Origin of the sequence: Aquitalea sp. ASV15 (assembly GCF_016429115.1) — a bacterium.
GTDB classification, from domain to species: Bacteria; Pseudomonadota; Gammaproteobacteria; order Burkholderiales; family Chromobacteriaceae; genus Aquitalea; species Aquitalea magnusonii.
Genome location: NZ_JAELTZ010000032.1, coordinates 1 through 47,420 on the forward strand (window position 1 = coordinate 1; position 47,420 = coordinate 47,420).

At 63.6% G+C, this 47,420-nt stretch carries 38 protein-coding genes and 1 riboswitch; of the genes, 25 read left to right on the forward strand and 13 right to left on the reverse strand.

From position 1 onward, the window contains the following. Window positions 1-278: 278 nt before the first annotated feature. The 3 genes from JHD64_RS14225 to JHD64_RS14235 are packed head-to-tail and all read left to right on the forward strand — an operon-like array spanning window position 279 to window position 4,488. Window positions 279-1,433, forward strand: a complete 1,155-nt coding sequence (locus JHD64_RS14225) for an FIST signal transduction protein (protein ID WP_199053642.1) — start codon at window positions 279-281, stop codon at window positions 1,431-1,433. Beyond that, window positions 1,430-2,917: an HD domain-containing phosphohydrolase gene (locus JHD64_RS14230; protein WP_199053644.1), complete on the forward strand. Its 1,488-nt coding sequence runs from the start codon at window positions 1,430-1,432 to the stop codon at window positions 2,915-2,917. The genes JHD64_RS14225 and JHD64_RS14230 overlap by 4 nt, the downstream gene beginning before the upstream one ends. A 2-nt stretch (window positions 2,918-2,919) precedes the next feature. Then, window positions 2,920-4,488 carry an HD domain-containing phosphohydrolase gene (locus tag JHD64_RS14235; RefSeq protein WP_199053652.1) on the forward strand — a complete coding sequence of 523 codons (1,569 nt, stop codon included), beginning with the start codon at window positions 2,920-2,922 and terminating at the stop codon, window positions 4,486-4,488. Window positions 4,489-4,568: 80 nt separating this feature from the next. On the opposite strand, the gene JHD64_RS14240 is transcribed toward JHD64_RS14235, so the two are convergent. The 3 genes from JHD64_RS14240 to JHD64_RS14250 all read right to left on the reverse strand — a co-directional run bounded on the left by JHD64_RS14240 (window position 4,569) and on the right by JHD64_RS14250 (window position 6,679). Further along, on the reverse strand, window positions 4,569-5,666 hold the full coding sequence (locus JHD64_RS14240; protein ID WP_199053654.1) for a linear amide C-N hydrolase: 1,098 nt from the start codon (window positions 5,664-5,666) through the stop codon (window positions 4,569-4,571). A gap of 192 nt (window positions 5,667-5,858) precedes the next feature. After that, window positions 5,859-6,464, reverse strand: coding sequence for a PolC-type DNA polymerase III (locus tag JHD64_RS14245; RefSeq protein WP_059286690.1), 606 nt, complete (start codon window positions 6,462-6,464; stop codon window positions 5,859-5,861). 11 nt (window positions 6,465-6,475) lie between these two features. Continuing rightward, entirely contained in the window at window positions 6,476-6,679 is a 204-nt protein-coding gene (locus JHD64_RS14250) for a hypothetical protein (protein WP_124641382.1), read from the reverse strand. Window positions 6,680-6,800: 121 nt separating this feature from the next. Here JHD64_RS14250 and JHD64_RS14255 point away from each other — a divergent pair, with 121 nt between their 5' ends. Continuing rightward, window positions 6,801-7,382 (forward strand): flavin reductase family protein, encoded by a 582-nt coding sequence (locus JHD64_RS14255; RefSeq protein WP_199053656.1) that lies wholly within the window; start codon window positions 6,801-6,803, stop codon window positions 7,380-7,382. A gap of 113 nt (window positions 7,383-7,495) precedes the next feature. Here JHD64_RS14255 and JHD64_RS14260 read toward each other — a convergent pair whose 3' ends face one another. After that, window positions 7,496-8,854 (reverse strand): aspartate aminotransferase family protein, encoded by a 1,359-nt coding sequence (locus tag JHD64_RS14260; protein WP_199053657.1) that lies wholly within the window; start codon window positions 8,852-8,854, stop codon window positions 7,496-7,498. A gap of 48 nt (window positions 8,855-8,902) precedes the next feature. Further along, entirely contained in the window at window positions 8,903-10,240 is a 1,338-nt protein-coding gene (locus JHD64_RS14265) for a glutamine synthetase family protein (protein WP_199053658.1), read from the reverse strand. Window positions 10,241-10,468: 228 nt separating this feature from the next. On the opposite strand from JHD64_RS14265, the gene JHD64_RS14270 reads away from it, so the two are divergent. Beyond that, window positions 10,469-11,116, forward strand: a complete 648-nt coding sequence (locus JHD64_RS14270; protein WP_059286694.1) for a GntR family transcriptional regulator — start codon at window positions 10,469-10,471, stop codon at window positions 11,114-11,116. Window positions 11,117-11,288: 172 nt separating this feature from the next. On the opposite strand, the gene JHD64_RS14275 is transcribed toward JHD64_RS14270, so the two are convergent. Both JHD64_RS14275 and JHD64_RS14280 read right to left on the reverse strand, forming a co-directional pair. Further along, window positions 11,289-11,849 (reverse strand): hypothetical protein, encoded by a 561-nt coding sequence (locus JHD64_RS14275; protein ID WP_199053659.1) that lies wholly within the window; start codon window positions 11,847-11,849, stop codon window positions 11,289-11,291. 90 nt (window positions 11,850-11,939) lie between these two features. Further along, entirely contained in the window at window positions 11,940-12,539 is a 600-nt protein-coding gene (locus tag JHD64_RS14280) for a TetR/AcrR family transcriptional regulator (protein ID WP_082693535.1), read from the reverse strand. 103 nt (window positions 12,540-12,642) lie between these two features. Between JHD64_RS14280 and JHD64_RS14285 the strand changes: the two genes are divergently transcribed. From JHD64_RS14285 to JHD64_RS14295, 3 genes are read left to right on the forward strand one after another with little or no spacing between them, the layout of a single operon-like run. Beyond that, complete coding sequence (locus JHD64_RS14285; RefSeq protein WP_199053660.1) at window positions 12,643-14,082, forward strand: efflux transporter outer membrane subunit; 1,440 nt, start codon at window positions 12,643-12,645, stop codon at window positions 14,080-14,082. A gap of 46 nt (window positions 14,083-14,128) precedes the next feature. Continuing rightward, window positions 14,129-15,292 carry an HlyD family efflux transporter periplasmic adaptor subunit gene (locus JHD64_RS14290; protein ID WP_199053661.1) on the forward strand — a complete coding sequence of 388 codons (1,164 nt, stop codon included), beginning with the start codon at window positions 14,129-14,131 and terminating at the stop codon, window positions 15,290-15,292. Window positions 15,293-15,295: 3 nt separating this feature from the next. Next, window positions 15,296-16,834, forward strand: coding sequence for a DHA2 family efflux MFS transporter permease subunit (locus JHD64_RS14295; protein ID WP_059286165.1), 1,539 nt, complete (start codon window positions 15,296-15,298; stop codon window positions 16,832-16,834). A gap of 154 nt (window positions 16,835-16,988) precedes the next feature. Here JHD64_RS14295 and JHD64_RS14300 read toward each other — a convergent pair whose 3' ends face one another. From JHD64_RS14300 to JHD64_RS14315, 4 genes are all read right to left on the reverse strand, one after another. Then, window positions 16,989-18,212, reverse strand: a complete 1,224-nt coding sequence (locus tag JHD64_RS14300) for a Rid family hydrolase (RefSeq protein WP_370540960.1) — start codon at window positions 18,210-18,212, stop codon at window positions 16,989-16,991. Window positions 18,213-18,771: 559 nt separating this feature from the next. Continuing rightward, window positions 18,772-19,455 (reverse strand): DUF1028 domain-containing protein, encoded by a 684-nt coding sequence (locus JHD64_RS14305; protein WP_199053663.1) that lies wholly within the window; start codon window positions 19,453-19,455, stop codon window positions 18,772-18,774. Next, window positions 19,452-19,874, reverse strand: coding sequence for a RidA family protein (locus JHD64_RS14310; RefSeq protein WP_199053665.1), 423 nt, complete (start codon window positions 19,872-19,874; stop codon window positions 19,452-19,454). The genes JHD64_RS14305 and JHD64_RS14310 overlap by 4 nt, the downstream gene beginning before the upstream one ends. 72 nt (window positions 19,875-19,946) lie before the next feature. Further along, window positions 19,947-21,218 carry an NAD(P)/FAD-dependent oxidoreductase gene (locus JHD64_RS14315; protein ID WP_233170507.1) on the reverse strand — a complete coding sequence of 424 codons (1,272 nt, stop codon included), beginning with the start codon at window positions 21,216-21,218 and terminating at the stop codon, window positions 19,947-19,949. Window positions 21,219-21,680: 462 nt separating this feature from the next. On the opposite strand from JHD64_RS14315, the gene JHD64_RS14320 reads away from it, so the two are divergent. Next, on the forward strand, window positions 21,681-22,421 hold the full coding sequence (locus JHD64_RS14320; RefSeq protein WP_199053668.1) for a hypothetical protein: 741 nt from the start codon (window positions 21,681-21,683) through the stop codon (window positions 22,419-22,421). A gap of 128 nt (window positions 22,422-22,549) precedes the next feature. Here the strand turns inward: JHD64_RS14320 and JHD64_RS14325 are convergent, their stop codons facing one another. After that, window positions 22,550-24,013, reverse strand: coding sequence for a cobyric acid synthase (locus JHD64_RS14325; protein ID WP_199053670.1), 1,464 nt, complete (start codon window positions 24,011-24,013; stop codon window positions 22,550-22,552). A gap of 112 nt (window positions 24,014-24,125) precedes the next feature. Between JHD64_RS14325 and cbiB the strand changes: the two genes are divergently transcribed. The 16 genes from cbiB (at window position 24,126) to bluB (ending at window position 46,151) form a co-directional block, all read left to right on the forward strand. Continuing rightward, entirely contained in the window at window positions 24,126-25,067 is a 942-nt protein-coding gene (cbiB, locus tag JHD64_RS14330; protein WP_199053673.1) for an adenosylcobinamide-phosphate synthase CbiB, read from the forward strand. Then, complete coding sequence (gene cobD / locus JHD64_RS14335) at window positions 25,060-26,046, forward strand: threonine-phosphate decarboxylase CobD (protein WP_199053675.1); 987 nt, start codon at window positions 25,060-25,062, stop codon at window positions 26,044-26,046. The genes cbiB and cobD overlap by 8 nt, the downstream gene beginning before the upstream one ends. Window positions 26,047-26,088: 42 nt before the next feature. After that, window positions 26,089-26,269, forward strand: a riboswitch (cobalamin riboswitch). Window positions 26,270-26,429: 160 nt separating this feature from the next. Beyond that, complete coding sequence (locus JHD64_RS14340; RefSeq protein ID WP_199053683.1) at window positions 26,430-26,759, forward strand: ferredoxin; 330 nt, start codon at window positions 26,430-26,432, stop codon at window positions 26,757-26,759. Then, the gene (locus tag JHD64_RS14345; RefSeq protein WP_199053685.1) at window positions 26,756-30,886 is read left to right on the forward strand and encodes a cobaltochelatase subunit CobN; all 4,131 of its coding nucleotides are present in this window, start codon (window positions 26,756-26,758) and stop codon (window positions 30,884-30,886) included. The genes JHD64_RS14340 and JHD64_RS14345 overlap by 4 nt, the downstream gene beginning before the upstream one ends. Next, window positions 30,883-32,829: a putative cobaltochelatase gene (locus JHD64_RS14350; RefSeq protein ID WP_199053688.1), complete on the forward strand. Its 1,947-nt coding sequence runs from the start codon at window positions 30,883-30,885 to the stop codon at window positions 32,827-32,829. The genes JHD64_RS14345 and JHD64_RS14350 overlap by 4 nt, the downstream gene beginning before the upstream one ends. Further along, complete coding sequence (locus tag JHD64_RS14355) at window positions 32,714-33,580, forward strand: cobalt-precorrin-7 (C(5))-methyltransferase (protein WP_199053690.1); 867 nt, start codon at window positions 32,714-32,716, stop codon at window positions 33,578-33,580. Before JHD64_RS14350 ends, JHD64_RS14355 begins: the two co-directional genes overlap by 116 nt. Next, on the forward strand, window positions 33,577-35,148 hold the full coding sequence (locus JHD64_RS14360; protein ID WP_199053692.1) for a precorrin-8X methylmutase: 1,572 nt from the start codon (window positions 33,577-33,579) through the stop codon (window positions 35,146-35,148). Before JHD64_RS14355 ends, JHD64_RS14360 begins: the two co-directional genes overlap by 4 nt. Continuing rightward, entirely contained in the window at window positions 35,145-36,299 is a 1,155-nt protein-coding gene (gene cbiD, locus JHD64_RS14365; protein ID WP_199053694.1) for a cobalt-precorrin-5B (C(1))-methyltransferase CbiD, read from the forward strand. The genes JHD64_RS14360 and cbiD overlap by 4 nt, the downstream gene beginning before the upstream one ends. Further along, entirely contained in the window at window positions 36,292-37,023 is a 732-nt protein-coding gene (cobI, locus tag JHD64_RS14370) for a precorrin-2 C(20)-methyltransferase (protein WP_110312902.1), read from the forward strand. Before cbiD ends, cobI begins: the two co-directional genes overlap by 8 nt. Further along, complete coding sequence (gene cobM, locus JHD64_RS14375; RefSeq protein ID WP_199053696.1) at window positions 37,020-37,859, forward strand: precorrin-4 C(11)-methyltransferase; 840 nt, start codon at window positions 37,020-37,022, stop codon at window positions 37,857-37,859. The genes cobI and cobM overlap by 4 nt, the downstream gene beginning before the upstream one ends. Further along, a complete protein-coding gene (locus JHD64_RS14380; RefSeq protein WP_199053698.1) occupies window positions 37,856-38,620 on the forward strand; it encodes a cobalamin biosynthesis protein in 765 nt (254 codons plus the stop codon). Before cobM ends, JHD64_RS14380 begins: the two co-directional genes overlap by 4 nt. Before the next feature lie 2,170 nt (window positions 38,621-40,790). Continuing rightward, entirely contained in the window at window positions 40,791-42,329 is a 1,539-nt protein-coding gene (cobJ, locus tag JHD64_RS14385) for a precorrin-3B C(17)-methyltransferase (protein ID WP_199053699.1), read from the forward strand. Further along, the gene (locus JHD64_RS14390) at window positions 42,326-43,426 is read left to right on the forward strand and encodes a GTP-binding protein (protein WP_199053700.1); all 1,101 of its coding nucleotides are present in this window, start codon (window positions 42,326-42,328) and stop codon (window positions 43,424-43,426) included. The genes cobJ and JHD64_RS14390 overlap by 4 nt, the downstream gene beginning before the upstream one ends. Window positions 43,427-43,601: 175 nt before the next feature. Continuing rightward, window positions 43,602-44,204 (forward strand): cob(I)yrinic acid a,c-diamide adenosyltransferase, encoded by a 603-nt coding sequence (cobO, locus tag JHD64_RS14395; protein WP_199053701.1) that lies wholly within the window; start codon window positions 43,602-43,604, stop codon window positions 44,202-44,204. Window position 44,205: 1 nt separating this feature from the next. Next, window positions 44,206-45,498: a cobyrinate a,c-diamide synthase gene (locus tag JHD64_RS14400; RefSeq protein ID WP_199053702.1), complete on the forward strand. Its 1,293-nt coding sequence runs from the start codon at window positions 44,206-44,208 to the stop codon at window positions 45,496-45,498. Further along, window positions 45,495-46,151 (forward strand): 5,6-dimethylbenzimidazole synthase, encoded by a 657-nt coding sequence (gene bluB, locus JHD64_RS14405; RefSeq protein ID WP_199053708.1) that lies wholly within the window; start codon window positions 45,495-45,497, stop codon window positions 46,149-46,151. The genes JHD64_RS14400 and bluB overlap by 4 nt, the downstream gene beginning before the upstream one ends. 85 nt (window positions 46,152-46,236) lie before the next feature. Here the strand turns inward: bluB and JHD64_RS14410 are convergent, their stop codons facing one another. Further along, window positions 46,237-47,163: a LysR family transcriptional regulator gene (locus JHD64_RS14410; protein WP_199053710.1), complete on the reverse strand. Its 927-nt coding sequence runs from the start codon at window positions 47,161-47,163 to the stop codon at window positions 46,237-46,239. Window positions 47,164-47,420: the final 257 nt, after the last annotated feature.

Sequence of the window (47,420 nt, forward strand, 5' to 3'; positions counted from 1 at the left end):
CCGCTGGTGCTGCGCGTGCTGTGCAGCACCCTGCTGCTGACGCCGGCCATGGTGTTCTGCTTCATCCCGCTGTGCAGCCGCCTGCTGCGCAACTGGCTGCAAGGCAAGAGCCAGCGCGCGCCAGCACTGGCCGGGGAACACTGAACCACCGCGGCAGGGGATTGCGCCGGCCGGTTTTTCTCAGCATTTATTGTGCAAAACGGTCGGAAACAGCGATGACCTCGTTTATGATAAGGCTATCGCTCGCAAGAGCAGCTTACTGATCGAAAGCCCCGCCGATGAACGCCCCCTGGCACAGCCCGCTGGATAGCGGACAGCTGGAAATGCAATTACGTCAATGGCAATCCAGCCATCCCGGCCAGCAATTGCTGGCGCTGGTAGCAGAGTCCGATCAACAGCAGCTGCCCCTGCTGCAAACCTGCTGCCTGCATCTGGGCATCGGTCTGGCCGGTGGCATTTTTCCGCGCCTGCTGGACGGTCAGGGCTTTCTGCCCGGCGGGGCCTGGCTGCTGCCCCATGCCTCACCGGCCGATGCCGCCCTGCTTGGCATCCACCCTGACCGTGGAGCGGCCACGGCCGCCCGCCAGATGGCCGACCAGGTGCTGCACATGCTGCAACAATGGCCGGCAACACAGGGCAAGCCCACGCTGTTCATGCTGTTCGACGCCATGCTGCCGGACATTGCCTCCATCCTGGACGAGCTCTACCTGCTGCTGGCCGATCAGGTGTACTACGGCGGCGTGAATGCCGGCAGCGAGAGCTTCCAGCCCATGCCCTGCCTGTTCGATCAGCATCACACCATCGGCCATGGCGTGCTGTGCCTGCTGCTGCCCTCCTCCGCCAATCCGGTGATTGCCCACGGCTATGCCGCACCACAGCAAACCACCTGCGCCACCGCCACCGCCGGCAACCGCATCTTCCAGATCGACTGGCGGCCGGCCTTCGACAGTTACCGGCAGATGGTGCAAGAACAGTTTGGCGCCGAGCTGACCCGGGAAAACTTCTACTCCTTTGGCGTGCACTTTCCGCTGGGGGTGGTGCTGGCCAACCAGCAGGTACTGATCCGCGTGCCGGTGGCACTGGAAGACGACGGTTCGGTGTTCTGCGTGGGCGAGGTACCGGAAAATGCCCTGCTGATCATGCTGCAGGCCCCGTCAGAACCAGGGACTGAGTGCGTGGACAGCATTGTGGCCGACTTGCGCCAGCGCCATGGCGAGATCAGCCAGCAGCCATTGCTGGGCTTTTACTGTGCCGGTCGCAGCATGCACTTCGGGCCGGCGGCGCTGGCGGAAATCAGCCATTTGCAGGCCAGCAGCGCGGCGGCGCCGCTGGTGGGTGCGCTGACGCTGGGTGAAATCGCCAGCCTGCAGGAATGGGGTTATCCGCTGTTTCACAATGCCAGCATCCTGTGCAGCCTGTGGCGGTCGGCATGAACAAGGACCAGTTGCTGGCCGTACTGTACGACCTGTCGCTCACCATCGGGCGCGAGGTGACGGTGGATGCCCTGCTCACCAAGGTGGTACAACGCCTGCTCTACCATACCGGCTGCCCCACCGGGCTGGTGCTCGGCCATCCGCAAGGGCTGGATGCCGGCCATGGCCGTGTGCTGAAGGTGATAGGTGACCATCTGCTGCAACAGCAGCAAGGAGAAGACATCGCCCTGCCGCCGGGCCTGCTGGGCCGCACCATCCGCTCCGACCTTCCCCAGGCACTGCTGCAAGACTTCACCGGCCAGCCGCGCTACCAGTGCGGCCTGCGCCTGCCGCTGGACCCGCAGCACACCATCCTGCTGCTGGCCCCGACACCGCTGCTGCAGCAACTGCCGCTGGAGCATGTTTTTCCACCCGTGCTGGCCAATCTGTCACGCGCCATCAAGCTATGCCAGGACAGCGAACAACTGGCCGAAACCATGCAGCGCGAACGCAATCAGGCCAAGGCCGCGCTCAACCGTGCGCTGCGCTTCAACCAGGCCCTGCTCAAGGCCATTCCCATCGCCGTGTTCTACAAGGATGCGCAGGGGCGCTACCTCGGTTGCAATCCGGCCTTCAGCCGCACCGTGGGCATGCAGGCCGAGGACATCATCGGCAAACTGCCGGCAGAAGTCTGGCCGGCCGAGCTGGCCGCCATGTTCGCCCAGAAAGACAGCGAGCTGATCGCCACCCGCCAGCCACAACTGTTCGAATACATGATAAGCAGCCAGCAAGGCAAGCTGATGGATGTGGTCTACGCCAAGGACCTGTTCTACGACGATGACAACCAGATTGGCGGCATCATCGGCGCCTTCATCGACATCAGCGCGCGCAAGCAGGCGGAAGAATCGCTGCGCCAGTCGCTGATCCAGGCCATCAGCGCCCTGTCCTCGGCCATGGTGCACCGCGACCTGAGCACGGCCGGCCACGAAGTGCGGGTCAGCGACCTGGCCGTGGCCATCGGCCGCCAGCTGCAGCTGGGTGCCGAACAGCTGGAAGGGCTGGGGCTGGCGGCCATGGTGCACGATATCGGCCAGATCCAGATTCCCTCGGAAATCCTCACCCGGCCGCGCCGCCTCAATCATGAAGAATTCGAACTGGTGAAAATGCATGCCGAAGCCGGGCATGAAATCCTCAAGGACATCCACTTCCCCTGGCCGATTGCCGACATCGCCTGGCAGCACCATGAAAACATGGACGGCAGCGGCTACCCGCGCGGCCTCGCCGGCAGCGACATCCTGCTGGAGGCACGCATCATCCATGTCGCCGACAGCATGGAGGCCATGCTGTCGCATCGCCCCTTCCGCCGCCAGCTGGGCCTGGAGCAGGCGATAGCGCAATTGCAACAACACCGTGGCAGCATCTACGACCCGGATGTGGTCGATGCCTGCCTCAGCCTGTTTCTCGAGCAGGGCTACCAGCTACCGGACAGCAAAAGAAAAAACTGATCATGTCCCTCCCCACCGCCCACTCGCCGCTAGGCGCCTGCACGCTGCAGGCGCTGATCCGCCAATTGCCCGACCGCGTCGTGGTCAAGGACCGCAACTCGACCTTCATCGCCTGCAACCAGCGCTTTGCCGATGATCTGGGCCTGAGCGTCGACGCCATCAGCGGCAAAAGCGATTTCGACTTCTTCCCGCCGCAACTGGCTGCGCGCTACCAGGCCGATGATCACCAGGTCATCAGCACGGGCCAGGGCATCACCCTGCAGGAGCCAGGCATGTTCGCCGGCAGCCCCGGCTGGCTGGAAACCAGCAAATCACCGATTTTCGATGCGACTGGCCAGTGCATCGGGCTGACGGTGATCATCCGCGACATCAGCCAGCAGTTGCGCGACATCGACGAAATGCGCCGCCAGTCGTGGGCGGTGCAGGCCAATAGCCGCACCAATCAGGCGCTGGTGCAGGCGCAGGATGAAGGCGAGCTGCTGCAGGCGGTATGCGAGGCCATTGTGGCCGACCAGCGCTATCAGCTGGCACTGATCTGCGGTATCAGCAATGTGCAGCAAAAGCAGCTGCAAGTGCTGGCCTGCGCCGGCAGCGCCCGTGGCTATGCCGAACAGCTGCAGGTCAGCTGGGACGAAAACCAGCCCAGCGGCCGCGGGCCTATCGGCCACTGCATCCGCCTGGGCAGCACGGTCAGCCTGGGCGAACTGCAGCAACAGCCGCAGTTCCAGCCCTGGCAAGCGGCGGTGCGCCAGTTCGGCCTGCAAGCCATCGTCGCCATCCCGCTGGTGGCCGGCCCGGACCTGATCGGCGCGCTGGCGGTATACGCCGGCGAGGCACAATCGTTTGGTCCGGTGGAAGTGCAGGTATTCGAAGAACTCACCCGCAATGTGCAGTTTGGCATCCAGTCGCGGCGTACCCAGGTGGCCTACCAGCAGTCATTGCAGGAGCAGGCCAGCCAGGCGCAGGTGCTGGAAAAGGCACTGGAAAACGCACTGGCCGCCATTGCCTCGGTGCTGGAGCAACGCGACCCCTATACCGCCGGCCACCAGAAGCATGTCGCCGAGCTGGCCGTACTGATCGGACAGGAAATGGGTTTGCCAGCCGAGCAGCTGCGCGGGCTGTACCTGAGCGGGGTGGTGCACGACCTGGGCAAGATCGAGGTGCCGGCGGAAATCCTCAGCAAGCCCAGCCGGCTGCATCCGGTGGAGTTTGCCCTGGTCAAGCGCCATCCGGATGTGGCCTACAACATCCTGAAAAACATCGATTTTCCCTGGCCCATCGCCGACATCATCCGCCAGCATCACGAATTCATGGACGGCTCGGGCTATCCGCTGGGTTTGTGTGGCGACGCCATCCTGCCGGAAGCGCGCATTCTCACCGTGGCCGACATAGTCGAATCCATGTCGTCCGACCGCCCCTACCGCGCGGCCCTGGGCATCGAACAGGCCATTGCCCAGATCCGGCTGATGCGCGGGGTGCAACTGGACCCGCTAGTAGTCGATGCCTGCATCCGCGTACTGGAACGGGGCGCCTTCACCCCGCACCTGCTGTCGCTGGAAGACAATACCTGAGCCGCCAGCCGCCGCGGCACACCTGCCAGGACGGCAAGCAGCCTGCCGCCAGCCCGGACCTGCGACGGCAGCGAGGACGCTTACTGGTAGGACCTGACCGGCTGCAGATGCTGACGCACATTGCCAGTCCAGCCCTTGCTGCCATACAAATTCAGCCGCTGGATCGCCTTGGTCTGCTTGAGCCGGCCAAAATCAAGCTGCGGCAAATCCAGCCATACCGGGCTGATGGATGAGGCCGACAGAAAGCTGTAGCGCAGGTTCTTCATGTCAGCCGTGGTGTTGAAATAGGTTCCCGGACCACGGTTTTCTGCCGGATAGCGCGAATACGGCTCGTAGGTTTTCTCTACCGACACATCGAGTGGATCCGCCATCAGCCCAATCGGCATGGCGACACTGTGCATGATGGATGACAGAAAACCGCGCGCTTCTTCGACATTATCAGGACGCGGCAATGATTTGAGCAGCCAGTTGGCACGCACCAGCCGCGCATCGGCCTGCCAGCCGGTGGGGATGGTCTCTGCATTGGCGGCGGCATATTTCTTTTCCAGCTTGAGCATGCTGTCGTAATCAGGCGGATTGGTCAGCACGGTAAACTTGCGGCCATGATGGATGACGGTTTCGCCATTGACGATTTCGATAATGGCCGAGTCGCCGCTGGCGTCTTCAATGGCTATGTGCTTGGTATCGGATGCATAGTCGATGGGCAGCCGCTTCGGTTCCAGCCGTACCGCGCGGATGGCAGCTACCGCCTCGGCCACGGTGGCGTGATTGTCCAGGATGAAACTGACCCAGTGGCTGCTTTCCAGCACCGGCTTGGCCGGCTTGCCTGGCTGCTGCTTTTCCTCCCCGCCGGTAAAGTACAAGGTATGTGCCACCAGGCCTTTTTCGTTCATGCCGTCCATGGGAAAGACATTGTCGGCATAGACGGCCACGCTGCCATAGCGGGCGGTCCAGCGCGCCGCATGGGGGGCATTGTCACCGGTCGCGCCGACACGGGCGATACCGCGCGGACTCACCACCAGCGTAGGGCTCACCGGCCCGAAAAAATCCAGATTGCGCGAACTGAGCATATAGCCCGGCTGGGTATTCCACAGTACGCGGGTACAGGCATCTGCCGTGCTAAACAGGGTAAGGGTCAGTGAGCTGGCCAGAACGGCCTTGGCAAAAGCAAATGACATGAAAACTCCCGGATTGAGTAGGTATCGCGCACAAATCGTGGCTTGCGATACGGGTGATCAGTCTAGGGAGGGCCCTTCAGGGCGGGCAATGTCATGCAATCCGGTTTGTTCACTGGAAAATTCGCATTCCCGGCAGCCACATGCAGCGCAGCGGAAAAACCGCGACCGGGCAGGGACGCATGCCCTGCCCGCTCAGGCTTGCTGCAAGAAACTGCCGACCTTGCTGGCGGTTACCTTTTGCAGCTGGCAAAGCTGTTGATGGCTCAAGCCCGCGGCACCATGCTGCCGCCTTGCCGTATCCAGCAGGTATTGCAGCAGATGCGCCGCCATGCGGGCATCGGCCAGCGCGCGGTGGGCGCGGCCGGTATCGGGCAAGCCGGCCCAGCGGTTGAGCGTGCCCAGCTTGTGATCCGGTGCCTGCGGCAGCAGCCGCCGCGCCAGTAGCAGGGTACAGGCAAAGTCCTGCCGCCGCTGGCGGCCGAGCAAGCCCAGCTCGTGATCCCAGAACTTGCGGTCGAAGGCGGCATTATGTGCCACCAGCGGGATGTCACCGACAAAGTCGGCCACCTCGGCCATCACCCGCGCCGCTGGCGGTGCCGTGCGCAGCATGGCATTGCTGATGCCGGTCAGGCGCTCGATGTCGGGTGGTACGCGCACCCCGGCATTCATCAGGCTCTGGTAGCTGTCCAGCTCGCGGCCATCCTGCCACAACACCACGGCCACCTCGGTGGCGCGGCTGCCCATGGCGGGCGACAGGCCGCTGGTTTCAAAGTCGATTACGGCGAAACAGGCTGACATGGGCTGGGTTCTTAGTTCAAGGCGGCCTTGGCGGCCTCTTCCGGGCTCAGGCCATCAAAGAACATGTCGGTAAACCACTCGGCATTTTCCTCGATCTGTTGCTGTGCTTCGTCCGGCTTGGCGCCGGCCGCCACGAACAGGGCTTCCACTTCGGCACACCATTGCAGCAGGGCTTCGGTTTCCGGATCCAGCTCGTCGTCTTTGCGTTTGGACATGGTTGATCTTTCAATGAAAAGTAAAAACTGAGGCGGCATTGTACACGCCATCGGCAAGGTTCTGGCTGAGGTCTGCGGGATATTGCTAGAATCCGCCATCTCCATCTTGCGGAAAATCCTCATGAGCACCCTTGTTGATGTCGATCTGGCCAAATGCTATCGCCTGCTGAACCACGGCCCCACCGTGCTGGTATCCAGCGCTCATGGCAGCCAGCGCAATGTGATGGCCGCCGCCTGGGCCATGCCGCTGGACTTCTCCCCACCCAAGGTATTGGTGGTGGTCGACAAGGCCACCCATACCCGTGAACTGATGGAAGCCTCCGGCGAATTCGTGCTGAACGTCCCCTGCCGGGCACAGGCCGGGCAAGTGCTCAAGGCGGGCAGCATCAGTGGCAAGGAGGTGGACAAGTTTGCGGCCTGCGGCCTGGAGCCGGTGGCTGGCAAGCAGGTGGCTGCGCCGCATGTGGCGGGCTGCATTGCCTATCTGGAATGCCGCATCATCAGCGAGCCGCATAATCAGCAGCAATATGATCTGTTTATCGGCGAAGTTGTATTCGCCAGGGCCGATCCGGCGGTGTGGCACGATGGCCATTGGCAGTTTGACGGCCACGATGACAAGCGCAGCCTGCACTATATTGCCGGCGGCAGCTTTTTCAGTATCGGCGAGCAATTCAGCGTCAGCGCCGACCCGGCGGCGGATTGAAACAGGCCGCCGTAGCGGCGGCCTGTTTCGGCTGGTTCAGGCATAGCTGACGATGCCCTGACGCTGCCGCGGCAAGGCGGCGCCAGGCTGCGGCAGCGTTTGGGTCGGCGGCTTCAGCGCACTTGCTGCACAAAGCTGTCGAAAGCCTCTACCAGCCGTTCGACATCGGCCGTCGTGGTCTGCGGGCACACCAGCAACATATTGTGGAAAGGGGTGATCAGCAGACCGCGGTTAAGCAGGTAGAGATGGATGATGTGCTCCATATCGCTATCCAGAATGGCATCGGCCTCGCTGCCATTGCGCGGCGGGGTGGCGGTGAACTGGAACTCGGTACGCGCCCCCACCTGGGTGACACACCACGGCAGCTGATGGCGGGCGATGACGGCACGCAGCCCCTCGGCCAACTGGCCGGCCAGGGCAAACATGTGGGCATACGCCTGTTCGGTCATCACCTCGGCCAGATTGGCACGCATCGCGGCCATGGCCAGCATGTTGGCGGTCAGCGTGGTGCCGATGCCGCTATGCCCCGGTACCGCCTCGCGCTTGGCCTGCTGCGCCCGCTCGGCCATTTCCGCAGAAAAACCGTATACCGCGCACGGTACCCCGCCGCCCATGGGCTTGCCCAGCACCATCATGTCCGGTGTCAGGCCATGGGCGCGGCTATAGCCACCCATGCCGGTGCTGATGGTATGGGTTTCATCCATGATCAGCAGCGTGCCGTAACGGCGGCACAGCGCTTGTGCCGCTTCCCAGTAGCCGGGATCGGGCAGCACCATGCCGATATTGGTCATGGCCGGTTCTGCCAGCAGGCAGGCCACCTGCCCGTCCTGTAGCGCCGCTTCCAGCGCGGCCAGATCATTGAATTCCACCACGCGGGTGTATTGCGTCAGGTCGTAGACCTGCCCCAGCAGGCTGGCGCGCTGCACCGGCTTGCCATCCACCAGGTCGACAAACACATCGTCAATGGTGCCGTGGTAGCAGCCATTGAATACCAGCAATTGCTGGCGGCCGGTGGCGGCCCGCGCCCAGCGCAGGGCAAAGCGGTTGGCGTCGGTGGCGGTCATGGCAAACTGCCAGTACGGCAAGCCAAAGCGGCGCGCCAGCTCGCTGGCCACCCAGACCGCATCTTCCGACGGCAGCATGGTGGTGATGCCGCGCGCGGCCTGCGCCGCCACCGCCTTGGCCACCGGCGCCGGGCCGTGACCAAACATGGCGCCGGTATCGCCCAGACAGAAATCGACATACTGATTGCCGTCCACATCCTCAAAGCTGGCACCCTGCGCCTGCTTCACATACAGGGTGAAGGGGGTGGACCAGTCGTCCATCCAGTGTAGCGGCACACCAAACAGCAGATGCTGCCCGGCCTGCTCCGACAGCTGCCGCGATTGCGGCCGCGCCGCGATAAAGCGCTCCCGCTCCTGCGCATGTAGTTGCAGGGCCTTGTCCCAGTTGATGCCGTGTCGTGTAGTCATCCATCTCTCCTTGATCTTGTTCTGTGCGGGCAGCCGCCCGCCATCATGTCATACGTGCAGCTGCAGGTGTTCGCGTTCCCAGGCGGTAATGCCGCGATTGAAGGTTTCGAATTCCTTTTCCTTCACCGCGCAGAAAGCCTGCACAAACTGCTCGCCCAGAATTTCCGACAATTCGGGACTGTCCTGCATCAGCGCCACGGCATCTTCCAGGCTGCGAGGCAGCTCGAAATCCAGATCATAGGCACTGTCGCTCATCGGCTCGCTGGCTTGCAGTTGCTGCACCATGCCCAGATAACCGCAAGCCAGGGTGGCCGCCATCGCCAGATAGGGGTTCACATCCACCCCCGGCACGCGGTTTTCCAGCCTGCGCGCACTGGGGCCGGACGGTGGAATGCGAATGCCGCAGGTACGGTTGTCATAGCCCCAGCGCACATTGATGGGGGCGGCTGCGTGGCGGCTGAGCCGGCGATAGGAATTCACATACGGTGCCAGCATGGGCATCACCAGCGGCAGGTATTTCTGCATGCCGGCAATGTGCTGGAAAAACAGCGGCGTGGCCGTGCCATCGGCTGCCGAAAAGATGTTTTCGCCGCTAGTGCTGTCGACAATGCTCTGGTGGATATGCATGGCACTGCCCGGCTCACCCTCCATCGGCTTGGCCATGAAGGTGGCGAAGATATTGTGCCGATAGGCGGTTTCGCGCACGGCACGCTTGAACAGAAACACCTGATCGGCCAGCTCCATGGCATCACCATGGGCAAAGTTGATCTCCATCTGGCAGGCACCTACCTCATGGATCAGCGTTTCCACATTGAGCTTGGCCTGCTGACAGAAGGTGGACAGCTCCTGGAAGAAGGGATCGAAGTCGTTGACGGCATCGATGGAGAAGGACTGCCGCCCTACTTCAGAACGCCCGGCACGGCCGGTGGGCGGACGCAGGGGTTCGTGCGGATTGCTGTTCTGGCGGATCAGGTAGAACTCCATCTCCGGCGCCACCACCGGCCGCCAGCCACGCTCGGCATACAGCTTGAGCACGCGCCGCAGCACTGCGCGCGGCGAAATGCCAATCGGCTGGCCATCGAAATCCTCGCAATCGTGGATCACCACCGCCACCGGCTCGATGGCCCAGGGCACCAGGCGGATGGACGACGGGTCCGGTACGCACACCATGTCCGGATCATTGGCTCCGACAAAGCGTTCGAATTCGGCAAATTCACCATTGACGGTGATGGTCAGCACCGCCCGCGACATCTTCATGCTGGCCTCTGCCAGAAACAGATCGCGCGGCACAATCTTGCCGCGCGCCACGCCGGTCATGTCGGGAATGACGCATTCCACCTCATGGATATTGTGTTCACGAATGAAGCTGTGCAAATGTTCATGCATGATTTCTCCTTTATGATCATAAATGCAAAAATAGCCTACATTCCAATACCGCACCAACCCGAATGAAATTAAATGTAAATACCGGAATCAAAGCTGAAACGAATCATAGTAAGACAGAGATTCAATGTCAATATTTGATCAAATAAACAAAACAAAGCCAAGCATCACAGCACCGCCACTGCTATGGTATCCTTGTGGCAAACTCCAATACTCACCGACCCGCCAACGATGAAGACTTCAGCCTCCTCCACTCTGCAGGACGAAACCTACACCACGCTGCGCCAATGGCTGTCACTCGGCCGCTGGCTACCTGGCGAACGACTCAAGATCAAACAACTGGCACAGGACATGCAGGTCGGTGAAATGCCGGTGCGCACGGCCCTGCAACGCCTGGTGGCGGAAAAGGCCCTGGCCAACATTCCCAATTGTGGCGTGACCGTCCCGCAACTGAGCCGCACCCAGTTTGATGACATCCTGCAAACCCGCATGCTGCTGGAGGGCGAAGCGGCCGAAAAAGGCGCACGTAATCTGAGCAGCGCCGACTTCAAGTTGCTAGAACAACTGACCGCCACCATGGAACAGGCCATCAAGGAGCACGACGTCAAAGGCTATCTGACGGCCAACGAAGAGTTTCACATCACCCTGTACCGCGCCTCCGGCTCGGCCATGCTGCTGGCCCTGATTGAAAGCGTGTGGCTGCACGTCGGCCCCATCTCCAACCAGCTGCACCAGGACCCGCATGTGTGGAGCATCATGAACGACTGTCATGAAGACATGATGCGCGCCCTGCAACGGCAGGACCCGTCGGCGGTGCGCCGCGCCATCGAGCGCGACCTCTTCAATGCCGGTCAGTACCTGAAAACCCTGTGCAACTGAACAGCATGCTGTCCGCATGAGAAACCGCGCACCGGCCTTTATGCTGCGCACTTAATAAAAAAGCACCGTGCTCATTCCTGAGTAACGGTGCTTTTTTGATTTCTGCAGCCAGGCCAGGCTACGCGCACTGATCGTGCCAACGACAAACTACGAACCAGCCCAGTCCATCAGCTTACTGGCCCGCATCACAGCCCTGGCTAAGCTTGCCGCTGTCGATATCCTGCGTGCTGCATGAGGTCTCTTGGTATTTTCCAGCCTTGAAGGAAAGCTTCACCAAGTAGCACTTGCCACCATGGCATTGCGCCTCCTGAATGTCCTTCAGGCCATTGCTACGACTGTCCAGCAGCTGGAAAGCATCCGAATTGCCGTCGTAGAGAATGTTGTTTCTATCATCGACAATCCAGTGGCAGAAGGTATGTGCGCCATAGAAAGTCCGGAAATACGGGGAAGATTTGGGCCGAACGAAAAGAAAAGTCCTGCCATCCGCAGCCAGGGGAAGCTTGCGGCTGACGAAGAACTGCCGATAGTCGCCGGGCTTGAGGTTTTTCTCTGCCGTTTCCTCGTCGGCCTGCAACTGCAAGTCCGCATCAGAACGGACGATCAAGCCGGCCACTGCCGGAGACACGGCCGCCCAGCCGGTGGTTTGCTCTTCCGTGTAGTTTGCAAAAACGGGACCGGCCAGCGCCGCGCCTGAACACAGCATGAGCAACAAGCCAACAATCTTCATCATCATTCCTTGCCTGCAGTGCTTCACACATGGGCAGCATGCAGTGCGCAGCATCCAGGGCCAGGCTCTTGGCTTGCCTGGCCATACCACAAGCCACTACACGCCGTACCAGGCCATGAATACCTGCACACCCCGCGTCACCCGCTCTTGCAGCAGGCTCAGCTCATCCTCGCTCACCACACCTATCATGAAAGTCTGCTGATACTCAGCCTGTACCAGGGACAGCAAATGCATGGCAGCCACCCAGCCATCCGCCTGGCGCAGCCGCCCGGCGGTCATTTCCGCCTCCAGATAGGCCGCCACCTTGTTCCAACCCTGACGCGGGCCGGCATCATAAAACTGCTGCGCCGCGCCGGCACGCACCAGCTCGCCGACAATGATGCCGCGCATGGCCATCAAATCCGGCCCCAGGATGACCTGCAGGTAGTTTTCGGCAAAAGCCTGCAAGGAGGCAACAATATCCCCGCCCGGCACCAGTCGCGCATAGGCCTGCGACATGCGCTCCTCGGCCAGCATCTTCATCACGCTTAAAAACAGCTCTTCTTTTGATTTGAAATAGCCATACAGCGTGGCCTTGGAGCCACCCACCCGGCTACAGATTTCCGCCATCGACGTAGCCTCGTAGCCACGCTGCAAGAACACTTCCGCCGCCGTCGCCACCATGTGCTGACGGCGTTCTTCGCTTTTTGTACGCATTCACACTCCGAAACAGTACCAAACTGTACAGTTTTTCTTGACGATAAGATTTGTCTGCATTATAACCGTACCGTACCGTACAGTTAAAGACCTTGGCAATATTATGGACACCACATCAAGCATGCGCCGCCGGCACTCCTTGCTGCAACTTTCGCTGCTGGGCAGCCTGTTGCTGACCGGCTGCGCCAGCGTACCAGAACTGGGCCCGGCCGCCCGCAGCAAAACCACTGCCGAACTGGCCAGTCAGCAAAGCCTGCCCGCCAGCACCGCCCGATGGGCCAACAGCAACTGGTGGCAGGAGTATAACGACAGTCAGCTCAATGCCATCATGCAGGAGGCGCTGAGCAACGCCCCCGACCTTGCCGCCGCCCAGGCGCGGCTGGCCAAAGCAGCAGGCCAGGCCGAACAGGCCGGAGCCAGCCGGCTGCCCAGCGCCAGCCTGGACAGCTCGGTCACCAAGCTCAAGCAAAGCTATAACAACGGCATGCCGGTCGCCTATGTGCCACATGGCTATAACAACTCTGCCAGCGTAGAGCTGAACTTCAGCTACGAGTTCGATTTCTGGGGCAAGAACCGCGCCGCAGTAGCCGCCGCCAGCTCGGAACTGGCCGCGGCCGAGGCGGAAGCCGCACAAAGCCGGCTGACCCTGACCAGCGCGATTGCCGCAGCCTATGCCGAACTGGCGCGCCTGTTTGCCGAACAGGATGCGGCCGAGCAGGCACTGGCCGTCCGCCGTCACAGCGTCGAACTGCTGCAACAGCGCTACGACAACGGCCTGGAAACCCTGGGCAGCCTGCGCCAGGCCGAATCGCGCGCCGCCGGGGCCAGTGCCGATCTCAGCGCCGCACGCCAGGCCATTGCCCAGCAGCGCTACAGCCTCGCCGCCCTGATGGGTGCCGGGCCGGATCGCGGGCTGGCCATTGCCCGCCCGCAAGCCAGCCTGCTGGACGCACAGGGCCTGCCCGCCACCTTGCAGGCCGACCTGCTGGGCCGCCGGCCCGACCTGGCGGCCGCCCGCCTGCGCGCCGAAGCCGCCGCCCGCCGCATCGATGTGGCACACGCGGCGTTCTACCCCAATGTCAATCTGTCGGCCTATCTGGGCGTGCAGTCGCTGGGCCTGAGCCTGCTGGGCAAGAGCGGCTCGGATGTGGGCGGCGTCGGCCCGGCCATTTCGCTGCCCATCTTCCGTGGCGGCGCACTGCAAGGCAACTACCGCGTGGCACGCGCCGAATACGACGAAGCCGTGGCCAGCTACAACCAGACCCTGACCCAGGCCCTGCATGATGTCGCCGACGTGATGGCGCAGCAACAGGAACTGGCGCCACAGCTGGAACAGCGCCGCCTGGCACTGCAAACCGCCGAGCAGGCCTATCAGGTCATGCAGAACCGCTACCAGGGCGGCCTGGCCAGTTATCTGGACGTGCTGAATGCCGAAGACAGCGTCATCAGCTGCCGCCGCAGCGCCGCCAGCCTGGAAACCCGCCAGCTATTGCTCGACGTCAACCTGATCAAGGCACTGGGCGGCGGCTATCAGCAAGCCTGAGTCCCCCCGGCCCACACACAGACAAACCGCATACTAGAGAACCATCATGAGTGAAATCAGCCAAACCCTTCCCGCCAGTGCAGCCCCGCAAGCCAGCGACCAGCTGCGCCTGGCCAAACGCAAGAAACTGTTTATCCTGCTCGGCAGCGCCGTCGCCCTTGGCGCAGTGGCAGCCGGCAGCTACTGGACGCTGGTGGCCTCGCACCATGTCAGCACCGACAATGCCTATGTTGCAGCCGAGATCGCCCAGGTCACCCCGGAAGTCAGCGGCACCGTGCGCGAAGTGCTGGCGGTGGACACCCAGGCGGTCAAGCGCGGCGACATTCTCGCCCGTCTGGACGACAGCGATGCCAAGCTGAACCTGGCCCAGGCCGAGGCCGAGCTGGCCCGTGCCGAACGCCGCGTACAAGGCTATCTGGCCAGCGATGAAGGCTTGCAGGCGCAGATCCAGGCGCGCCTTGCCGAGCAGGCGCGCAGCAATGCGCAACTGGCTTCCGCCCGCGCCGACCTGCAACGCGCCGAGCTGGACCTGAAGCGCCGCCAGGCACTGGCCAAGAGTGGCTCGGTATCCGGTGAGGAACTGAGCAATGCGCAAAACGTGTTCAGCACCGCCAGCGCCAGCCTGAGCGCCGCCGAAGCCGCCGCCAAGCAGGCCGAGGCCAATGCCCGCGCCGCGCAGGGCTCGCTCAAGGCCAACCAGACCCTCACCGTCAACACCACGCTAGACAACAACCCCGAAGTGGCACTGGCCCGCGCCAAGCGAGACCAGGCCCGCCTCGACCTGGCGCGCACCGTGATCCGCGCCCCGGTGGATGGCGTGGTGGCCAAGCGCCAGGTGCAAACCGGCCAGCGCGTGCAGTCCGGCACCCAGCTGATGTCGGTAGTGCCGCTGCAGCAGGTGCATGTGGACGCCAACTTCAAGGAAGTACAGCTGGACAAGGTACGCATCGGCCAGCCGGCCACCCTGACTGCCGACCTCTACGGCAGCCGCATCACTTACCACGGCAAGGTGGCCGGCCTGTCCGGCGGTTCCGGTGCCGCGTTTGCCACCATCCCGGCGCAAAACGCCACCGGCAACTGGATCAAGGTGGTACAACGCCTGCCGGTACGCATTGCGCTGGACCCGGCCGAACTGCGCGCCCATCCACTGCAAGTGGGCCTATCGATGGAAGTGACCATCGATACCGCCAGCACCGGCCATAGCGAGTAAGCCATGTCCAGCAGCCCAAACTCCACCGCCCCGCAGCCGCTGCAGGGCAATACCCTGTGGCTGGCCGCCATGGTGCTGGCCGCCGCCAACTTTGTCGCCGTACTGGACACCACCATTGCCAATGTGTCGGTGCCCAATATTGCCGGCGGCCTGGCGGTTTCCTCCAGCCAGGGCACTTATGTGATCACCTCCTACGCCGTGGCCGAAGCCATCACCGTGCCGCTTACCGGCTGGCTGGCCGCCCGGCTGGGGACGGTGCGGCTGTTCATTGGCTCCATGGTGTTGTTCGGCCTGTTTTCCCTGCTGTGCGGCATGGCCGGTTCGCTGGAAACCCTGGTGCTGTTCCGCGTGCTGCAAGGTCTGGCCGGCGGCCCGCTGATGCCGATGTCGCAAACCCTGCTGCTGCGGATTTTCCCCAAGGAGAAAACCGGTGCCGCCATTGGTTTGTGGAGCATGACCACGCTGATCGCGCCCATCATGGGGCCGATCCTGGGTGGGGTGCTGTGCGACCAGGTCAGCTGGCCGTGGATTTTCTGGATCAACGTCCCCATCACCATGCTGTGCGGCTATGCCGGCTGGCAGTTGCTGAAAAGCCAGGAAAGCCTGCGCGAGAAAATCCGCGTCGATGCCGTTGGCCTTGGCTTACTAGTGGTATGGGTGGCGGCACTGCAAATCATGCTGGATGAAGGCAAGAACCTGGACTGGTTCAATTCCGCCGAGATCATCGCACTGGCCGTCACCGCCGCCATCGGCTTTGCCGCCTTCCTGATCTGGGAACTGACCGAGCGTAACCCGGTGGTGAACCTGCGGGTATTCCGCCACCGCGGCTACTGGGCCAGTGTGCTTACCATCTCGCTGGCCTTCGGCTCTTTCTTTGGCGCCACGGTGCTGACCCCGCAATGGCTGCAAAGCTATATGGGCTATACCGCCACCGAAGCCGGCCATGCCACGGCGATGAGCGGCATCCTGGCGGTACTGGTGGCGCCGCTGGTGGCACAGCTGTCCACCCGCGTGGACCCGCGGCCATTGGTATTCATGGGGGTGATGTGGCTGGGCGGCGTCACGCTGTATCGCAGCTTTTCCAGCACCGACATGGGTTTCTGGCAAGTGGCCTTGCCGCTGTTGTTTCAGGGTGTGGGCATGCCCTTCTTCTTCGTGCCGCTCACCGGCCTGGCCATGGCCAGCGTCGAACCGCAGGAAATGGCCGCCGCCGCCGGGCTGATGAGCTTTATGCGCACCCTGTCCGGTGCGTTTGCCACCTCGCTGGTGACCACCGCCTGGGATGACAAGGCCAGCTACAACCATGCCGATCTGGTCGGCAGCCTGGATAGCACGGGCAGCACCTTGCGCACGCTCCACGACAGCGGCCTGAGCATGGATGCCGCCACCGCCCAGCTGGGCCAGATGCTGCAATCGCAAAGCATCATGCTGGCTACCAACCAGATCTTCTGGCTGACCGGTCTGTCCTTTGTGGTGGCTGCCTGCGCCATCTGGCTGGCTCCGCGTCCGACACGGGTGGCCGATACCAGCCAGGCACACTGACACCATCATCCTGCGTGGCAGCCATGGCCTTAGCGTTCTGGCCGCCACGCCATAGGGCACAGATTATCTGCACACAAAAAAAGAAAGCCGGGTATTTACCCGGCTTTCTTTTTGACTGGAACAAAGCGTTTTCGCCCGTTCCGGCAAGTAGGGCTTAGGCTTGCGGAGCAGTACCTTCCGCGTGCGATACCACGGCATCCATTTGCAGCAGCGCATTGCCCGGCAGCGCTGCCACCGCAACAATACGGCGGGCCGGCGTGCCAGTCGGGAAGAAACTGGCGTAAACCGCGTCGACCGCTGCGATATCTTCGATATTCCGGAGGAAGATATTGACCTTGACCACATCAGCCAGCTGGTGACCGATGCTTTCGACAATGGCCTGGATATTCTTCAGGCACTGCGCAGCCTGCTCCTTGACGCCACTGGCCACCAGCGCACCACTGGCAGCATCCAGCGGCAGCTGGGCAGACAGATGGTTGTAATGCGAGAAGGCCACGCTCTGGCTGGACAGCCGGTCTTGCGGCGCGGCCGCCTTGTTATTGGCCTTGATGACGATGCCGTGGCGGTCTTCCACGGCTTGCGGCGGCGTGCCATCACCATGCGATACCACTACTTCGATTTGCACCAGTGCATCCAGCGGCAATGCGGCGGCGGCAATCACGGTACGGGCCGGGAAATAGGCTACGGCACGGGCAATGGCCGAATCCGGGAAAAAGGTCGTATAAACTTCATTGACGGCATCGATATCCGCCAGGTTTTTCAGAAAGACATTAACCTTGACGATATCGTCAAAAGGCACATCAATCTCTTGCAGAATCGCCTTGACGTTTTTCAGGCATTGCGCGGTTTGTTCTTTCACGCCACCTGCTACCAATTGACCGGATAGCGGATCAAGCGGCAATTGCGCCGAGATATTGTTGTAGTGGGAAAAAGCCACGCTCTGGGTCGACAAGGGGCTAAGCGGTGCCTTTGCGCTATTTTTGGCGATTTTCACCAGATCACCGGCTTGCGGTGCATGCGGAATGGTCCCTTCGCCATTGGAAACCAGGGCTTCCACTTGCACCAGTGCGCCCAGCGGCAATGCGGCTACCGCGACGGTGGTCAGCGCCGGACGATAAGCCGGGAAAAAGCTGGCATAGACCTGGTTTACCGCGTCCAGATCAGCAATATTCTTGAGGAAGATGCTGATTCTGACCACATCATCCATGACATGGTCGATGCTTTCGATAATGGCCTGCAGGTTTTTGAAGCACTGTTCAGCCTGCTCGGTGACGCCGCCAGCTACCAATTGGCCGGATAGCGGATCAAGCGGCAATTGCGCCGACAGATTATTGTAATGAGAGAAAGCGGCGGTCTGCGAACAAGGACCCATATTCACAGGAGCATTTGCCGTATTTCTTGCCAGAACTGCGTTATATCCACTCATGTTAATGCTCACCTTTTGTTTATTCAGGGTATGGCGCAGCAAATATTTGCCGATTCTTCATCGGTCATGGCCACGGCTTGCTGGCGGATGTACTGCATTTGTTTTCGCCAATCACAATTGCCTGCTCCGTTAAGAGCAGGCGCAAATAATAATGAATCGATAATATAATGATTCGCTAATATTTAGTCAACACAGTGGCGCTTGATGCAGATCAACAAAACAACCCTTCACCGGAACGCTTTATCACAGGCAATAAAGCCTTGGCTGGCACTGGCCATGACGTGAATATTTTGGGGGCAGCATGGATGGTTTAATGCCGGGAAAACCGCGGTGACAAGGGGCTTGCGCTGGTCAAGCCGGCAGCCAGCACCGGGCAGCCGCCCTGCTGCTGCATTGCAGGCCGGCGCTCATGCCCTGACACAGGGAAAACGGGCAAATCTGCCCGCTGGCCTGCTCAATGGGCGGATCGAGCAAACTGGCGCGGGCTGGCATACCGGCGCCAGCCTATCCGTCAGCGTGAGGCCGCCACGCCGGGCACGGCAAAGCCGGGGGCGTGCTCGGGGTTTTCTGCCCGCGTGATGTAGTCCTGCATCTGCGGACGATAGCGCTGCCATAACTGGCTTAATTCGGCGATGGGTTCACCATCGCTCCAGTCAATGCGCAGGTCGATCACCGGCCATGCCTGGCTGGCCACCAGCTTGAGACCAGCCGCATGGATGGGGCCGGCCTCCCCGCCCGCCGCCACGGCAGTCTGCATAGCCGCCAGCAGGCGATCGGCCAGATGGCCGGAGCTGGCGGCAAAGGCAGCCACCATCTGCTGCGGTATGGAGTCACCATGCAGGATATTGCCACCGGCAAGGCAATCTGCACCGCTGGCGGTGGCGTGGATACCCAGCGCATGCTGGCCGCTAAAGGTGCTACCCTCGCCACGGGCCGGCAGCAGCAATAGCTGCCGCCATTGCAGGTAAGGATCGGCCTGCGCCAGCTGCTGCAGCAAGGCAGCGCCGCGCAATCCGCTGGCCATGGCTTGCAAGGCCAAAGGACCCAGCAGTGGATTGGTGACATTCTGGCTCATCACCGCCCCCACCCCGGCCTGCAGGTGGCAGCAACGGCTGGCGACGGCAATGCTGGATGAAGCCACCGCCACCCCCAGCATGCCGGTTTCCGGGCAGCGCGCCGCGATGGAGAAGGTCATGGCTGATAGCCCTCGGGGATGACGGCGGTGATGTCGATTTCCACCAGCCATTCCGGTCGGGCCAGCGCCGAAATCACCAGCCCGGTGGACACCGGATACACCCCTTTCAGCCACTTGCCCACGATCTGGTACACCGTTTCGCGATAAAGGGTGTCCACCAGGTAAATGACGATCTTGCACACGTGATCCAGACAGCTGCCCGACTCCTCCAGCAGCATTTTCACATTGGCCATGGCTTTTTCAGTCTGGACGGCGACATCGCCGATGCCCACCGATTCGCGCGTGTCCAGATCCTGGCCGATCTGCCCGCGCAGAAAGACGATATTGCCGGCCACCACGGCCTGACACAGATCATTGTCGAGCTTTTGTTCCGGATAGGTTTCTTTGGTATTGAAGGGACGAATGCGCTTGTGAACCATATTTCACCTCCTTGCAGTGGATGACGGGCTGGCGGGCCAGCCCGGATGTGTCTGATTGGCCGGGCTGTTGTTTCAGGCCGGTGCGGTGGCAGGCTGAGCCGCCGCCACCTGATACGCCTGGTATTTGCGCTGGGTGGCGATGTGGTCGGCGATGAACTTGGCATCGTGCCAGACGCCCCAGATAAAGCTGGAACCACGGCGCGACAGCCAGGGCAGGCCAAGAAAGTACACGCCGGGCTCGGCGGAGATGCCACGCTGGTGCAAGGGCTTGCCCTTGTCATCGAAGGTATCGACCTGCAGCCAGCTGTAGTCGACGGCAAAACCGGTGGCCCAGATAACCGTGGTGATGCCAGCGGCGACCAGATCCAGCTCGAGCAGCGGATGACTGACACAGGCCGGGTCCGGCCCGATCAGGCGCGCTTGCGGCTCGGGCGGCAGGTCCAGCCCGTTGCGCTCGATATAGGCATCGGCGGCATCCAGCAGCGCCAGGTAATTGGCATCGCCGGCTGCGATATTGGCCGCCAGATCCGGCTGGAAGCGCAGCACACCCTGCGCGTAGTCGCGGGTCATCCCCAGCAGGGTAATGCCCTGCTCGGCCAGCCGGCGAAAATCCACCGTATGCCCACCGCGCGCACCGCTGACGGCAATGGTGACATGCTCGCGCCCCGGCTGGACTTTCTGCGCATCCCACTCGCCCAGCACACCCAGCCACCAGCAAAAATCGCGCTGGCGATAGCTGCGGGGCGGCCGGTCATGCGGGCCAACCGACAGATAGACTTTTCTGTTGGCGCGGTGCAGTTCGTCGGCAATCTGCACGCCGGAAGAACCCGAACCCACCACCAGCACCGCTCCCGCCGGCAGTTGCTGCGGATTGCGATAGGCCGCGGAATGCAGCTGGGTAATGCCCGGCTGCTCGGGCAGGATGGGTGGAATCAGCGGCCGCTGGAAAGGGCCGGTGGCGGCCACCACGCGCTGTGCTTCGATCAGGCCGGCACTGGTTTCCACGGTAAAGCCCGGACGGCCGCTATTGCGCGTCACCCGCGTCACCTCCACCCCTGTGCGGATGGGTGCCTTGAAATGGCGTGCATAGGCTTCCAGGTAATCCGCCACCTGCTCTTTTGCCGCAAAGGCATCCGCTGCCACATCCGCAATCGCCAGCCCGGGAAAACGGTCGTGCCAGGCCGGGCCATTGCACACCAGTGAATCCCAGCGCTGGGAGCGCCAGCGTTCGGCTATGCGCTGGCGCTCCAGCACCAGATGCGGCACGTCCAGCTGGCTCAGGTGTTCGCTCAGGGCGATGCCGGCCTGGCCGGCGCCGATGACCAGCGTGTCTGTCTTTTCCATCACCATCGTTGTCTCCTCCCCTGTGTATGCTCCGCCGCCGGCAGCAAAGGGCCGCGACGGGAATGCCGGGCGGCTCGGGTGGCGCGCCGGCCTGACCACTGCAGTCTAGGGAAAGGCTCTGGATACGGAAAATATATATATTGTCTCTATTGAATAATTTTAATTGATGCAAAACAGGTGACCCGGGCAGCGCCTGCAGGCCAGGCCGCCAATGTAAATTTTCATCAAGTTGGTGCTGTTGCCGGTGGCAGTGGCGGCCAGTCACGGTAAAGTCGCGCTGCGCATGAAATGCGCCAGACCTGCTGCCAGCGCGTGCTCTGCGGCGCAGGCCGTGCACGCTTGTCACTGCCTGACGAAGAATGCCGCAGGCCAAGGGGCAAGCGCGCCATGCCGCGCAGTGCTGCACCCACGCGCCAGCCGCCACCGTAAAAGAGCGTTAACCGGCCCTAGCCAAGGCAAGCCATGAACAAGACTGTGATTTCTCTTTTGCTGGGCAGCTTGCTCAGCGCCTGCGCCAGCCACGCCCCGGCCTTGCCGGATGGCCCGGCCGGCCCCATCCGCAAGGAAACCGGGCAAGCGGATTGTCCGGATTGCAGCAAAATCATCACTTACCGCGCCGAACGCAGCTTTGGGGCAGAACAGCAGACTGGCGATGCCCGCTTCAGGGGCAGGCTCAGCGCCAGGGCCAGCTTGCTGGCCAGCAATCACAGTGCCAACGGCGATTATGTCTACCGGCTGGCGCTGGACATCACGGCCAGCGGCAACTACCTGGCAGTGACACCGCTGGCCGCGCGCAATCAGCCGTTGGCCCAGGTGCAGCAGCAGGATGCCGAACAACTGCATGTATGGTGGCAGGATGGTGCCGGGCGCCGGCGCATGCTGCTGCTGAGCGCTTACTCGCGCAGCCAGCCGCTACAGGATTTCCAGTGCCGGGCCACGCCGGGAGAGGGCTACTGCAGCTGGAAGCAGTATGTCGAGCTGCCAGCGGCTGCCGTTGCCGAGGCAATACGGCTGCAAGCCCCGCTGCGGCTATTCGTGGGCAGCACGCACAGCAACACCGTGTATGGCATGCGCAGCTTCAACAACAAGCCGTCAGCATCGGTGGTGACCCAGTACAAGGGGGTTAGCGTGGAGATGCCGGCACCGCATGTGCTGGGCTTCAGCCAGGCCATGCAGACACTGGATATTGAAATAAACCAGTAAGAGCGGCTGACAAAATAGCGTGGCGACCCTGGGCAAGACGCGCCGACGCAGACAGTACAAAGAGCACGGCAAGGAGGCGCAAGGCAGCCGCAGGGTTTGTATTAGTGGCGCTGAATCAGGTCCCGCGCTCAGGGCAGCCAGCCGGCCAGCGGCGTCAGGTCCAGATGCTGCTGCAGCATGTCGGCCAGCCGTTCGATATGCGCTTCGCGGATGGCCGGGTAGTCCAGCGGCTGTGGCGCGGCCAGCCCGGCCCATGCCAGCAGGGCGGTCAGGCTGGCCGGTTGATCGAACACGCCGTGCAGATAGGTGGCCAGAATCTGACCATCGGCGCTGATGGCCCCGTCGCAGCGGCCATCCTCCAGCCGCACCGCAGGCTGTTGCAATGCCCTGCCCGTGCTGACTCCCATATGGATTTCATAGCCGCTCACCGCGGCGCCAGCCAGCGTCAGCTGGCCGTTCACCCGCGTCAGCTGCTTGTGCGCGGCCAGCGTGGTTTCCATTTCCAGCCAGCCCAGGCCCGCACTGCTGCCCGCCTCGCCTTCCAGCCCCAGCGGGTCGTGCAGCTGCTGTCCCAGCATTTGCAGGCCGCCGCAAATGCCGATCAGCTTGCCGCCATAACGCAGGTGACGGGCAATGGCCGCCTCCCAGCCCGCGGCGCGCAGGCTGGCCAGATCAGCCCGCACGCTCTTGCTGCCGGGCAGGATGATCAGGTCAGCCGGGGGCAAGGGCTGGCCGGGCTTGACCAGCAGCAGTTCCACTTGCGGATGCAGGCGTAGCGGGTCGAAATCGGTATGGTTGCTGATGCGCGGCAGCACCGGCACCACCACGCGCAGCGTCTGCTGCGGGGTCTGCTCGTCTTGCGGACGATTGAGCGCCAGGCTGTCTTCCGCCTCGATATGCAGGCCGTTGAGATAAGGCAGCACGCCCAGCACCGGCTTGCCGGTGCGTTGCTCCACCCACTCCACGCCGGACTGCAACAGCGCCGGGTCGCCACGGAAGCGGTTGATCACCAGTCCCACCACCCGCGCGCGCTCGCTGTCGGACAGCAATTCCAGCGTCCCCACCAGATGGGCAAACACCCCGCCGCGTTCGATATCCGCTACCAGCAGCACCGGGCAGTCCACCGCCTCGGCAAAGCCCATATTGGCGATATCCCCCTCGCGCAGATTGATTTCCGCCGGGCTGCCCGCCCCTTCCACCACGATGCACTGGTATTGCGTGGCCAGCCGCGCGTGCGACTGCAACACCGCCTGCATCGCAACCGGTTTGTAGGCGTGGTAGGACACCGCGTCCATATTGCCCACCGCCCGCCCCTGGATGATGAGCTGGGAACCGGTATGGCTATTGGGCTTGAGCAGCACCGGGTTCATGTCGGTATGCGGCTCCACGCCACAGGCCAGCGCCTGCACCGCTTGCGAGCGGCCAATCTCGCCGCCATCCACCGTCACCGCACTGTTCAGCGCCATGTTCTGCGGCTTGAACGGGGCCACGCGCAGGCCGCGCCGCGCCAGCAAACGGCACAGGCCGGTGGCAAAGGTGCTCTTGCCGGCATCCGAAGTGGTGCCCTGAATCATGATGGTTTTGGCGGTCATGCTTTTCTCCGGCGCGCATTTTTTCGGGAAGCCCCCTAAAATGGCGCTCTTCCACGGTAGGACAGCGCACTAAGCGACTGTCGTGAAACCGGCGATTATATAGGCGCGTGACGTGATTTCAGCTGTATTTCTGTTGTTGGCCGTGGTGCTGGACCGCCTGCTGGGCGAACCGCGCCGTTGGCATCCGCTGGTGGGCTATGGCTATCTGGTGCGCAAGGTGGAGCATGCCCTTTACCCGGCCACACCTCAGGCCGAACCGGTATGGCGCATGCGTTTGCGCGGCGTGCTGGGCATCAGCCTGTTGCTGCTGCCGTTGACCGGCCTCGCCTGCTGGCTCGCGCGCCTGCCGTGGCTGGGCCAACTGGCCTCGGTCTTGTTGCTGTACCTCGCCATTGGCGCACAAAGCCTGCGCGAACATGCCCAGGCGGTGCTGGATGCGCTGCGCGCCGGCGACCTGCCGCTGGCCCGCTACAAGGTGTCGATGATCGTCAGCCGCAACACCAGCGAACTGGACGAAACCGCCGTGGCACGCGCTACCATCGAATCGGTGCTGGAAAACGGCAGCGATGCCATTTTTGCCGCCGTATTCTGGTTTTTGCTGCTGGGCGCACCGGGCGTGGTGCTGTACCGCGCCGCCAATACCCTGGACGCCATGTGGGGCTACCGCAACGAACGCTTTTTGCACTTTGGCTGGGCCGCCGCGCGCTTTGACGATGTGCTCAACCTGATTCCCGCCCGCCTCACCGCGCTGACTTACATCCTGCTGGGCCATACCCGTCAGGGCTGGCAATGCTGGCGCGCCCAGGCCCCCAGCTGGTACAGCCCCAATGCCGGCCCGGTGATGGCCGCCGGTGCCGGGGCGCTGGGCGTGCTGCTGGGCGGCGCGGCCAGCTATCACGGCAAGCTGAAGCAACGCCCCACCCTTGGCCTGCAACGCCCGCCGGTGGCCGAGGACATCGCCCGCGCCATCGCCCTGGTAGAGCGCAGCCTGTGGCTATGGGTGGCGCTGGCCTTGCTGGCTGGCTGGCTCAACTGGAGTTTTTCTCATGCTTGAACACGGTGGAGGCATCCTGCGTGCCGCAGCACAATACGGCATTGCAGTGGAAAACTGGCTGGACCTGTCCACCGGGCTGAACCCGCAAGGCTGGCCGGTGCCAGCCATCAGCCCGCGCAGCTGGCAACGCCTGCCGGAGGATAATGACGGCCTGGAACAAGCCGCGGCGGATTACTACGGCAGCCCGCTGCTGCTGCCGGTGGCCGGTTCCCAGCCGGCCATCCAGCTGCTGCCCACGCTGCGCCCACCCTGCCGGGTGGGCATGCTGCCGCTGTGTTATGCCGAACACCCCTGGCACTGGGCGCAGCACGGCCACACGCTCAGCTGTCATGCGCCCGAGGACATCGACACGGCGCTTGATGAGCTGGACGTACTGCTGCTATGCCACCCCAACAACCCCACCGGCACCACCTTTGCCCGCGAGCAGTTGCAGGACTGGCGCGCCCGGCTGGCCAGCCGCGGCGGCTGGCTGATCATTGACGAAGCCTTCATGGATGCCACACCGGAACACAGCCTGCTGGGGGATGTGGGCCTGCCGGGGCTGATCGTGCTGCGTTCCATCGGCAAGTTCTTTGGCCTGGCCGGGGCGCGGGTGGGTTTTGTGTTTGCCTGGCCCGCCCTGCTGCAACAGCTGGCCGAGGCCATCGGCCCGTGGAGCATCAACGGCCCGGCGCGTGAGGTGGTGAAGCTGGCCTTGCAGGACCATGCCTGGCAACTGGCAATGCGCGGGCAACTGGCCGTCGACAGCCAGCGCCTGCAGCAGCTATTGCAAGACTACGGCCTGACTCCGGCAGGCGGCAGCCGCCTGTTCCAGTGGCTGCACGGGGCGCATTGCCCGGCCTTGTTCGACTTTCTGGCCAGCCGCGGCATTCTGGTACGGCAGTTTGCCGACGGCCCCAGCCTGCGCTTTGGTTTACCGCCCGACGAGGCCGGCTGGCAGCGACTGGAAACCGCACTGACACAATGGGAAAGGCTTTGAAAATCAAGCCGCAGAATTCCCATTTACCCTGTTGTCACGTATCATGCGCGCTTCAATGACGGTGCCCCGCCAGGGGTGAAACGGGAATGCGGTGAGACACCGCAGCTGCCCCCGCAACTGTAAGCGACGAGTCCGCATCACGATGCCACCGGGGCCAACCGGGAAGGCGATGCCGGGTAAAGAAGCGCGAGCCAGGAGACCGGCCGTCATCCGTGTCGACGCGGGCTGAATCCGGGCGGGGTGTACCGGGGGAATGCACCGTGCCGCCCATTGCCGGCGCGCCGTGCCCTCGCCTGCGGCGACCTATCGTCAGCAGGGGCCGCCATGAATTCATCCAGCCAGCCGATACCGGCACACCACGCCAGCCTGTCGGGGTCCCGCCAATGAGACAGCACTATCGCCATGTGCTGATGTGCACCGGCCCGCGCTGTACCGAAAACGGCCAGCAGGCCGAGGTCATGTTCAAGCAACTGGGCCAGGCGATTGACGCCTGCGAGGGCCTCAAGGTGAAACGCACACGCAGCCATTGTTTTGCCGTGTGCAAGCAAGGCCCCATCATGGTGGTGTATCCGGAAGGCGTGTGGTATCGCAAGGTGGATGCCAGCGCGGTACAGCGCATTGTCAGCGAGCACCTGCAAGGTGGCGTGCCGGTGGAGCCGCTGATTTTCCATCGTCTGGGCTCGGGTGATGTCAACACGGAAAGCCCGCAATGACGCATGACAATACTGGCGGCATCGTGCTGCTGAGCCATGCCGGTACCGACCTCACCGCGCTGGGCCGTGTGCACTGGCCGCGGGATTTCAGCCCGGTGGCGGGCATCGCCCTGCAACAGATCAGCGATGAAAACCAGATGCAGCAGCTACTGGACGGGCCGCTGTCCAGCGCCCGCATCCTGCTGCTGCGCGTACTGGGCCGGGTGCAGGCCATTCCCGCTTTCGATCTGCTGCGCCAGCAAGCCATCGCCCGCCGTCAGGCACTGATCGTGCTGAGCGGCACCGGCGAACCAGACCCGGAACTGGCCGCACTCAGCACCGTCCCCCCGGCAATCCAGCAGGATGCCAATGCCTATCTACAAGCCGGTGGCAGCAGCAATATGGCGCAGCTGATGCGCTATCTGTCCGACCGCCTGCTGCTGACCGGCCACGGCTACCTGCCGCCAGCTGCACTGCCGGAACACGGTCTGTATCACCCGGAACTGTCCGACGGCTGCAGCCTGGATGACTGGTGTGAAATTCGCCAGCCCGGCTGGCCCACGGTGGCCATCAGCTTCTACCGCGCCCACTGGCTGAGCGGCAACACCCGCTTCATCGACCTGCTGGTGGACATGCTGGCCGAGCGGCAGATCAACGCGCTGCCGCTGTTTACCTCCTCGCTGCGCAGCCAGGATGAGCAGGGCCTGCCGGCAGCGCTGCAATGGCTGCGCGACCCACGTGCCGGTGAGCCCTGTGTGCTGATCAACACCACCTCCTTTGCCATGGGCGAAGTCAATGCCGAGGGCGCCACCCAGGCCAGCTGGGCAGTAGAAGCTTTCGAACAACTGGACATCCCGGTGCTGCAAGCCATCACCAGCAGCATGACCCAGGCGCAGTGGGAAGCATCCGAGCGCGGGCTGAACCCGCTGGATACCGCCATGAATGTGGCGCTGCCGGAATTCGACGGCCGCATCATCGGCGTGCCGGTATCGTTCAAGCCGGAAAACCCGGCCAGCAGCGACTACCAGCCACTGCCGGACCGCATGCGCCGTCTGGCCGGCATTGCCGCCCGGCTGGCGCGGCTCAAGCACACCCCGGCTGCCGACAAGCGGGTCGCCTTCATCTTTACCAACTCCAACAGCAAGGCCTCGCAAGTGGGCAATGCGGTGGGGCTGGACTCCGCCGCCTCGCTGTATGCGCTATTGCAGGCGATGCAGGCCAATGGCTATAGCATCAATACCCTGCCGGACAGCAGCGACGCGCTGATGCACAGCCTGATCGACCGTGGCTGTTACGACACCGACTACCTGAGTGCCGATCAACTGCGCCAGGCTGTGGCCCGCGTGCCGCTGGCGCGCTACCAGCAATGGTTTGCTGAACTGCCCACCCCGCTGCAACAGCGCATGCAGGAGCGCTGGGGCGCAGCGCCGGGTACGGCTTATGTCGATGGCGACCAGCTGGTATTTGCCGGCATGGAGCTGGGCAATGCCTTTGTCGCGCTGCAACCGCCGCGTGGCTATGGCATGGACCCGGACGCCATTTACCACACGCCGGACCTGCCGCCCACCCATCACTATTACGCGCTGTACTGCTGGCTGCGCGACGAATGGCAGGCCGATGCCATTGTCCACGTCGGCAAACACGGCACGCTGGAATGGCTGCCGGGCAAGGGCGTGGGCGTGTCGGAACACTGTTTCCCCGACGCACTGCTGGGCGACATGCCCATGTTCTACCCCTTCATCCTGAACGATCCGGGCGAAGGCTCGCAGGCCAAACGCCGCGCCCATTCGGTGATCATCGACCACCTGACCCCGCCGATGACCACCGCCGACACCTACGGCCCGCTGGCCCAGCTCACCCAGCTGGTGGACGAGTACTACCAGGTGGAAATGCTGGACCCGAACAAGCTGCCGCTGTTGCAACAGCAAATCTGGGACCTGATCAAGGAAGCAAAGCTGGACAGCGACCTGGCCGCCATGCTGGGGCACGACCATCATCACCATGATGAACATGAACAGGGTCACCATCATCACGACCACCATGACGAACATGATCATGACCATGCCCACCCGCATGCACCCAAGGCAGCACCAGCGGGCTATCGCCTGAGCCAGCCAGCCAAAGCCGGGAAAGCAAAGCCTGCCAAGGCAGCAGGCATGCAGTTCCGCCCGGTGGCCAAGGGCGCAGCGCACAGCCACGGCGCGCATGATCATCACCATCATAATGATCATGAGCACGGCCACCACCATCACGCTCACGATGAGCATGACCACGACCATGCCCACGAGTGGGACACCACGCTGAATGCCGACGGCGTGCCGCTGACGCTGGCCAGGATGGAGGGCGTGGACGTGGCCCACCTGATCGAGGACATCGACGGCTATCTGTGCGAACTGGGCGCGGCACAAATCCGCGACGGCCTGCACATTCTCGGTCAGGCCCCGCAGGGCGAGGCGCTGGTGGACATGCTGTGCGCCCTCACCCGCCTGCCCAATCTGGCCGTGCCCAGCCTGCCCGCCAGCGTGGCGCAAGCCCTGGGTGTGGACTGGGAGGCATTGCAGAACGAAAAGGGCCGCCGGCTTGAAAACGTGCCCGCCCCGCTGGAAATGAGCAGCCCACAGTTGCTGCACACCCGCAGCGATGCCATCGACCACATCAATCAGCTGGCCCGCCAACTGGTGGCGCGCTTGCTGGCCCCGGTCAGCTCACCGCTGCCCGCCATCATTGCCGCCGTACTGCCGCAGGCCGGTGACAGCCAGGCCCTGCAACAGGTGCTGGCCTATATCCAGCGCGAACTGCTGCCCAATCTGGCGCGCACCCACGAAGAAATCGACAACCTGCTGCGCGGTCTGGCTGGTGGCTATGTGCCAGCAGGCCCCAGCGGCGCGCCCACCCGTGGCATGGCGCACATCCTGCCTACCGGACGCAATTTCTACTCGGTGGACCCGCGCGGCCTGCCCTCGCAAGCCGCCTGGCAGGTGGGCAGCCAGCTGGCCAATGAAATGCTGGCGCGCCATCGCAAGGAAACCGGCAGCTATCCGGAATCGGTCAGCATCAGCGTGTGGGGCACCAGCGCCATGCGCACCCATGGCGACGATATTGCCGAAATCCTCGCCCTGCTGGGCGTACGTCCGCGCTGGCAGGCCGAAAGCCGCCGCGTGGCCGGCATCGAGGTGATTCCGCTCTCCGAGCTGGGCCGCCCGCGCATTGACGTGACGGTGCGCATCAGCGGCTTTTTCCGCGATGCCTTCCCGCAGCTGATTGCGCTGGTGGACGACGCAGTGCAAGCGGTGGCCATGCTGGACGAAGACCCGGCCGACAACTACCTGCGCAAGCATTATCTGGACGACATGCGCCAGCAGTTGCTGCAAGCCCTGCCCGACCAAGCCGCCGAACCGGCGCTGCTGCGCATCTTCGGCGCCAAGCCCGGCAGCTACGGTGCCGGTATTCTGCCCTTGATCAACGAGCAGAACTGGCAGACCGACGCCGACTTCGCCACCGCCTACCTCAACTGGGGCGGCTATGCCTATGGCCGTCAAGTACAAGGGGCGGATGCGCGCGACGCGCTGCGCCATCGCCTGTCCGGCGTGGAAGTGGCGCTGCACAATCAGGACAATCGCGAACACGACATCTTCGACAGCGACGACTACCTGCAGTACCACGGCGGCATGATTGCCACCATCCGCAGCCTGACCGGCCGCCAGCCGCGCGCCTTCTTTGGCGACAGCCATAACCCGGACCAGCCCCAAGTACGCGGGCTGAAGGAAGAAGTGCTGCGCGTGTTCCGCTCGCGCGTGGCCAACCCCAAGTGGATTGCCAGCATCCAGCAGCACGGCTACAAGGGCGGGCTGGAACTGACTGCCACCGTGGACTACCTGTTCGGCTACGATGCCACCGCCCATGTGGTGGACGACTGGGTCTACGAGGAACTGGCCGCCCGCTACGCACTGGACCCGGCCATGCAGCAGTTTTTTGCCGACAGCAACCCGTGGGCGCTCAATGCCATCAGCGAACGCCTGCTGGAAGCCGCCCAGCGCCAGCTGTGGCAAGAGCCCAAGCCAGAGACGCTGGCCGCGCTGCAACAACTGCATCTGAATAGCGAAGCCATGCTCGAAGCGCGTGGCGAACATCCGCAAGGCCGCTCATGAAACAGATTTATCCGTTTGCCGCCATCGTCGGTCAGGAACAACTGAAACAGGCGCTGCTGCTGTGCGCGGTGGACCCCAGCATAGGCGGCGTGCTGATCCGTGGTGACAAGGGAAGTGCCAAGAGCACCGCCGCCCGCGGGCTGGCGGCCATTTTGCCGCCCATCCGCCGCGTGCCCGGCTGCGCCTTCAACTGCGACCCGGCCTCCCCCTTGGCCGAATGCAGCTGCTGTCAGGGCGAACACGCGGTGGCGGAAGACGCTGCCGTGCCCTTCGTCAACCTGCCGCTGGGCGCCAGCGAAGACCGCGTGCTGGGCAGCCTGGACTTTGAACAGGCGCTCAAGCAGGCCCGCCAGGCCTTCAAGCCCGGCCTGCTGGCCAATGCCCACCGTGGCCTGCTGTACATCGACGAAGTGAACCTGCTGGCCGACCATCTGGTGGACGTGCTGCTGGATGTGGCCGCCATGGGCGTCAACACCGTGCAGCGCGAAGGCCTGTCCATCAGCCACCCGGCACGCATCACCTTGCTGGGCACCATGAACCAGGAAGAAGGCGAGCTGCGCCCGCAACTGCTGGACCGCTTCGGCCTGATGGTGGACGTGGCCGCCCCGCGCGATGCTGCCATCCGCAGCGAGGTAGTACGCCGCCGTCTGGCCTTCGAAGCCGACCCACAGGCTTTTGCCGCCCGCTGGCAGGCCGAGGGCAGCGCGCTGCAGGAGCAGATTCGTCAGGCCCAGGCCATGCTGGCCACAGTGACGGTAAGCGAGCACCTGTTCGACTTTATCAGCCAGCTGTGCTGCGAATTCGAAGTGGCCAGCCTGCGCGCTGACATCGTGCTGCACAAGGCCGCCCGCGCACTGGCCGCGCTGGATGGCCGGGCGCAGGTCAGCGCCGAAGACATCCGCACCGCCGCCATGCTGGTGCTGCCGCACCGCCGCCGCCGCAAGCCTTTCGAGCAAAGCGGGCTGGATCAGGACAAGCTGGATGAGCTGACCCAGCAAGCGCAAAATCCGCCGCCGCCCGCCAGCCCAGCCGATGACACCGCCGCCACAGAACAACAGCCGGGCGAGCAGCAAGACACGCCGGCCGACGACGGCAAGGACGAGCAATCAGAACAAGGCAACGGCGGCGAGCAGCTGTTTGCCGCCCGCACGCCGCAGGACATCGGCACCATACGCCTGGCCAGCCACAGCAGCGACAGCGAAGCCAGCGGCCGCCGCAGCACGGTGCTGAATGCACGGCGGGGTCACAGCGTGCGCGCCGTACCCAATGCCCAACCGCAGGCGCTGGCACTGGACGCCACCCTGCGCCATGCCATCCAGCGCAATCCGGCGGACTTTGCCGTCACCCGCGCCGACCTGCACGACAAGGTGCGTACGGCAAAACAGGGCAATCTGATTGTGCTGGTGGTGGACGCCTCCGGCTCCATGGCCGCCCAGCAGCGCATGGAACAGGTAAAGGGTACGGTGCTCAGCCTGCTGCAGGACGCCTACCAGCGCCGCGACCAGGTGGCGGTGATTGCCTTCCGTGGCCGTCAGGCCGAGCTGGTGCTACCGCCCACCCGTCAGGTGGAACAGGCCGAACAGGCGCTGCACGCCCTGCCCACCGGCGGCCGCACCCCGCTGCCGCATGCGCTGCAACTGGCCGCCACCACGCTGGGCCGTCAGGGTGCGCAGGGCCTGTCACCGCTACTGGTGTTGCTGAGCGACGGCCGTGCCAATGTGGCACTGGGCGAAGACCATGCCGACCCGTGGCAGCAAAGCCTGCAACTGGCGGGCGAGCTGGCCAACGCCGCCATCCCGGCGCTGGTGCTGGATACCGAACAAGCTTATGTCAAGCTGGGCCGCGCCCGCCAACTGGCCGAAGCGCTGCAGGCGGAATACCTGCCGTGCGAGCAGCTGTCCAGCGAACAACTCACCATCACGATTCAGGCGCGACTGGGCTGATGCCGTCGCGTTGCATAAAGGAACAGACATGATTATCTGCATCGGTGCCGGTCCCGGCGATATCGGCTACCTGCCACGCCGCTCGGCCGACCTCATTGCCAACGCCGACGTTGTTGCCGGCTTCAACGCCGTCATCGACGTAGTGCGCCCGCTGATTCCGGACAGCGCCCAGGTCATCCAGATGGGTTACCGCGACCAGGTGGCCCAGCTGGACGAAGTGGCCAAACTGCACCACGCCGGCAAGAACTGCGTGGTGGTATTCATGGGCGACATCCACTTCAGCGGCTTCCAGTATCTGGAACGGGTGGAACGCGCCTGTGGTCACCCGGTGGAAACCATGCCCGGCCTGTCCTCGGCCCAGGTACTGGCCTCGCGCGCCAAGGTGTGTTTTGACGAAACCACCTTCATCACCTTCCACCGCCGTGGCGACCTCACCCCGTTCAAGCGCCATCTGGTGCATGTGCTGCAAGACCAGCGCAATGCCATCGTGATTCCCTGTCCCTGGGACGAGGCGCGCTCCTTCATGCCCTGGCATATCGCTGCCTACCTGCTGGAAAACGGCATTCCGGCCGACCAGCAGGTGGAAGTATGGGAAAACCTCACCCGTGGCGAAGCCGAATGGCACGGCACGCTGGCCGAGTGTGCCGAACACCGCTGTTCGGACATGAGCATCATGCTGATCCGCACCAAAACGCCGATGGCCAGCCAGATCGAGCCCAGCCATCTGCCCACGCCGGAGCAGGCGCAATGAGCACGCAGGACTACAGCATCGTGCTGGCCGGGCATGGCAGCCGCGACCCGGCCGGTATTGCTGAATTCATGGCGCTGGTGGACATCATGCGCCAGCGTGCACCGCAGCGCCGCATCTACCACGGCTTTCTGGAGTTCGCCACGCCCACCATCGATCAGGCGGTGGCAGAAGCCATTGCCGATGGTGCCAAAACGGTGGTGATGACCCCCGGCGTACTGCTGGCCGCCACCCATGCCAAGAACGACATGCCCAGCGAACTGCTGGCGCTGCAACAGGAACACCCGGACACCAGCTTCCACTTTGGCGCGGCCATGGACCTGCACCCGCGCCTGCTGGAGCTGTGCCGCCTGCGCATCATCGAGGCCGAGGCACGCTCAACGCGCACCGTGGCGCGTGGTGACAGCTGCCTGGTGGTGGTGGGCCGTGGCACCACCGACCCGGACGCCAACTCGGAAATCGCCAAACTCACCCGCATGCTGGAAGAAGGCATGGGCTTTGGCGCATCCTTTGTCTGCTATTCCGGCACTGCGCGCCCGCTGGTGGCCGACGGTCTGAAAGCGGCCAGCCTGCTGGGTTTTGAGCGCATCGTGGTGCTGCCTTACTTCCTGTTCGATGGCGTGCTGGTCAAGCGCATTTACGGCGCGGTGGACGATCTGGCAGCGCGCTGCCCGGATATCGAAGTGCTGGCTGCGCCTTATCTGGGCGTGCACGAACAGGTGGCCGAGGTGTTTCTGGAGCGGGCGCAGGAAGGCGTGGAAGGCCGCGCCAGCATGAACTGCTCGCTGTGCAAATACCGGGTGCAGATCATCGGTTTCGAGCAGCAAGTGGGCACGCCGCAACAAGGCCATCACGGCAAGGTGCGCGGCCTGCTGGCCAAGGACAACACCCCTGCTGCAGCGCCCGCCTGGCCGCCCTATGTGCCGCACCCCATCGAGGCGGAAAGCATGCGCATCATCCGCGAGGGACGCGACTGGTCGGCCTTCCCGGCAGAACAGCACACCGCGCTGCACCGTCTGGTGCACACCACCGGCGACTTCAGCAGCGTGGACGAGCTGTTTTTCTCCCCCGGCGCAGCCGCCATCGGCATGCGCGCCCTGCTGCGCTGCCGCCGCATCGTCACCGATGTCACCATGGTGGAAACCGGCCTCAAGCGCGCGGTACTGCAACAGCTGGAAGTGGAAACCTGGTGCGGCGTGCACGACCCGGAAACCTATCTGCTGGCCGAGGCCCACGGCCTCACCCGCTCTGCTGCCGGCATCCGCCGCGCCTGGGAAAAGTTTGGCAATGACGTGATCGTCGCGATTGGCGACGCGCCCACTGCCATCATGGAACTGGTACGGCTGGTGCGCGAACACGGCTGGCGGCCACAACTGGTAGTGGGCCTGCCGGTGGGCTTTGTCGGCACCCGCGAATGCAAGGACGCGCTGCGCGGCCTGCTGCAAGTGCCACGCATCACCAATAGCGGCACCCGTGGCGGCTCGCCGTGGGCGGCTACCATCGTCAATGCGCTGATGATTGACGCCATCGGCCACGTGTACCAGCAGCAACAGGCAGCGCAAGAGGCATGACCCACGAACGGCGCGTCCCCTACGACCTGACGGTGCCGGCCCCCAACGGCCTGCGCCGCGGTCGCACCACCGGCAGCTGTGCCACCGCCGCGGTAAAAGCCGCGCTGGCCTGCCTGCTGGACGGGGTGCGCGCCAGCGAAGTGGACATCAGCCTGCCCGACCCGGACTACTACCTCACCGTGCCGATACAGGCGGTGGACCTGCTGGATGAACACACCGCGCGCGCCGAAGTACTGAAAGACGGCGGCGACGACCCGGACAACACCCACGGCGCCACCATTTTTGCCGAGGTGCGGCGCAATGGCAGCGGCCAGCTGCGCTTTATCGCCGCCGAAGGCGTGGGCACCGTCACCCTGCCCGGCCTGCGCATTCCACCGGGCGAACCAGCCATCAACCCGGTACCACGGCAGATGATGCAGTGGGCGGTGGCCGAGGTGCTGGCTGGCCGGGCCGACCCCGGTTTTGACCTGGCTATCGGCTGCGTGGAGGGCGGGCGCATTGCCAAGCGCACTTTCAATCCGATGCTGGGCATCGTCGGCGGCATTTCCATCCTGGGCACCAGTGGCATTGTCGAGCCGATGTCGCTGGCAGCGTGGATGGCTTCCATCGAGGTGTATATCCGCGTGGCGCTGGGCGATTTGCCTGCCGCCATCGCCTTCACCCCCGGCAAGATAGGCCGTGGCTACGCCGCCGATGTGCTGGGCCTGCCGAAAAAACAGGTGGTGCAGATTGCCAACTTTGTCGGCAGCTCGCTGGAACAGGCCGAGGCCATCCTGCAGGAACAGGGCCGCGTGTTGGACACCCTGTGGGTGCTGGGCCACCCCGGCAAGCTGGCCAAGCTGCTGGACCCCACGGTATGGGACACCCACTCCGGCAAAAGCGCCATGGCCATGGGCGATGTGGCGCAGCTGGCAGCAGAACTGGGCCTGAGCATGGCGCTGGTACAGGCCATCCGCCAGGCCAATACGGTGGAAAACATCGTGCAGATATTGCAAGGCCATCCGCAGGCGCAAGCCTTCTGGATGGAGATAGAACAGCGGGTATCCACCCGCATGCACAGCCGACTGCCCAGCGCCCGCCGCGTGGCAGTGCGGCTGTTCAGCATGGACGGCACGCCGCTGGGCGAGGCCGCCGGAGACACACATGAGTGAACTGGGACATTTCATTGGCGTGGGCGTAGGCCCGGGCCAGGCCGGGCTGATACCGGTGGCTGCGCTGCAGGCCCTGCAGCAGGCCGACATCATCTACCTGCCGCGCGCACGTGGCAGCGAGCAATCGGTGGCACAGCAATGTCTGGCCGGCCTGCCTGTCGACGCCAGCAAATTCCGTGACGTGGAATTCATCATGGACCCGGACCGCAGCCTGCTGGCCGACCACTACGCCGCGCTGGCCGCCAGCGTGGCTGCCGAGCTGGAGCAAGGCCGCAACGTCGCTTATCTCACCATCGGCGACAGCATGACCTACTCCACCTACGGTTATTTGCTGGCCGCGCTGCGCGAACGCCTGCCCGGCCTGGCCCACACCACCTTTCCCGGCGTCACCAGCTTTGCCGCCACCGCCTCGGCGCTGTCCTGGCCGCTGGGCGAAGGCAAGGAACGCATGCTGATTCTGCCCTGCCCGGACGACATGGCCGCGCTGGAAGCGGACATCGCCAGCCACGACATCGTGGTGCTGATGAAAATCGGCCAGCGTCTGCCGGACGTACTGGCCCTGCTGGCGCGGCTGGGTATTGCCCAGCATTGTGCCTTTGCCCGCCGCATCGGCCTGAGCGATGAAATCCTGTGTCCGGATGTCAGCCAGCTGGACGCCTCGGCCAGCGGTTACCTTGCCACCATGCTGATCCGCCGTCAGGCGAGAGAGAAACGTCATTCATGAAAGTCTATTTCATTGGTGCCGGCCCCGGTGCCGCCGACCTGATCACCCTGCGCGGCGCACGCCTGTTGGGTAGCTGCGGCATGGTGCTGTACGCCGGTTCCCTGGTGCCCACCGACATGCTGCAGCATTGCAGTGAAGGTGCCGAAATCCTGGACACCGCCGAACTGTCGCTGGACCAGCAGGAAGACTGCTACCGCCGCGCCCAGGCCGCCAATATCGATGTGGCGCGGCTGCACTCCGGCGACCCGGCCATCTACGGTGCCACTGCCGAACAAATGCGCCGGCTGGAAGCGCTGGGTATTGAATACGAAATCGTCCCCGGCGTGTCCTCCTTCACCGCCGCCGCAGCCGCACTGGGCAGCGAGCTGACCCGCCCGGCCATCTCGCAGTCCATCATCCTCACCCGCGTCTCCGGCCGTGCCAGCGCGGTGCCGGAGCTGGAATCCATCGCCCGCTTTGCCGAACACCAGGCCACCATGTGCATCTTCCTGTCCGGCCAGCGGCTGAAATACACCGTGGCCGACCTGCTGCTGCACTACCCGTCGGACACCCCGGTGGCACTGGTGCGCCGCGCCAGCTGGCCGGACCAGTCCATCCACCGCAGCACACTGGGCAAGCTGCTGGAAGAGGTAAAACAGAAAGACTGGCTGCTCACCACCCTGCTGCTGGTGGGTGCGGCACTGTCGCGCGAAGGCGGAGTGGAATCCAGCCTGTACGCCGCTGGCTTCACTCATATTTTCCGCGATGGCAGCGACCGCAAAACCCCGCGCCCCAGCAAGCGCAAGCCGGAACTGGCGGCACCATCGGAACAGGACCCGGAGCAGCAAGCCTCGTGAGCCACACCGCCATCTGGACAGTACGCGCATCGGCACTGCCGCTGGCGCGGCAACTGGCCGCCGCGCTGGACGCCACCCTCTACCAGCCCTGGCAACAGCCGGATGACAACGCGCGCCAGCAGTTTGCCGCCGTCTTCCACCAGCATCGCCAGTGGGTGTTGCTGATGGCCAGCGGCATTGCCGTGCGCTATCTGGATGGCCTGCCACACAGCAAACTCACCGACCCGGCCGTGGTGGTGCTGGACGAAGCCGCGCGCTTTGCCATTCCGCTGCTGTCCGGCCACGAAGGCGGTGCCAATGCGCTGGCCTACCACGTCGCGCGCCTGACCGGTGCCACCCCGGCCATCACCACGGCAACCGAAGCACTCAAGCCGCTGACGCTGGGTATAGGCTGCCGCCGTGGCAAAAGCGCCGACGCCATCGAACAGGCGGTGTTGCAGGCGCTGGCCGGACGCAGCCTCAGTGAAGTGCACGAAGTGGCCACCATCGATCTGAAGGCCGATGAGCTGGGCCTGCTGGAGTTCTGCGCCCGTCACGACCTGCCCTTGCGCGTCATCGCCCGCGCCGACGTCGCCGCCCGTGGCTGGACCGGCCAGCCCTCCGCCTGGGTACAGCAGAAGGTGGGCGTGGACGGGGTGTGCGAACCCTGCGCGCTGATTGCCAGCCCGCGCGGGCGGCTGCTGGTGCCAAAGATGGCGCGTGAAGGGGTGACGGTGGCGGTAGTGGAGGATGGGTTTGCTGATTTTGGCGCAGGTGAATAACGTCGCCAAACGCGGGGGGCAGGCCAAAGCAGGGTTGGCGAACCGGAACTGGAACCGGCAGACCGCATAGGTCTCCCCACCTGGCCCGCCATAAACCATACGGACACAAGCTAAAGAAGCCGCGCAGTGCGGCTTCTCATGCCAGTTACAAGACAGGTCGCCAAACCTGATTGCGCTTGTAAACGCAACGGGATAAGGCTAATCAGCGTTGTTGGCAGCGGCAAGGTTAGAGGGGCGTGGAAACACTGGCAAGAGGTGCAGGTAAGGGTTTTGTATCCGCTTACGCGGATGATGGTTTAAGGGCCGCTTCCACGCGGCGGACGGTGCTTATTTGATCAGAACGCCTGTCGGAGCAGGCCAGTCCCGTCAGCGCAAGCCGACGCAGAAGTGCCGCCCAGGGTGTTAAGCGGTCGGCTGTCCGCAGCGGCGCGACGTTAGCGCGCCGCAAGTTCCGGCCGCGCCCTGGGCGGCATGGCTGGGGCGGGAATTCGACGCGCTGCGGGTCGCCTTTTCTTTGGGTACTTTCTTTTGGCGAAGCAAAAGCAAAGTACCTCGCCGGCGGGGCGAGACCCGCGAAGTGGCTTTTGTTGTTGGTTTTGCTCTTGGTTTTACGTTGTTGAAAACAGGGCAAGCATCCGCTCATGCGGATAATGATTTACATGCCGCTTCCGCGCGGCGGACGGGAAAGAGGGCTTGCCTGGCCAAGCCCTCCTTCACCTCCAAGGCCACCCCACAAGCATGGCCTGCGGCTACCCTCCGGGACCTGACACTGCTGCGGCACGGCTGGAACTCGCGATTGGCTTACGTCCAATCGCTCAAACAGCCAGCCGCTTAAAACCGCAGCAGCGTCACCCGTCGGCATGCTTGACGGGGCCCATGGGCGCATCGGTACGGTGGTTGATTTTTGAAAGACAAAAAGCATCGTTGATGATTTGCTCTCGTGACGAGGCCAAGACAGCAGTAGAAATAGGATGTGCGGGGTGTCGTCTCAGTCGTTGGCTCGTTGAAACAACAAATTCAACGCAGCCCGGTCCCGTCAGCGCGAGCCGACACAGACGTGCCGCCCAGGGTCTTAAGCGGTCGGCAGTCCGCAGCGGCGCGACGGTAGCGCGCCGCAAGTTCCGGCCGCGCCCTGGGCGGTGCGGCTGGGGCGGGAATTCGCGGCGCTGCGGGTCGCCTTTTCTTTGGGTACTTTCTTTTGGCGAAGCAAAAGCAAAGTACCTCGCCGGCGGGGCGAGACCCGCGAAGTGGCTTTTGTTGTTGGTTTTGCTCTTGGTTTTACGTTGTTGAAAACAGGGCAAGCATCCGCTCATGCGGATAATGATTTACATGCCGCTTCCGCGCGGCGGACGGGAAAGAGGGCTTGCCTGGCCAAGCCCTCCTTCACCTCCAAGGCCACCCCACAAGCATGGCCTGCGGCTGCCCGACAGGGCCCGACCGGTGCGAGGCGCGCCTGAACTCGCGATTTGCTAACGTCAAATCGCTCAAACAAAGCAGGCGCTTAACACCTCGCCCCGGCCACCCGTCGGCATGCTTGACGGGGCCAAGGGTGGCGTCGGTACGGTAGTTTTTCGATAGGGGAAATGGATTTATTCGGGAGCGTTGTGCGGTGGATAGCCCCTTTGGGGCATCCACCCTACAAGGAAGCTTGGCAGGTAGGGCGGAAGCCCCAGAGATTTACCGGGGCGTTCCGCCATCAAACGGACCATCCCCGCGCACAACAAAAATCAGCTGTTCGGACTTTGGAGTGAGACATTTTTCGGAGCAGACCGGTCCCGTCAGCGCGAGCCGACACAGACGTGTCGCCCAGGGTGTTAAGCGGTCGGCTGTCCGCAGCGGCGCGACGTTAGCGCGCCGCAAGTTCCGGCCGCGCCCTGGGCGGTGCGGCTGGGGCGGGAATTCGACGCGCTGCGGGTTGCCTTTTCTTTGGCTTCTTTCTTTTGGCAATGCAAAAGAAAGAAGCTCGACGGCGGGGCGAGACCCGCGAACTTGGTTTGGCTTTCCCGTGGGAGTTAGAAAGAGAACTCTCGCGATCAAACCCGACAGCGCAGGACCACAGTCCAGCACCGCTACGTAACAAATGCAGGATTTACATCAGCAATGCGCACCACGCATTGCCCAGACAAACTTTTGGCAGGCCCCGCCTGCACGCAGCAGAAAGCATCAAGCAATGACCGGAAAACTCTATCTTGTCTCCGTCGGCCCCGGCAGCCGCGAACTGATCCCGCCCATGGTGGAACAGGCACTGGCCGCCAGCGACGTCATCGTCGCTTACGACCTCTACCTTACATGGATCCAGCCGTGGATTGCCGGCAAGGACATCCGCACCCTGCCGCTCACCCAGGAACGCGACCGCGCCCAGCTGGCACTGGCCGAAGCCCGCGCCGGCAAGACGGTGGCGCTGATTTCCAGCGGCGACATCGGCATTTATGCGATGGCCACGCTGGCCTACGAAGACATGCGTGAGGACGATACCTTCGACGTGCAGCTGATTCCCGGCATCACCTCGGCCAATGCCTGCGCCTCGCTGCTGGGCGCGCCGCTGTCGCACGACTTTGCCACCCTCAGCCTGTCCGACCTGCTGTGCCCGTGGGAGTGGATTGAAAGCCGCGCCCGCCATATTGCCGAGGCCGATCTGGCCGTGGTGTTTTACAACGTGCAAAGCAAGCAGCGCCAGGAAGGCGTGTACCGCATTCTGGACATCATGCTGGAACACAAGCGGCCGGAAACCCTGTGCGGCATCGTGCACAATGCCTACCGCGAAGGCCAGACGGTGGAAATCGTCACCCTGGCCGAGCTGCGCACGCGCCAGTTCAACATGCTCACCTCGCTGGTAATCGGCAACCGCTTCACCCGCCGCAAACGCAACTGGATGTTCACCCCGCGCGGCTACTTCAACTGGCAGAACACCGCCGACACCATTACCGCCGACAGCCTGCCCGGCGCCGCTGCCTGGGTGTTTGCCGGCACCAGCGACGGCAATGCGCTGGCACGCCAACTAGCAGAAAACGGCCAGCCGGTGATCGTCAGCACGGCAAGCGACTACGGTGCCGAAATCGTCGCCGCCGACAGCCCCGGCCTCACCAGCATCAGCGGGCGGCTGGGGGTGGAGCGTCGCCGCGAGCTGCTGCAACAAAGCCAGGCACGCTGCATTGTGGATGCCACTCACCCCTATGCCACGGAAATGTCGCAGCAGCTGATGGCGCTGGCACGCGAGCTGGCCCTGCCCTATCTGCGCTACGAGCGCCCCAGCGCTGTCGACCAGCACCCGGCGATTCACTGCAGCAGCATGGCTGAAGCGGCAAAACTGGCGATGCAGCACGGCCAGCGCATTTTCCTGGCCACCGGCAGCAAGGAGCTGGCGAGCTTTGTGCAGGCCGAGGGCGCGGCCGACAAGCAATGGTTCGTGCGGCTGGCACCGGACCCGCAACACCTGCAACGCGCCATCGACCTGGGCATTCCGCGTGCACGCCTGTGTGCCATGCAAGGCCCGTTCTCGCAGGCGGCCAATGAAACCCTGTGGCGCGACTGGCAGATCGACTGCGTCATCAGCAAGCAATCGGGTGACGCCGGTGGCTACAGCGCCAAGGCTGCTGCCGCTGCTGCGCTGGGCATTCCCTTCATCGTGGTGGATCGTCCGCAGCTGGACTACCCGCTCAGCTTTGCGGACTTCACCAGCCTGCAAGCTGCACTGGAGCAACTGGCATGAGCAGCCCGCGCATTCCGGTCACCGTGCTCACCGGTTTTCTGGGCGCGGGCAAAACCACCCTGCTGTCCAATCTGATCCGCGACAGCAAACAACGGCGGCTGGCCATTCTGGTCAACGAGTTTGGCGAGGTATCCATAGACGGCACCATCCTGCGCACGGACGACAAGGCCGGGGTGGAGATTCACGATCTGGCCAATGGCCTGGTGGCTTACGACGACGACGAGCACTTCCTGCCCACCATGCTGGCCTTGTGGCAGCGCCGTCAGCAGATCGACCATGTGCTGATCGAAACCTCGGGGCTGGCCCTGCCCAGCGCGGTGATGGAGCAGCTGCAAGGCCCGGAGCTGGCCGAACGCTTTGTGCTGGACGCCACGCTGGCGGTGGTGGACACCCCGTTGCTGTTGGCGGGTGACTTTGACAGCGGCCACGGCCAGCAGGACGACGCGGTAGCCAGCCTGTTCCGCCAGCAGCTGGAAAACGCCGACATTGTGGTGCTCAACAAAATCGACCAGCTTGACGACACCGCCATGCTGCAAGCGGAAAGCACGGTGCGCCAGTTGGCCCCGTCCATCCGCTTCATCGAGCTGGCCTATCAGGCCAAACTGGATACCCGGCTGACGCTGGGCCTGCATCTGCACGAAGTCAGCGGCAGCGGTCACCGCCATTACGGCCCGGTCTCCAGCCTGCCGCTGAATCTGCGCCCGCTGGCCAACCAGGCGCTGCTGGACGGCCACAGCCACGGCGGCCTGGCCGCGCACAGCCATGGCCTGGCCACTCACAAGCATTTTCACGAACAGGACCCGGGCTGGCAGTCTTTCCTGATTCGCAGCAAGGACGCACAGGACGCAGCTCGCCTGCTGGCAGCGGTGGAAACAATTGCCCGCGAGGAAGCGCTGTTGCGCATCAAGGGCCATGCGACCAGTGCCAATGGAGAGGGCCGGCTGACACTGCAAGCGGTACGCCAGCGCGTGCAACTGCAACAGGAAGCGGACACCGCCGCGCCACGGCAGGCGCAGCTGGTATTCATCGGCTATCACCCCAGCCGCCCGCGCATTGTGGAGCGGCTACGGGCACTCACCGGCACTCACTGGCAGTAAGAGTGACTGACAAAAACCCTGTAGCGGCGTTGCGCCTCCTTGCCGTACTGCTTGTACTGTCTGCGTCGGCGCGCCTTGCCACAGGGACGCTGCGCTATTTTTTCAGCCACTCCAGCTGTACCCATAAGCAATAACCCGACTGCTGCATCAGGCCAGCAATCAGAAGGAAAGCACCATGAAAACCGACGCCGCCGCCCACCAGCGCATGGTGGAAAAGCGCAAGGCCGGCTTTGAAAAGAAAAAGGCCGCCGCCACCAAGGAAAAAGGCTTGCTCATCGTCCATACCGGCACGGGCAAGGGCAAGAGCAGCGCTGCCTTTGGCATGGGTCTGCGCATTGTCGGCCACGGCATGCAGCTGGGCGTGGTGCAGTTCATCAAGGGCGCGCTGCACACCGCTGAGCGCGATCTGTTCAGCCGCTTCGACAACTGCCGCTTTCTCACCATGGGCGAGGGCTATACCTGGAACACCCAGAACCGCGAGGCCGACATCGCCACCGCACGCCAGGGCTGGGAGGCCGCACTGGAAATGCTGAACAGCGGCGACTACGACATGCTGATTCTGGACGAACTGAACATCGTGCTGAAGTACGACTACCTGCCGCTAGACGAGGTACTGGCGGCGCTGGCGGCTCGCCCGGCCAATCTGCATGTGGTGATTACCGGCCGCCATGCGCCGCAGGCGCTGATTGATGCCGCCGATCTGGTAACGGAAATGAAGCTGGTGAAGCACCCCTTCCGCGAACAGGGCATCAAGGCGCAAGCCGGTGTGGAGTTCTGACATGGCTATTCGCCACTGCCCGGCCCTGTTCATCAGCGCCCCCGCCTCGCACCAGGGCAAGACCACCCTTACTGCCGGGCTGGCGCGCTACCACCGCCAGCAGGGCCGAACCGTGCGCGTGTTCAAGACCGGGCCGGATTTCCTCGACCCCTATGTGCTGGAACAAGCCAGCGGCCACACCGTGTACGCGCTGGATTTGTGGATGAACGGTGAGGATGACTGTCGCCAGCGCCTGTATGCCGCTGCCGCCGAAGCCGACCTGATTCTGATCGAAGGCAGCATGGGCCTGTTTGACGGCACCCCCAGCAGTGCCGATCTGGCCCAGCTGTTCGGCGTGCCGGTGGCCGCCATCATCGACGCGTCCGGTATGGCGCAAACCTTTGCGGCGGTGGCGCATGGCCTGGCCACCTTCCGCCCCGGCCTGCCGTTTTACGGCGTACTGGCCAATCAGGTGGCATCCACTCGTCATGCAGAAATGCTCAGCGCCGCCCTGCCCGCCAGCCTTCACTATCTGGGCGCGGTGATGCGCCAGCAGGACATGGGCCTGCCGGAGCGCCATCTGGGCCTGGTTCAGGCGCAGGAAGTGGACGATCTGGAAGCACGGCTGGAGCGCGCCGCTGCCCAGCTGGCCAATACCGCGCTGGCGCAATTGCCACCGCCGGTCGCCTTCCAGCCTGCCACGGCACCCAGCCTGCCACGGCTGCTGGACGGCGTGCGCATCGCCATCGCCCGCGATACCGCCTTCAGCTTCATCTACCCGGCCAATATCCAGACGCTACAGGCAATGGGGGCCGAGCTGCATGACTTCTCGCCACTGGCCGACGATGCCCTGCCCGACTGCGACGCAGTCTGGCTGCCCGGCGGCTACCCGGAACTGCATCTGGCGGCACTGGCCCGCGCCCAGCATAGCCGCGCCAGCCTGCATGCCCACGTGGCAGCAGGCAAGCCGCTGTATGCCGAATGTGGCGGCATGCTGTATTTGCTGGACAGCCTGACCGACAAACAAGGCCAGCGCGAGCACATGCTGGGCCTGCTGCCCGGCCATGCCCGGCTGAATAGCCGCCTGAGCGCGCTGGGCCTGCAACAGCTGGAGCTGGATGGCGCAACCGTGCGTGGCCACACTTTTCACTATTCCAGCCTGGATACGCCCATCACCCCGCTCACCCATGCCAGCCGCGCTACCGGTAGCGGGCCGGGCGAGGCGGTATACCGCCACGGCAGCCTGCTGGCCAGTTATCTGCACCTGTATTTCCCGTCCAACCCTGTGGCCTGTGCCAGATTGTTCCTGCCATGAATGCTTACCCCCAAACCGACATCGACGCTGTCTACCGCGCCATCCGCGAACGGCGCGACATGCGCCACTTCAAGCCGGACCCGGTGGACCCGGCTCTGCTGCAACGCCTGCTGCAAGCCGCGCACCTGGCCCCCAGCGTGGGTTTCATGCAGCCCTGGCGCTTTATCCGCATTAGCGATACCGCCCTGCGCCAGCAACTGCATGCCGAGGTAGAGGTAGAACGGGTGGCCACCGCCAAGGCACTGGGCCAGCGCGAAGACGAATTCATGAAGCTGAAGGTGGAGGGCATTCTCGACTGCGGCGAGGTGCTGGTGGCAGCCCTGATGGACGGACGCGAACGCCATGTATTCGGCCGCCGCACCCTGCCGGAAATGGATATCTGCTCCATCGCCTGCGCCATCCAGAACATGTGGCTGGCGGCCCGCGCCGAGGGCATCGGCCTGGGCTGGGTATCGCTGTTCGACCCGCAGCGGCTGGGCACGCTGCTGGGCCTGCCGGCCGAGGCCAAGGCGGTGGCCATTCTGTGCATCGGCCATGTCGAAGCCTTCTACGACAAGCCCATGCTGGAACAGGAAAACTGGGCGCAGCGGCAAAACCTGGCCGAGCTGGTGTTTGAAAACGGCTGGGCCCGGCCACACACGCCCGCGGCTTGACCGCCACCGGGCAAATGGCCGCCTTACGCGCAGGCTCAGACCATCGCCGACATACCACGTGGCAACAGCGCTGTGTCAGCCATGCTCAGCGCGCGGCGCTATTGCGATGGCTGCTGAATGGTGTCAGGAACTGCTGGCGGAAATAGTCGCGAAACAAGGCGATGGCCGGGCTGATTTCAGCCTGCGCCTTCCACGCCAGCCCCAGCGTCATCGGCGGCACCTGCTGGTGCAGATTGACCGTTTCGATACGCCGCCCCTCCAGCGACCACGGCCGGTACACCATGTCCGACAAAATGGATACGCCACTACCATTGGCCACCATGCTACGCACCGCTTCCACCGAACTGGTCCGCAGCCTGACCTGTGGCTGCAAGCCGGCCTGCCCCCAATAACGCAAGGCTGTCTGTTCCGCCTCATCCACCGTCAGCATGATATACGGCTCGCGGGCAACATCCTGCAAGCTGGGGGCCGGATGAGACAGCAGCGGGTGCTGTGCCGGCAGCCACAGGCGCCGGGGCGAGCTGATAATGGGCTCCAGCTGCAATGCCGGGTTGTCCACATTGGAGCTGAGCAACACCGCCACATCGAAGTCCTGCTGCAACAAGCCGGCTTCGATCTCGGCGCGCGGCAATTCGTGCAGCCGTATTGCCAGCTGCGGATACAGCGCCGCCAGACGCCGCAGATGCGCCGGCAAAAAATACCCCATCACCGTATAGGTGGCCGCCACGGTAAGACAGCCGGCAAAATCACTTTCCCGCTTGCGCAGCAACATGGCCTCTTCCACATTGGCCAGAATCCCGTAGGCCTGTCCCAGAAAGCGCCGTCCGCAATCGGTGAGCACCATGCCGTGGGGGTGACGGACAAACAGGCGCACCACCAGCATTTCTTCCAGTTGCCGGATGGCTGCCGTCACTGCCGATTGGGTGATGCACAGCTGGATGGCCGCCTGGGAAACCTGCCCGGTTTCAGCCGTGGCAACAAAATACTTCAATTGCCGGAAGGAAAAGGCCAAAGTGCTTGCTCTCCATCTTGTTTACGGCGCCTGTCGGCCTGGCCCGATGGCAGCGCCAAACTCAGTCACCCGGCAAGCTGAAATGGTGCGACCTGACTTGAGTAGGCGAGTCAACCCTCACCCATCCGTACATCAGCCACCCCCTTCTTGCCCGGCCCATTCCGTCGGCTGTGCCTGCACCGCGGCTGGCGGCGCACAGGCGGCAGCGCTCTTTTGCAAGGCGTTCAGGTAGCGTTTGTTGGTGAGGTCATCGTACA

Excerpts from the sequence above, each read along its gene's own strand:
- cobD (WP_199053675.1), top strand. The coding sequence starts at position 25,060 with ATGCTTGAACACGGTGGAGGCATCCTGCGTGCCGCAGCACAATACGGC.
- JHD64_RS14275 (WP_199053659.1), bottom strand. The coding sequence starts at position 11,849 with ATGATGATGAAGATTGTTGGCTTGTTGCTCATGCTGTGTTCAGGCGCG.
- JHD64_RS14315 (WP_233170507.1), bottom strand. The coding sequence starts at position 21,218 with ATGGAAAAGACAGACACGCTGGTCATCGGCGCCGGCCAGGCCGGCATC.
- cobM (WP_199053696.1), top strand. The coding sequence starts at position 37,020 with ATGAAAGTCTATTTCATTGGTGCCGGCCCCGGTGCCGCCGACCTGATC.
- JHD64_RS14260 (WP_199053657.1), bottom strand. The coding sequence starts at position 8,854 with ATGACTACACGACACGGCATCAACTGGGACAAGGCCCTGCAACTACAT.
- JHD64_RS14250 (WP_124641382.1), bottom strand. The coding sequence starts at position 6,679 with ATGTCCAAACGCAAAGACGACGAGCTGGATCCGGAAACCGAAGCCCTG.
- cobI (WP_110312902.1), top strand. The coding sequence starts at position 36,292 with ATGAGTGAACTGGGACATTTCATTGGCGTGGGCGTAGGCCCGGGCCAG.
- JHD64_RS14360 (WP_199053692.1), top strand. The coding sequence starts at position 33,577 with ATGAGCACGCAGGACTACAGCATCGTGCTGGCCGGGCATGGCAGCCGC.
- JHD64_RS14265 (WP_199053658.1), bottom strand. The coding sequence starts at position 10,240 with ATGCATGAACATTTGCACAGCTTCATTCGTGAACACAATATCCATGAG.
- JHD64_RS14305 (WP_199053663.1), bottom strand. The coding sequence starts at position 19,455 with ATGACCTTCTCCATCGCGGCGCGCTGCCCGGAAACCGGCATGCTGGGG.
- cobJ (WP_199053699.1), top strand. The coding sequence starts at position 40,791 with ATGACCGGAAAACTCTATCTTGTCTCCGTCGGCCCCGGCAGCCGCGAA.
- JHD64_RS14255 (WP_199053656.1), top strand. The coding sequence starts at position 6,801 with ATGAGCACCCTTGTTGATGTCGATCTGGCCAAATGCTATCGCCTGCTG.
- JHD64_RS14290 (WP_199053661.1), top strand. The coding sequence starts at position 14,129 with ATGAGTGAAATCAGCCAAACCCTTCCCGCCAGTGCAGCCCCGCAAGCC.
- JHD64_RS14295 (WP_059286165.1), top strand. The coding sequence starts at position 15,296 with ATGTCCAGCAGCCCAAACTCCACCGCCCCGCAGCCGCTGCAGGGCAAT.
- JHD64_RS14230 (WP_199053644.1), top strand. The coding sequence starts at position 1,430 with ATGAACAAGGACCAGTTGCTGGCCGTACTGTACGACCTGTCGCTCACC.
- JHD64_RS14235 (WP_199053652.1), top strand. The coding sequence starts at position 2,920 with ATGTCCCTCCCCACCGCCCACTCGCCGCTAGGCGCCTGCACGCTGCAG.
- cobO (WP_199053701.1), top strand. The coding sequence starts at position 43,602 with ATGAAAACCGACGCCGCCGCCCACCAGCGCATGGTGGAAAAGCGCAAG.
- JHD64_RS14310 (WP_199053665.1), bottom strand. The coding sequence starts at position 19,874 with ATGGTTCACAAGCGCATTCGTCCCTTCAATACCAAAGAAACCTATCCG.
- JHD64_RS14355 (WP_199053690.1), top strand. The coding sequence starts at position 32,714 with ATGTCAAGCTGGGCCGCGCCCGCCAACTGGCCGAAGCGCTGCAGGCGG.
- JHD64_RS14285 (WP_199053660.1), top strand. The coding sequence starts at position 12,643 with ATGGACACCACATCAAGCATGCGCCGCCGGCACTCCTTGCTGCAACTT.
- JHD64_RS14400 (WP_199053702.1), top strand. The coding sequence starts at position 44,206 with ATGGCTATTCGCCACTGCCCGGCCCTGTTCATCAGCGCCCCCGCCTCG.
- JHD64_RS14345 (WP_199053685.1), top strand. The coding sequence starts at position 26,756 with ATGACGCATGACAATACTGGCGGCATCGTGCTGCTGAGCCATGCCGGT.
- JHD64_RS14390 (WP_199053700.1), top strand. The coding sequence starts at position 42,326 with ATGAGCAGCCCGCGCATTCCGGTCACCGTGCTCACCGGTTTTCTGGGC.
- JHD64_RS14225 (WP_199053642.1), top strand. The coding sequence starts at position 279 with ATGAACGCCCCCTGGCACAGCCCGCTGGATAGCGGACAGCTGGAAATG.
- JHD64_RS14280 (WP_082693535.1), bottom strand. The coding sequence starts at position 12,539 with ATGCGTACAAAAAGCGAAGAACGCCGTCAGCACATGGTGGCGACGGCG.
- JHD64_RS14245 (WP_059286690.1), bottom strand. The coding sequence starts at position 6,464 with ATGTCAGCCTGTTTCGCCGTAATCGACTTTGAAACCAGCGGCCTGTCG.
- JHD64_RS14340 (WP_199053683.1), top strand. The coding sequence starts at position 26,430 with ATGAGACAGCACTATCGCCATGTGCTGATGTGCACCGGCCCGCGCTGT.
- JHD64_RS14240 (WP_199053654.1), bottom strand. The coding sequence starts at position 5,666 with ATGTCATTTGCTTTTGCCAAGGCCGTTCTGGCCAGCTCACTGACCCTT.
- JHD64_RS14325 (WP_199053670.1), bottom strand. The coding sequence starts at position 24,013 with ATGACCGCCAAAACCATCATGATTCAGGGCACCACTTCGGATGCCGGC.
- JHD64_RS14270 (WP_059286694.1), top strand. The coding sequence starts at position 10,469 with ATGAAGACTTCAGCCTCCTCCACTCTGCAGGACGAAACCTACACCACG.
- bluB (WP_199053708.1), top strand. The coding sequence starts at position 45,495 with ATGAATGCTTACCCCCAAACCGACATCGACGCTGTCTACCGCGCCATC.
- cbiD (WP_199053694.1), top strand. The coding sequence starts at position 35,145 with ATGACCCACGAACGGCGCGTCCCCTACGACCTGACGGTGCCGGCCCCC.
- JHD64_RS14350 (WP_199053688.1), top strand. The coding sequence starts at position 30,883 with ATGAAACAGATTTATCCGTTTGCCGCCATCGTCGGTCAGGAACAACTG.
- JHD64_RS14320 (WP_199053668.1), top strand. The coding sequence starts at position 21,681 with ATGAACAAGACTGTGATTTCTCTTTTGCTGGGCAGCTTGCTCAGCGCC.